Here is a 56,941-nt window from a genome sequence, read left to right as displayed (position 1 = left end):
AAAAAAGACTCTATCTGATGGAGCTTGATAATTGCGACAAATGCTACATCACCGAAGATACAATTGTTCGTTTTATGTTATCGAGAGATAAGGTGATAAGCGAAGAGGAATTGAAAGAGATTCAGGACTTTGCTCAATTTTCTTATGGTAAGAATCTAGCCCTCTACCACCTATCCTTTAAAGCGCGCACTGAAAAAGAAGTCAGAGAATATCTGAAAAAATACGATATTGATGAAAACATCATTTCTCAAGTCATTATTAATCTTAAAGAAGATAAGTGGATTAATGATAATCAGTACGCTTATGCTATCATCAATGCCAATCACCTTTCAGGAGACAAGGGGCCTTATGTACTGACTCAGAAACTAACACAAAAAGGGATTTCAAAATCTACTATAGAAGAGACCTTGAAAGAATTTGATTCTTCGGAAGTTGCTCAACGTGTAGCCAATAAACTATTGAAGAAATATGAAGGAAAACTTCCAGCTCGTGCTTTGCAAGATAAGATTATCCAGAATCTGACCAACAAGGGCTTCTCCTACTCTGATGCTAAAAGTGCCTTTGACGAGTTGGATAGTCAAGTTGACCAAGAAAAGACTCAGGAACTCATCTTCAAGGAGCTTGATAAGCAATATGCTAAGTATGTCCGAAAATATGAAGGATACGAACTTAAACAGCGTTTAACTCAAGTTTTAGCACGAAAGGGCTACGATTTTTCGGATATAGCAAGCGCTCTCAGAGAATATCTTTAATATTTTCATGTAAAATTCACAGATTTTAGGCAATTTTATGGTACAATAGTAAATGATAAACTTATAAATTGTAGAAAGTTGGTTAGTTATGAAGCTTCCAAAAGAAGGCGACTTTATTACAATTCAAAGTTATAAGCATGATGGGAGTCTCCACCGAACTTGGCGGGACACCATGGTACTAAAAACAACAGAAAACGCCATTATTGGTGTCAACGATCATACACTGGTTACCGAAAGTGATGGTCGTCGTTGGGTCACTCGAGAACCGGCTATTGTTTACTTTCACAAGAAATATTGGTTTAATATCATTGCCATGATTCGCGATAATGGAATTTCCTACTATTGCAATATGGCTAGCCCCTACTATCTGGATGAAGAAGCACTGAAGTATATTGATTACGATTTGGATGTTAAAATTTTTACAGATGGGGAAAAACGTCTCTTGGACGTTGAGGAGTATGAGCGTCACAAACGCAAAATGAATTATTCTGATGATTTGGACTACATTTTAAAAGAACATGTCAAAATTCTTGTTGATTGGATTAACAATGGACGCGGTCCTTTCTCAGAAGCCTATGTAAACATTTGGTACAAGCGCTATGTAGAACTAAAGAATCGGTAAAGTTGTCAAACTAGGGTGAAAGCCCTGGTTTTTTATTTTAATACTCAATAAAAATCAAAGAGCAAACTAGGAAACTAGCCGCAGGCTGTACTTGAGTACGGCAAGGCGACGTTGACGCGGTTTGAATTTGATTTTCGAAGAGTATAAAAACCCAGCTTTGCAGCTGGGCCTATCCTTATATATCTAATTTTGTAACTGTAAATTTGATATGGGAATAGTCTTTTTCAACATCCTTATCCAACAAGAACGCTGTGGCATCTTTCTTAACCTGAACCAGGTCAATATTCTGGGCTTGTGCTGCATAGACACATCCACAATAACATTGACGGTAAATGTCATACTCTTCACACATCTCTACCGAACGTTTGTAGCCTTGATTTTTCTTGAAATCACTTGGAAGATAGTGTGTTGTGTAAATTTTTTGCACATCGATTCCGATGCTGTTAATGGTTTGAGAATTCTTATGAGGACTGATGGTTAAAGCCGAACCAAAGTAGTCAAAACCTAAATCCATAGCCACTTGCGCTGTCTTATCCAGTCGGTAGTCAAAGCAAACCTTGCAACGGTCGCCACCTTCTGGCTCCTCCTCTAGTCCCCTAACTAGTTTTCGGTATTCATTGGGTTCGTAGGGAGCTTCTAGGTACTGAACCGTATTTCCTGTCCGCTCATTAAAATCACTAACAAATTGCTTGGTGACATAGGCCCGCTTATGGTATTCTGCCTTGGGATGGATATTAGAATTTGCAAAATAAATGGTCACATCTGCATACTTGGTCAAATATTCTAGGGTATAGGTACTGCAAGGGGCACAGCAAACGTGCATGAGAATAGTTGGCCGTTGCTCATTTTTCTCCCATACTTGTACCATCTTCTGCATGACACGGTCATAATTAATCTTCTGATTGGGGTTCATCTTGCTCAGAATTTCTTCTACATCGATCATGTTCTTCTCCTTTTTCTAGTCTTATTTTATCATATAAGTTAGGAGAGCTCAAATCAATTTAGAAGTGAATAGAATAAAAAGGAGGGTTAGTCATTCCCTCCTTTTGTGTTTTTTATAAGTTGTTTTCTATAGAAAGCTTACATCATGCCGCCCATCATGCTTGGATCCATTGCCGGAGCCGGAGCGACTGGTTCTGGTTTATTGGCTACGACTGCTTCCGTAGTCAAAATCAAGCTGGCTACAGATGCTGCATTTTGTAGAGCTGAACGACTCACTTTAACTGGGTCGATAATCCCTTGATCAATCATGTTGACCCATTCGCCAGTTGCTGCGTTGAAGCCTGTACCAACTTCAGCATTTTTCAAACGATCGATGACGATAGAGCCTTCAAATCCTGCATTGTGGGCGATTTGACGAACAGGTTCTTCCAAGGCACGGAGAACAATATTGCGCCCTGTCGCTTCATCTCCTATCAATTCCAAGGCAGCAACAGCTGGAATCACATTGGCAAGAGCTGTTCCACCACCTGCAACGATACCTTCTTCAACGGCTGCACGAGTAGCGTTGAGGGCATCTTCAATGCGGAGTTTCATTTCTTTCAACTCAGTTTCAGTTGCGGCTCCGACCTTGATTACTGCTACACCACCTGACAATTTTGCCAAGCGTTCTTGCAATTTTTCACGGTCAAATTCAGAAGTTGTGGTTTCGATTTGAGACTTGATAACTGCAACACGGTGAGAAATCGCTTCAGGATTTCCAGCACCTTCTACGATAACAGTGCTATCTTTATCCACAGTTACTCTCGCTGCTTGACCAAGAGCTTCAATTGTCGCATCTTTCAACTCAAGACCAAGGTCTTCTGTGATAACTGTTCCGCCTGTCAAGATGGCAATGTCTTCAAGCATAGCTTTGCGGCGGTCACCAAAACCAGGAGCCTTAACTGCTACTACGTTGAAGGTTCCACGAATCTTGTTCAAAACAAGAGTTGGAAGAGCTTCGCCATCCACATCATCCGCAATAATCAAGAGGGGACGATTGCTTTGGAGAATGCTTTCTAGGAGTGGCAAGATTTCTTGGATATTTGAAATCTTCTTATCAGTAATCAAAATGTATGGATTTTCAAGATCAGCTACCATTTTTTCGCTATCTGTTACCATGTACTGTGAAAGGTAACCACGGTCGAACTGCATTCCTTCAACAACTTCAAGCTCTGTTTCCATACCACGTGACTCTTCGATTGTGATGACACCGTCTTTACCAACTTTTTCCATTGCTTCAGAGATGTATTCGCCGACTTTTTCAGAACGAGAAGATACGGCAGCAACTTGAGCGATGGCTTCTTTGTTGGCAACAGGGATGGCATTATTTTTCAAGGCTTCAACTGCTGCAGCGACTGCTATTTCAATTCCACGACGGATGCCGATTGGATTTGCTCCAGCAGTGACGTTCTTAATTCCTTCACGGACAATTGCTTGGGTCAAAACAGTTGCAGTTGTAGTCCCGTCACCTGCAATATCATTGGTTTTTGAAGCTACTTCTGATACCAATTTGGCACCCATATTTTCAAAATGATCTTCTAATTCAATTTCTTTGGCAATGGTCACACCATCATTGGTAATCAAGGGTGAGCCAAATGATTTTTCCAACACAACGTTACGACCTTTTGGTCCCAAGGTTACTTTAACAGTGTCTGCAAGGATATCGACACCACGGACCATAGCTGAACGAGCATCAGATGAAAATTTAATTTCTTTTGACATACTTACTTTCTCCTTCTATTCTTCAATGATAGCTAAGATGTTAGCTTCTCCTACGATGATGTACTTTTCATCACCATCTTTTACATCAAGACCTGCGTGAGCTTCAACTAAGACACGGTCTCCAGCTTTAACACTTGGAGCAACCAAGTCACCGTTCAAGGTACGAACACCTTGTCCAGTAGCTACAACTTGAGCTGTTTTGGTTTTTTCTTGGGCTGAACCTGCGAGGACAAATCCTCCAACAGTTTGTTCTTTTTCTTCGATTTTTAAGACCACACGGTCTCCTAATGGTTTCAGCATCTGATTTCCTCCATAATGAGATAGATAGTATTAGCACTCTTTATATCTGAGTGCTAAATCATAGTTCTATTGTATCACTTGGTCAGAAATAGTCAAGAAAAAAGTCTGACTTTCTGAGGATGAATAGATAAATTTCTTTATCCTATTTTGCACTTTAATAATGTAGAATTTTAACGAACATGATTTATGGAATTAGTATTTTCGTTAATTCTTTTATAAAAAATACCGAAACTCTAAATCCTTATATTACGCATATATAAAAAACAACGATTACAAACCGTTGCTTTTTTACATGCTATTAATATTTCAATCCTGGATTGAAAAATCCTAAGGCTACTCCTACAAGTGCAATAACTACCAATAATAGCATCACCCAATTTGGAGAAACTTTCTTTTTAGCCATCAGCCACCAACATAGAACAATAAAACCTGCTGTCAAAAGACCTGGATAAACACCATCAATCTTTTCTTGTAAGTTTAAAAATGTTTCTCCATCTCCATTTTTCAGCTCTAGCGCCGTAGTAACAGATACCCAAGTTGCTGCAACAGCTCCTATGACCATACCACCAACAACACTAATTGATTTTCTTAGCGCCTGACCTTTAGGACCTACTAAAAATTCTACTGCTTTATCTCCAAATTCATATCCTTTAAAATAAGCAAAACGCATTCCAAGATAGACTAATAGATTCCATGCAATAATATAGAATATTGCACCAGAAATATTTCCTCCTTTAGAAAGACCTAGAGCTATCCCCAAAAGAACAGGAATTAATGTTCCTACAATAAGTGAATCTCCAATACCTGCAATAGGCCCCATTAGACCAGCTCGCATTCCATTGATGGTTTCACTATCCACGGCATCTCCATTTGCACGCGCTTCTTCCAAACCAGCTGTTATCCCAACTACTAGAGAACCCAACTGTGGCTCAGTATTAAAGAATGCTGTGTATGTTTGCATAGCTTCTTTTTGTTCTTCCTTAGTATCATACATTTCTTCTACAATTGGAAGCATAGAAGTTAAATATCCAAAAGTTTGCATATGTTCTTGAGAAAAACATGTCAGATGTCCATAGAACCAGTGGTGAAATGATTTTGTCAATGTTTTTCTTGATATTTTTTTTCGACTCATTCTAAATATCCTCCTCTTCATCAAATCCCATATCACTGACAACTGCTGTCGTACGGGCAGATTTAATAACTTCTAATTCATAATAAATTACTGCAAAAATTAATGACACAACACCACTTGCTACTAAGTTCAAGCCTAAAGATTTTGCTAACGTGAACCCGACAAAGAAAGGAATAAAGTCTGTTGTTTTTGTAACAATTTGTTTCAAAAGTATTGCAATACCCACACATGGAAGGAGTGCTCCTACAGTAAATAGAGACTTCATTACAAAACCATCCATCGGAAGATATAATTTCATAAGATCAACCATATCTGGTCCAAATTTTGTAATAATCATTGTTGGTAAGAAAGAAAAGATAAAATGTGAAATCCAAGGATATACCCAATCAACAGCATATAACTTCTTAAAATCACCTTTCTCTACAGCTTTCCATCCAATGTGTTGCCAAAGCAAATTCATAGTAGCTGTACCATAGAATAAAACAGTTCCAATTGTTCCAACCGCAGCTCCAATTGGCGCTGCTGCTGCTGCAATCGCTACTTCACCTGAAATATTATTTGCATGAACAAATAGGATAGATAACGGAATTCCGATATAAGAAATTGCCCGTACATCGGCAGATACAGTTCCACCAGGTGTCACTAAGGCAATATATAATACCTGCAAAGCCACACCAACGATTACCCCTGTTGTTATATCTCCTAATATTAAACCTACAATTAAACCACCAACTAATGGACGCCCCAAAGTATAGTTACCAATACTGGATCCCCCCATACCTGGCATCGATGCTAAACTTGCAAACAATCCTAAAAGAGCTGCTTGAATCCAAGAAATTTCCATCATTTTGTCTCCTTATTTCATTATTAAAATCCAAATTTTGATTTAAAATCACTCCAATAGCCAATAGATACATCTGGTAATAATTGGAATCTAACTTTATATCCTGCTTTTTCAATTGCTTCTAGTGCAACTGCTTCCTCTTGAGTAATTGATTGATTATTTCCCAACTTGATAGCACCTGGTCTATCGTTAGCAGGTCCTACAATAATCTCTTTAACATCTCCTGGAATAAAGCCCTGGTCTACTAAAATTTCTTTCATATCAATTGGATTCTTAGTAATCAAAAAATATCTACTATCCGATTCTGTTACTTTAGATGATTTTTCTTTAAACGCTTCCTTTGTCCAAACAAATGTTTTTTTATCTGACGCACCTTTATATGCCTGAATTAAAACCTTATTAGATGCAGCAGCGTCATTTACTGCAATTAATCCATCACATGGATGTTCTTTTGCCCATCTAGTGACTGTTTGTCCATGAATCATTCTATCGTCAATTCGTACAAATGTTACTACCATAATTTTTTATTCCTTTCCTTATATAACTAAATATCGTCTTCTTCATTAAGATTATCATCCGATCCGACTTCAAATTCTTGTAGAGCCGATGATGATTCGTTTAATATCGTAGAAACAAGTTCACTTCCAGTCAGAATGTCTTTCATCACCACTGCTGTAAGTGCCATTGTTAAGTTCATACCTCCCAAAATAGTTGCATTCTCTAATTTTCCAAATTCTTCTAATACTGTTGCAACAGTTGTTAAAGGACTTCCACCAACAATGTCTGCTAAAACAAGAACAGAATCATTTTCATTCAGAGACTCAATAACATTCTTGACCTCTACAGAAAAACCTGCAAGACTTTCTCCATCTTTTAAGCCAATCGCTATGACATCATCTACCTTATCCGAAGCAAACATAGAAAGAGATGATTTCAATCCCTCTGCGAGTCCTCCATGACTGACTAATATCAAATACTTCATATTTCCCTCCTTTTATTGATTTTATTCTATCATCCTTATCTTCACTTTATAATTGTTAAATGTCACAAAAGTTTATTGATAAATGTCAATAAAAAAATGACAAATGTCAATAAAGACATCTGCCATGTTCGTATTATTTAAGAAATAATAATCTTGATATCTATTTAAGGGTTCCTATATCTAGTTCTTTTTGTAACTTAATAAGACTACCTTCAATATCCGTGTTATTTTCATCCATAGATAATGCTTCTAATCTTTCTTCTATTCCAACTAATGATTTTGAATCTATCCCTTTTGAAATAGTTGTAATTGAATTTTTCATTATATAATCCAGTGAAGTAGTCGTTAAGGCATTTTGACCAATCATTCCTTTCTTCATCAACTCTTCACTCTTCAAACTAGTTACTACCTCTGGTAATACTGAGCTTCCTTGACCCTTATTAAATAAATTTTGTTGAATTTCACGATTAATTGTTAAAAATTCTATAAACGATACGGCAAGGTTTGAATTGCGAGCACGCGAAGAAACCACGTATAAGGAAGTATCTGTTACAGTCGAACGAATGTCTTCCTTAGTCGTTGGCAACGAAATACATGTCCAGTTAAAATTTGTATATTTGGCCACATGATAAGGAAAAGGTTTATATGTACGATATTGTGCCAAACTCATTGGATAAAAGGCCACATGTCCTTCATCAAAATCTTTATAGGTTACTTTGTAGCGTCCGTTTAATTGATTCAATCCCCTTATATAGGATAAAGCATCCTTCATTTCTGACGAATCTATACGAGGAATCCCACTCTCAGAAATAGTAACTCCAAAGGCTGCTAGAGATTCTTTCCAACTATATCCTGTTATCCCAAATTGATCAACGATTCCATCTCCATCGGTATCTTTTGTAACTTTTTTACTAATCTCATAGAGATCTTTCTGGGTCCACCCTACTTTAGGAATTTCAATCCCCTCTTTTAAAAGTAAATCTTGATTTACACACATCAACATGGGATTGCTTTCATATGGAAGACCGTATAAATCATCTCCGTATTTTGCTGCCTGCAAAGATACATCATAGAAATTAGAGGCATCTTCTTGAGACAGATAGGAATTTAGGTTTTTTAAAATACCTTTTGATGCAAATAAAGATAATTGGTCGCTTGATAATAGAAAGACATCTGGTTCAGAACCTTTTAAAATTTGACTTGAAATCCAATTAGAATACTCCTCCTTGGGAATACCTGAATCATATACAATCCTAACTCCTGGATGAAGCTCTTCAAATTTCTTAATAGCCTCATCTAGTACATAGCTGTTATTCCCTGTAGGAATTCCCCAACTAGAATCAGAATAAAAACCCAGTCTAATAATCTTTATCTGCTTGTTTTCCCAAATAAGGAATAAACTCAAACAACTTAGCACAAACAGTATCGCTAGAAACAATTGCTTTACTTTCATTTATCAATTTCCTTCAAAAAATTCTTTTGTGTCACACCTGTTTGTACAGCCCATATGGCTAACTGTGTCCTATCTCTCAAATTTAGTTTTGAAAGAATGATAGAAAGGTAATTGCGCACTGTTCCCTCGGATAAAAAAAGATTACTGGCAATTTCCTTATTTGATTCTCCAAATGCCACTTGCTGAATAATTTTCCATTCTGTCAGTGATATATTTTCAATATTCTCTTCCTTCACAGTAATAGAAAAATTGGTCTGTGCCATCTGCGAGAACAATTGAAATACCTTACTGGCTATATTAGGATTAATCATAGCTCCACCTTTATACACTGTCTGAATGGCTTGATATAACTCGTCTTTTGAAACTCCTTTTAATAAATAGCCAGATGCACCATATTTTAAAGCACTAAAAATAAATTCGTCGTCATCAAATGTTGTTAAGATTATAATTTTTATATTTGGAAAACGTTTTTTGATTTCTTTTGTAGCCAATACTCCGTCCATTCTGGGCATTCTAATGTCCATTAAAATTATATCCGGTTTTACAGTCATAATGTTATCCATAGCTTCGATACCATCACCAACGACGGATACAACATCAATATCAGCATATACTGATAAAATGATCTGCAAAGACTCTCTAATTAACGCCTGATCATCTGCAATCATTACCTTTATCATATACTTCACCTCCTATTTTTGGAAAAACTATTTTAGTATAAAATCCTTCCCTATTTTCAAAATGAATAGAACCACCTAAAATAGAAACTCGCTCTCTCATTTGTTTCAAGCCATACCCAATTTGTAAGTCGTCAAAACCTATTCCATTATCTTGCAAAACTATTATGTTGTTATCCTCACTCATAAAATGAATGCTCATTTTACTAGCATGTCCATGACGAACAGAATTTGTCATAGATTCTTGTATAATCCTAAAAATAGTATCTTCCTGTATCACATCTAAATCAATATTTCCCCATTCATATTTTAGATCGACAGAGAGTTTAGATAGAGACTCATACTCACTAATCATTAATATTAGAGCATCTTTTAAACCATTATTTTGCAAAGCTCCTGGTCTTAGTCTATGTAATGATCCCCTAACATCTTTTATCCCCTCTCTAACTGCATTTGAAACATTTTTCAACTGTTCTTTAGCACGGATAGGATGAACATCAATTAGTACAGAAACAGCATCAATCCCTGCTGAAATTCCTGTCAACGCATGACCTAGAGTATCATGAATTTCCCGAGCAATTCTTTTCCTTTCTCGATCTTCAGCGATTTTCTCTGATAACGATATGTAATGATTCAATTCAGTGTTGACTCTAGATAACATTTTAAGCTCTTCCTCAATATTATGGTGTTCTTTAATCACGTATAGGATATAAGACAATAAAGAGATGATGAAAATAATAACGTTTAATGACGTCAATGCATTTTCTAAAAATAACACTACACCTCGTATGGAGGATGGATAAAATTGGATATAGGTAGAAAGAGATGGAACTTTTATAAATAGTGACAAGATTTCATAGTCTGTTAAAAGTAACATTAAAAAACTCAAGAAAATAAAAATAATCCAAGAACGTTTACTATCAGAGTCTTGAAACTCTCTTGAACTATAGAATATATCAGCAAAAACTAATAATATTATTCCATTGTATGACAGATTTTGTGACCATATAACACCAATCATTAATACTATTTCAAACAAATTCCATTTTGAAAAAATTGGCCATTTTTTCTCAGTTGAATACATTTTATAGGTAGATATAAAAATAATACCGACAAAAAAAATAATTGAATACCAAAAAATCTGGTCAGGTGATTTTGAAATATTGTTTAATTCTCCCAATAAGAGTATCATCTGTCCCTTTGAAATTACATAGTTTGTAATCTGTATATACAAAGCTCCATTGTATATAATGGTTAGAAAATTAATTAATAAAAGCAAAATTATAGAGTACTGGACACCTTTTACCTGTTTCATTACTGCCACCCATTAATATCAAACTGAATTATATTATTTTTATCAACAAATTGTACAGGTATAGTATATAATTCTTCAACTTCTTCTTTTTTTACTAACAAATCTATTATTTCCGATACTTTTCTACCCATATGAGACGGAAATTGAGCAACCGTTCCCGTAACTTCATCTGTTGTAGCTAATAAATGCTTCATATCTGGTGAACCATCTATTCCGTAAATAAGTTTTTTTGAAGTTACTTTCAATTCTTTAATTGCTGCTAAAGCTCCTATAGCTGCTCTATCATTTAAAGCCACTATAGCATCAAATTGTAAACCTTCAGATAACGCATCACCTACAGTAGTCATAGCATACTCTGTTTGACCAACCGTTTCTCTTTCTGAGATAATTTGATAATGTTCTTCTGATTTTATTGTATCCAAAAAACCAGTTATTCTCTGATTAGCTGATAAAGCATCTTTGTGCGTTAACAAAAGAATATGAGCATTTGAGGTACGTTTCATCAAATCCTTGGCAATTAATATCCCAGCATGGTAATTATCAGAAACTATACTCGTATCAACTTTTATATTATTCAACTGACTATCTACTGCTATAACTCTAATTCCAAAATTCTTTGCCCTACTTAACGCTTCTACAATTTGCTCGCTATCACTCTTAACCGGATTAATAACAATAACATTCACTCGCTTCTCTATAAACTCATCAATTTGTTTACTCTGTTTTTCTTCACTCATCTCTGCGTCCCGAGTATACAATATCTGACCTTCTGAATCAGAATAGCGTTGAATCTCATTATGTAAATGTCTATAAAATTCACTATTCATCGTCATATAAGTCGCTCCAACTTTTATTTGTCCCGGAATAGGATCTGTCTGACTCACATGAGTATAAATCGCAAAAACAAATACGACTACTGTACAAAATATAATTTTGACGATTGTTCTTGTATATTCTCTACTCATTCCAACCTCCAAAAAGTTTCAACTAGTTCATTGTAACACATTTAGACATTATAAAAAAGCCTGAGAACAACTCAGACTTTTCAATGTTTAAAATGGTAATTCTTCCTCTTCCAGGACCAAATCTGCCAAATCCTGCCCAGCGTTATTTTCACGCATGGCACGTTGGGCACGACTTTCCAAGAGTTGGAATCCTGTAACAAGTACTTCGGTCACATAATTCATTTGACCATTTTTCTCAAAACGACGGGTACGTAATTCTCCATCCACTGAAATGAGACTACCTTTAGTTGCGTAGCTTGCCAAAGTTTCTGCTAGTCTACCCCATAAAACCATATTAACAAAATCAGCTTCGCGTTCACCGTTTTGGTCTTTGTAACGACGGTTGACAGCGATAGTCGCTCGCGCTACTGACTTGTCATTGTTGGTTTTGTGCAATTCTGGTGTAGACGTCAATCGTCCAATCATAATAACTTTATTATACATATTTTTTCCTCCTACTTATCTATTCGTAGGAAATCAAAAAAAGTTACAGAAATTTGTAACTTTTCGAGAAAATTTTTTACTTTTTATGAACCATGAAACCTGTCGCTTGTTGATTGGCCATAATGGTCATATCTGTAATCTGCACACGACGAGGTTGACTGGTCACATAGACTACTGTGTCTGCAATATCCTGAGCTTGCAAGGCTTCGATTCCCTGATAAACCGTCGCAGCCCGCTCTTTATCACCGTGAAAACGCACTGTAGAAAAATCTGTTTCGACAATTCCAGGCTGAATGGTTGTCACCTTGATATCCGTTGCGATGGTATCAATTCGCAGACCATCTGAAAAGGTCTTAACTGCTGCCTTGGTAGCTGAATAAACTGCTGCACCTGCATAGGCATAAATTCCTGCGGTTGACCCCATATTGATAATATGTCCTTGATTGGCTTTTACCATTGCTGGCAAGAAACAGCGAGTGACTGCCATCAAACCTTTGACATTGGTATCCAGCATGGTCAGCATATCCAACTCTTCATAGTTTTGATATGGAGCCAAGCCAAGAGCCAGGCCTGCGTTATTGACTAGGATGTCAATCTGACCTATCGTTTCTATAATATCAGAGCAGACAGCCTTTACCATGCTCATATCCGTGACATCTAGCGGAAAGGTCCAAACTGTTTGACTAGGAAAAGTTTCTGCAAACTCAATTTTTAAGGCTTCAAGTCTATCTATCCGTCGTCCTGTTAAAACGACATTCTCACCCTGCTCCAGATAAGCACGCGCAATCGCTTCACCAATTCCTGAGGTCGCCCCAGTAATCACTACATTTTTTGCCATCTTATTTCCTTCTATCTGCTCTATCAGATACTGACAACTTCCTAGGCAGTCCAGTGCTTAGCTGGGTCGAATGGTGTTCCGACAACTTGGTCTTCTGATAATTCAATAATACCACGTTTTTGCGGAGCATTTGGCAGATGCAATTCACGAGGGCTGCACATCATACCAAAACTCTTTTCACCACGAAGTTCGCCTGGGAAAATAAGATTGCCTTTGGGCATCATAGCTCCAGGAAGAGCCACAATGGTTTTCAACCCCACACGCGCATTGGGTGCTCCTGCAACGATTTGTACAGTCTTGTCACTTGATACTGCAACTTGGCAGATGTTGAGGTGGTCACTATCTGGATGGGCTACCATCTCGACAATCTCACCAACAACAAACTTAGGTTCCTTGTCATTGACAATTTCTTCTGTAAAGCCTTCCGCCTGTAATTCTTGGTTCAAACGAGCGACTTGCTCATCTGATAAAAAAACTTGACCACGCTCTGCAATTTCAAATAAACTTGAAACTTCGAAAACATTCCACGCCACTGTTTCCCCATTGTCTTTGAGGAAAACACGAGCTACCTTGCCTTTGCGCTCCACATCCAGTTTGGCATCTCCACTGTTTTTCACGATGACCATAAGGACATCACCGACATGTTCTTTGTTATATGTAAAAATCATTGTTTCTCTTTTCTCCTATTTCAGTCCTGCTAAAAAGTCGTTAATTTGTTGCTTACTTTTACGATCGCGATTAACAAAACGACCAATTTCCTTGTCTTTTTCTAGAACAACAAGGCTAGGGATTCCATATACATCCCAGAGTTTGGCCAAATCCATATACTGGTCTCGGTCCACTCGAATAAAGGTGAACTCTGGATTAGTCTCCTCAATCTCTGGCAAGGCAGGATAGATATAACGACAATCGCCACACCAGTCCGCCACAAAAAGGAAGACTTTCTTGCCATCTTTTTCTACTAAAGATGCCAATTCTTCTAAACTTGCTGGTTGTATCATAAGACTTCCTCCTCATAGACCAGGTCCTCATTTTCATAGACAAAGGTATAATGACGGCCATCCTCAAAAATGACGCCACCAACCAAGCTCTCTAGACTGCTTTCATAGACTTGAACATAGAGGGCCGCGATTTCCCCCATGTCTGAAAAATGGTCTCGCACAATCTCTGCCAACTCTTCCTGAGTCTTCATGAGCTTGCGGTCATCTGCAACTTTTTTCGTAGCAAGGGCAAGGCTCCCAATACCAAGCAGAGCCAGACCTGCCATCCACATTTTTTTAGCTTTCATACCATTCATTTTAACACAAAAAAGGCTTTAGGACAAATGAGGAAACAGCAAAAAAGCAAGTAAAAAGCCCCTTCCTTTAAGGAAAAGGACTTCTTATACTCAATGAAAATCAAAGAGCAAACTAGGAAGCTAGCCGCAGGTTGCTCAAAGCACTGCTTTGAGGTTGTAGATAGAACTGACGAAATCAGCTCAAAACAGCGTTTTGGGGTTGTGGATGAAGCTGACGTGGTTTGAAGAGATTTTCGAAGAGTATTATTCTTATTGCCAAGCACCTGAGTTGCCAACGTAGTAACCATCAGGTGTGTAGGTATTGCGAAGCATCTTACCTGATGAAGCTAGATAATACCACTTACCATTGTCTTTGACCCAATCATTCGCAATCATGGCACCAGAAGAACTTACATAATACCATTCTCCCTTGTCATAAACCCAAGTGCTTGCTTTCATGGCTCCTGAAGTTGATAAATAGTACCACTTGCCTTGGTCGTAAAGCCAGTCACTAGCAATCATGGCTCCTGATGATTTAAAGGCATACCAGTTACCACCTTGATAGAGCCAAGTTTGATTGAACATGACTCCTTTATCATTCATAAAGTACCAAGTTCCCTTGTCATAAACCCAATCCTTCTGCACTAATTGACCTTGTTTTTGATAGTACCAGTTTTGGTTTGATTTTAGCCAACTTTCTGCTTTTACAATCGGATAAAGTTCTTTGAAAGATCCTCCATCATATTTGTGACTGATAGATTTTAGTTTTTCAAGTTTCAACTCGCCATTGTCATAGTCTGCCCAAGCAAAGACTTTTTGACCATTGACAGTCTCTGGTAGGGTGGCAGTGTAAGTCTTGGTTTGATAATCCCATTTAGCATCGAGGTAGGTGTATTGATCATTTGATTCTTCAATACGGTAGTAACCTCTCTTTCCACTATCATTATGAATATCATCCACAACTTTCGTTGACCAGATCTTCACTTCGTTTCCGCTCTTAGCCTCGACCTTGATATCTCCCCTATAGCCATATGGAACATAGAAATTCAGGTAACGCCCCTCTATACCAATCATAGACTTGTCCTTTTCTTGACCTAGGAAATTGACAGTCTGATCTTGACCATTGAGACTAACCGTCCACTCGATTTTCTCGGTTTTTGGCAAATCCAAGACTTTGATATCCACTTCATGACCATTGTTAAACTGAAGAATCTTGCCATCTTGATACTGCACTCCACACTTAACAACCCATTCTTCTTTAAGCTCAAATGCCTGCCCTGAATGAGGTGAAACAAGCAAAGCTAGACCTGCTAGAGACAAACCAAATAGTGTGATTTTTTTCATTGTAAATCCTCCTTAGTCCTTTTTATGTTAATTATATCACTATGTTTTTATTTTGCAAATTATATCCTAAATATGCAAGCAAAAAACCTCTGAGATTGGTCTCAAAGGTTCTGATTTTGCTAATTACTATTCTCAACCGCTGCAGTGATAAAGGCAGTGTAGAGTTCTTCTGGGCGATTTGGACGGCTTGAAAGTTCAGGGTGATACTGACAAGCTACAAAGAATTTATTTTCAGGGATTTCCACGATTTCTACCAAACGATTGTCTGGAGAAACACCTGAGAAGACAAAGCCTGCTGCCTCAAACTGCTCACGGAAGGCATTGTTAAACTCATAACGGTGACGGTGACGGCGTTGCACCACTTCTTGATTGTGATAAGCAGCTGCTGCCTTAGAGCCACGTTTCAACTTAGATGGATAAAGCCCCAAACGAAGGGTTCCGCCCATATCCTCAACGTCAATCTGATCACGCATGATATCAATGATAGGGTATTTTGTTTCTGGTGCAAGCTCTGCAGAATTAGCACCTTCGAGTCCTAAAACGTGACGAGCAAACTCGATACAAGTCAACTGCATTCCCAAGCAGACACCCAACATTGGAACATCATTTTCACGCGCATAGCGGATAGCTTGGATTTTCCCTTCAGTACCACGTTGGCCAAAACCACCTGGTACGATGATTCCATCCGCATCAGACAAAAGCTCTACCACATTCTCTGCTGTCACATCATTGGCATTGATCCAATTGATCTTAACTTCTGCGTCGTTGGCATAACCAGAGTGTTTCAAGGCTTCGACCACTGAGATGTAGGCATCTTGCAACTCCACATACTTACCAACAAGGGAAATCTTGACTTGTTTTTTCAGGTTCATGACCTTGTCCACCATGGCTGACCATTCTGTCATATCCGCTGCTGGTGCGTCTAGTTTCAAATGATCACAGACAATTTGGTCCATACCTTGCGCCTGCAAGTTCAATGGAATTTGGTAAAGGTGTTCAACATCCAACGATTCGATAACGGCTTCTGGTGCCACATCACAGAACTGGGCTAGTTTGTTTTTAATTCCTTGACCAGCTGGCTCTTCTGTACGAATAACCAACATATTTGGCTGGATTCCCAAGCCACGCAATTCTTTTACAGAGTGTTGAGTTGGTTTGGTTTTCATTTCACCAGCTGCCTTGAGGTAAGGAAGCAAGGTTGTATGGATGTACATAACATTATCCGCACCCACATCTGCCTTCATCTGACGAAGGGCCTCTAGGAATGGCAAGGACTCGATATCCCCAACGGTTCCACCGACCTCTGTGATAATGACATCAGAGTCAGTCGTTAGAGCGGCACGCTTGATTTTTTCTTTCAAAGCATCTGTGATATGAGGAATAACCTGAACAGTTGCCCCAAGGTATTCTCCACGGCGTTCCTTACGCAGAACTTCACTGTAAATTTTACCAGTTGTCACGTTGGAATATTTGTTGAGATTGATATCGATGAAACGTTCATAGTGACCCAAGTCCAAATCTGTCTCAGCTCCATCATCTGTCACAAAAACTTCCCCGTGCTGGTAAGGACTCATAGTTCCCGGATCAATATTGATATAAGGGTCAAACTTTTGAATGGTTACTTTAAGACCACGATTTTTCAAGAGACGGCCCAGACTTGCTGCCACAATCCCTTTCCCAATAGACGATACCACACCACCAGTTACAAAAATATATTTCGTAGACATAGATTCCTCTTTCTAAAATGCTCAAGACCTTGTTAACTACGAGGGGACATAGGAAACAAGACCCTACTAATAAGAATAATCTGGGACGACTGCACCAGATTCACAACTAAAATACAAGAAGATAACTTCTTGAAAAAACAAAAATAGCTCCCTAAGAACTAGGGAGCTCCGACCTCTAAAAGAGGTGCCCGAACAATATGATACCTAAAAATAGGATAATTGTCAATAGCTAACTTTTATTCCTCGATGTTTTCAGAATCATCGTCTGAAAACTCGTCGTCTTCTTCGTTGAGATCCACGTCTTCACCCAAGTCATCTGGGGCGATTTCGTTGATTTCTGCATCATAAGCTTCCACTTCGTTTTTCTCATCATCTGGATTTTCATCATCGTATGAAAGAGCAGGATCTGCTTCGTATGCATCTTCGTCTTCTGGATCATCTGCATTGTAGTCAATGGCATCTGAATCGCCATCCATGAAGGCATTGACGCGTTTTTTCTTAGCTTTTGGTGCTACTTCATCGTCGTCATTTTCTTCAAGAGCGATGATTTCTTCGTCGATTTCGTCCACACCATACCATGAACGAAGCCCCCATTTGTTGTCTCCAAGTGAGATGAAGCTACCGTCAAAGTTCAACTCTGTGTAGAACAAAGGCAAGGCTTCACGGATATCGCTGTTTGATGTTCCAAGGTAGTTTTGAATTTCGTTTACAAGATCGCTAAAATGCATCTCATGATCGCGACCACGAAGTTCCAAGATAGCACGCGCTACCTCAATCATAGATAGTTCACTTTTTTCTTGCCCAGCAAATACTTCTAATTCCAAAGCGTTTCTCCTCATTTATACTACTATCGCCAGAGCAAACAGACTCTGACCTCATTTTATCATTTACTCTTTATTTTACGATAATTTTACGGAATAGTCAAAGGTTAAGGGGGAGAAAGTAATAGGACTTTTTATTCGTAACTTCTTAAAGTAACTTCCACTTGCCTTGCCGAAGTGGAAATTAGTCTAAAACGGTTTTTTATTTCTTTGCTACCCAGCCGATGGCATCGCTGGGTGGATTTTCAGTATCAATCCAGATAAATTCAATACCGATTTCCCCATTTTTAAACTTAGTCAAACGAATACCGTTGATTTCCAGTTCATTGAGTCGTTGACCTGTCAAGACTTCTCGTTCTTTCAAAATGAAAATCATACATAGAAATTTTTAAAAATTTTCTCTATCGTAAACCTGCCACTATTTCAGAAACTATACAAGCTGATTCCAAACGTAATATGGTTATTTCATCTACCTTCCCTAATAATGGCATTGCACCATACCAAACAATGGTCTTGTTTACCAAAAGAATAGGCGTGACTATTTTTGATTGAGTAAAAGATACTTTAATTTTCTTGCTCTTCAACTGGTCTAGCCATGCTTTATTTGCAACCGTCTCTGGTATACATATCTCAATTTGACTAATCCTAAATTCTTTTAGAAAATTCATCAGTTTTGTCTGGTGCACATAAGGTAAAATAAGCATACACTGCTGTCTTTCCCCTGCTAAGTCCTCCCTCAGCACATTCTCATATCTACTATCAACATAAACGAATTGTTTCTCCTCACCCTCAATGGCACGATAATCCATCTTTCGATAAGCTACTTGTCGTTTCTGAAACATCTTTTCTAAATAAGGAACATGAATATCCACATAATCGAAAATCCGTACCAAGGACTTATTCTTGTAGTTTCGATGAATCCGACCTGCATACTGAATCAAATTATTTTTCCAAGAAAAGGGCGCTGCCAAGATAAGCGTGTCCAACTGAGGTAAGTCAAAACCTTCACCAATGTATTTTCCAGTTGACAACAATACAAACCCTTTATCTAGCTGTTCTAATATCTCCAGTAAACTTGTTCTCTCTCGGACTTTGGTTTTTCCGCTAATAATATAACAGTCATCAACCTCTTTCTCTTTCAATAACTTTTCAAAGACATCTATCTGTTGAATTCGATTGACTAGAACCAAGATATTCCGCCCTTCTGCCACTTGGTCTAGAATATCCTTGAGAATCATCTGATTCCTCACTGAGTCAGTAGCAATCCAATCACTAAGCTGTATAAAATTACTTGCTTTAGTCTTTTCAATTTCCAGATGACCAAAAGAAGTGAATCTTAATTGCAATTGCCGTTTAAAAGATGTCTCCCTCTTACCAGCAGTATGAAGTATCTCACCAATTCTCTGAAAAACAATAGGTTCATGACCATTCTTGCGTTCAGGCGTAGCCGTCAAACCGTAAAGATACTTCCCTCTAAACTGTGCCACAACTTTTTCAAACATCAAGGCAGACACGTGATGACACTCATCCACAATCATCATCTCATACTTATCCAAAAGACTTTGGCTATTTTCCAACTTAAATAGAGATTGGATCATAACGACATCAACCAGTTCACTCAGCCATTTCTTAGTCCCACCGTACTGCCCGACATAGCCTATTGCCCTTTCACGACCTGATGGCGTATAACGGGTAGCTTCTTCCTCTTCGAAAGTCAAAAAGCAGTTTAAGCGATCTAGCCATTGATCTAAGAGTTGCTTATTATGGACTAGAATAATTGTTTTTGTCTTACGTTCAGAGATGAGAGCAGCACCTAAAACGGTCTTCCCAAAACCAGTCTCCGCATGGAGTAAACCATTTTCTTTGGAAATCATATCTGACAGGGCTAACTCTTGCTCAAAAGTGAGTGCTCCCTTAAATTCCACTCTAATAGACCTTTGTACCTTTCTCCTATCTTCCACAGATACCTGCTTAAATTTATCTTGCAATGGATACAGCAAGCCTCTTGGCAGCCATAAATAATGATCGGATTCTCCAAATAAATACATTCGCTCAGGAATTTGATAGGTTGGCTGTCGCATAGCCTGCTTTAAATAAAATTCGGGATTAGAAAATGAAGCCATATTTTTCAAGAAAAACAGTGTCTTGGGTGTCACAGACGATTTTTCAAGTTGGATCATATTGGATAAGACGATCTTCAACTCCTTATCCAATTCTTGCTTGACTAACTCCTCTTGGATTAACAGTGCCACTTTAGCAGTTGAAACCCTCTGAATTTCTTGTAGATACCTCCATTGGTCTTCATAAGGCTGAAAATGTTCATCCACAAAGACCGTTCGCCCTTGATGATAAGCTTCTCCTTGAAAAGGAAGGGCAATCAAATTACCAAATCCACCTTTAGGAAGAACATCCTGATTTGGAAACATGCGATCAAAAGAATCAAAGGACAGTTGCATACTTTCCTGCATTGCCAGTTCTAACAGTTTCTTTCCAAACAAGCGAGCCTCTCGACTCGGAATCGCTTCCTCAAAGAAGAACCAAATATGGAGTCCGTGACCCGAACGAGAAATCTCTAGATGGGCTTCCATCTGGCGTTCCCTGGCTATTCTTCGAATGGCTAAACCGGCTTCTTTCCAATCTCTTTCATCCAAATCCAGTACCAAAAAATAACAGCTATCATCTAAGTGCATAGGAAAGATACCGATAGCTGTCTCCCCACGAAAATGAGATTTCAAAACGGAATCCGTCAATGTCTGGAAACTCCGTTTTTCAGGTGGCAACTGCTTCCAACCATAATCATAGGATGGAAAATATTGAATTTTTCCTTGATCATTGATAAAACTCTTAGCATAAACATCATAACGGCCAGCAAACACGGAGGTAAACAATTGTAATTTTTCTTGCGTCGTCAAGTGACTACTTTGAAGTTGGAACATCTCCTCGAACCGAGAGCGTTCCATAACAAACTGACTCTTGTCTTTAAGACGTTTACACAAGAAAAACTCACTATCCCCATTAAAAGAAGAAAAGACATCAAGTACTTCTACCACAATTCCATCCAAAGACACAAAAATAGCCATAACAATCACCTCCTTGATTCCTATAGGCTGATTATAACAAGAATAGCTGAAGTTGTACACGAAAATAAAATCCCTTATTTGTTACAATAGCTTTGAAAACTTTTATTTCTTTGCTACTCGGCCGATGGCATCACTTGGCGGGGGTTCGGTATCGATCCAGATAAATTCAATACCGATTTCCCCATTTTTAAACTTGGTCAAGCCAATACCTTTGATTTCCAGTTCATTGAGCCGTTGACCTGTCAAGACTTCTCGTTCTTTCAACTGGAACACTTAAGGGGAACTAATACAAATCTTCTAAGCTTCTATATTCAATGATTTCATTTTTTATAATATTCTTTTTAAACTCAAAATGTTTTAAAGGATTATCGATTAACACTAACTTTGGAATATCATCTAGATTGGTGACTAGAGATAAAATAAAATCTGATTGAAACTCTTTGGCTTTCTCAAATTCGTTGGCAGTCAAACGCACACGCCCCTTAGATTTTCGGATACCTTTTACTTCGGCAAGGTAAGAATGCTCTTGGACATCTACTTGGAAATCATATCCATCACCATAAAGACGGGCATCAGTCAATAGTCCACCTTGAAATTTTTCTTCTTTATCAAAATGAAGGATAAAATAATTCTCTGCCTCCATCCCAGTTTCCTGTAGACGTTTGAATTTGGTTCGAATGATTGGCTTTTCAATAGTTGTAATACCCATTTGCTTCCCTTCACTGGCAAGTAGCATTTTAACGATTTCAGCATAACTATGAACATCTTCATTTCCAAACATCATATCAATTAAATCTTTACGAAAACGGTAAACTTCAGCTTTCTGCCACCAACCTTTTCGATTATTGTCAAAATAAGGATCAAATAAATCCATTCTATTTTTTACAACTCCAGTTGTTTCAGCAATTCCCAGAGAAACCATATAGCGATAAAACTCCGACTTGCTAGAGCATTGAAATTCTTTTATAAAAAGCTTGTCAAACTTGGCAAGACCGTAGCCAATTAAATTTAACAATTCATAATGCGGGTGCTTAGACATCACTTTCTCCATCAATAGATATTGATTTCATTATACCAAAAAACACGGCTCATCACCGTGTTTCTGTGTTTATTTCACGAGTTTCTTCATCTCATCAATACGTGCGACGGTCGCATCATATTTAGCTTGGTAGTCGGCTTGTTTGTCGCGTTCTTTTTGGACGACTTCTGGTTTGGCGTTGGCTACGAAGCGTTCGTTAGAGAGTTTCTTACCAACCATATCCAGTTCTTTTTGCCATTTGGCCAGTTCCTTGTCGAGACGAGCCCGTTCTTCTTCGACATTGAGGAGGTCTGCGAGAGGCAAGTAGATTTCTGCTCCGGTGATGACGCTTGACATAGCGAGTTCAGGTGCAGGGATGGTTGATGCGATTTCCAAGTGTTCTGGATTTGTGAAACGTTTGATGTAGTTGACATTGCTGTTAAAGAAGGCTTCCAAGTCGCTATCGCTAGTCTTAACAAGGATAGTGATAGGTTTGCTTGGTGCTACGTTTACTTCCGCACGCGCATTACGAACGGCACGGATCAAGTCTTTGAGGCTTTCCACACCAGTGTGAGCAACAAGATCTTCAAAGGCTGGATTGACAGTTGGGTATTCTGCTGTCACGATAGAGCCTTCTGAGATTTGTCCAAAGATTTCCTCTGTCACGAATGGCATGATTGGGTGGAGAAGGCGAAGGATCTTGTCCAAAGTATAAAGAAGGACAGAACGTGTGATGACTTTCTCTTCTTCATTATCGCTGTAAAGGACTTCCTTGGTCAACTCAACGTACCAGTCCGCGAACTCATCCCAGATGAAGTTGTAGAGGATGTGCCCAGCCACACCAAATTCAAACTTGTCAAAGTTGGCAGTAGCTTTGCCGATGGTTTCATTGAGGTTGTGGAGAATCCAGCGGTCTGTGACATTTCCAGCTTCCTTATTGGCAACTTTTTCCACATTGGCAGTTGCTTGCTCAAGGGTCAATCCTTCATTGTTCATGAGGATGTAGCGCGAGATGTTCCAGATCTTGTTAATGAAGTTCCATGAAGCATCCATTTTCTCGTAAGAGAAACGCACGTCTTGCCCTGGTGCAGAACCGTTTGAAAGGAACCAACGAAGGCTATCTGTTCCGTACTTATCAATAACATCCATTGGATCAATCCCGTTACCGAGAGATTTGGACATCTTGCGTCCTTGCTCATCACGAATGAGACCATGAATCAAGGCATTTTTAAATGGCGACTTGCCAGTAAATTCCAAACCTTGGAAAATCATTCGAGATACCCAGAACGGGATAATATCATAACCAGTCACCAAAGTTGATGTTGGATAATAACGTTTGAAGTCTTCTGAGTCGACATCCGGCCAGCCCATGGTAGAGAATGGCCAAAGAGCCGAACTGAACCACGTATCCAAGACATCTTCGTCCTGAGTCCAACCGTCACCTTCTGGAGCTTCTTCGCCGACATATATTTCACCCTCTGCATTGTACCAAGCAGGGATTTGGTGACCCCACCAGAGCTGACGAGAGATTACCCAGTCGTGAACATTTTCCATCCATTGAAGGAAGGTATCGTTGAAACGAGGTGGGTAGAATTCTACCTTGTCATCTGTGTCTTGGTTGGCAATAGCATTTTTGGCCAATTGGTCCATCTTGACGAACCATTGAGTAGACAAGCGTGGCTCAACCACGACACCTGTACGTTCTGAGTGGCCAACACTGTGAACAAGTTTTTCGATTTTGACAAGAGCACCTATTTCTTCCAGCTTAGCAACGACTGCCTTACGAGCTTCAAAACGGTCCATGCCTGCAAATTCAAAGGCAAGCTCATTCATAGTTCCGTCGTCGTTCATGACGTTGACTTGTGGCAAGTTGTGACGTTGACCAACCAAGAAGTCATTTGGATCATGGGCAGGTGTGATTTTCACGACACCTGTACCAAACTCAGGATCAGCATGCTCATCTCCAACAATTGGGATTAATTTATTAGCGATTGGAAGGATGACGTTTTTACCAATCAAGTCCTTATAGCGTGGGTCTTCTGGATTGACCGCAACCGCAACGTCCCCAAACATGGTCTCAGGACGAGTTGTCGCAACTTCAAGGGCGCGTGAGCCGTCTTCCAGCATGTAATTCATGTGGTAGAAGGCACCTTCGACATCTTTGTGAATCACCTCAATATCAGAAAGAGCTGTACGAGCAGCTGGGTCCCAGTTAATGATAAACTCACCACGGTAGATCCAACCTTTCTTGTAAAGGTCCACGAAGACCTTGCGAACAGCTTTTGACAAACCTTCGTCAAGAGTGAAACGCTCGCGAGAGTAGTCGACAGAGAGCCCCATCTTGCCCCATTGTTCCTTGATAGTAGTGGCATATTCGTCTTTCCATTCCCAGACCTTATCGAGGAATTTCTCACGACCCAGGTCGTAACGAGTAATACCCTCACCACGCAAGCGCTCCTCAACCTTAGCCTGAGTCGCAATCCCCGCGTGGTCCATCCCTGGAAGCCAAAGCGTATCAAAACCTTGCATGCGTTTTTGACGGATGATAATATCCTGCAAAGTCGTATCCCAAGCGTGACCAAGGTGAAGCTTACCAGTTACATTTGGAGGTGGAATCACGATTGAATAAGGCTTAGCCTTTTGATCGCCTGAAGGCTTGAAAACATCCGCATCAAGCCATTTTTGGTAACGACCAGCCTCAACCTCGGCTGGATTGTATTTAGGTGAAAGTTCTTTAGACATGTGTTTGTCCTTTCTAGTTAATATCTTTAAATAAAATTAGTATGTAGAAGATAGGCTTTGATTCAGCACATCTGATTTTTTCAGTATCTTCTATTAGCAAAAAAGAAACTGTATAAAAATTTTACATTAACTTTCTCTCGTTATCTTCATAATATGTTTATCAAAGTCCGATAGAATTTTTTGAGTTCGGTTAAATTTTTCATACTCCTGGATGGCTTTTGAGTCTGCTTGTTTCTTGGAAATACTTCCTTTTCCTTCTAAAATTTCGTACTCATTAAAAGATAGAAAACGATCAATACTATCTGCCAATCCTCGCATTGTAAACGTATTACGGCGCTCAACCAAACCCTCGATATAATCAAAATAGGCTGTAACAGTTCGCTCTAGTTGTCGAATTTCTTTTTCTTGCAAATAATTTTTGGCTACAGTTACATCTGATTTGAGCACTCGTCCATCAGGTGCATTCTTCCAAGAAGTTAATCCCATTTTTTCTTTACTAGCATCGGCTTGTTGATAGATAATTTCTGCAGCAGTACTTCCAGTAATTGCATAATGAAATTTATTTTGCACCATAGCATAGAAATTTTTAGTAATATCTGAGTTTCGATCATAATCTATGGCACATTCGGCAAAGATATCCGTAATTTGTTGATAGATTCGGCGCTCGCTAGAACGAATAGAGCGAATTCGTTCTAAAAGTTCACGGAAATAATCTTGTCCGAAAACTGTCTGTCCTTGTTTCAAGCGTTCATCATCTAAAACAAAACCTTTGATGATAAATTCTTTCAAGGTCTTGGTTGCCCAAATTCTAAATTGAGTAGCCTTGCTGGAATTTACGCGATAGCCAACTGAAATGATAGCATCCAGATTGTAATATTCAAGTTCACGCCGAACAGCTCTATTCCCCTCTTGTTGAACCTGTGCAAATTTTGCACAAGTTGACACCTTATCCAACTCACCACTATCATAAATGTTTTTTAAGTGCTTTGTAATGACACTTCGTTCAACTCCAAAGAGCTCTGCAAGACCTTTTTGAGTCAACCAAAGATTTTCATCTTGTAAAAGGATATCTAGCTGAACGTCGCCATTTGGTGTAGTATACAGGATGAAATTAGAAATTTCATTCAAGACAATTTCACCTCCCCCCTTCCATAAACAATTACTTCTCTTTCTTAAACTTTATGCCGTTTTCTTTCAGCTTTTTAACGGTTACGGGACCAATCCCCTTCAAAGCAAGAACTTCTTTTTCAGTCCATTTTTTGAAATCTGAAGACCTACGAATCCCATTTTCAACAAAGATGTGAACAAAATCCATCCGAATTCCCTTCATTTTTTCCTCGCTCATAAAGGCGTACCAGTCGTTTACCTTGGATAAATTTCTTATCATACTGGAATGATTCGAAAATACTGGTTTACGACAGAACTTCTTGGCCTCGTTTGTTAGAAATTTTGTTAAAATAATATTTTCTAGTAAATAATCAAACAGAGGATACAAACTAGCTTGTAGCGATTCAACTGAATTTGGACAATAGCATTCTTGATCTTCTATATCTATAACTTTGAATTGCCAATCTTCCTCTATAAAGAATTCAACAGCTTCATCATTGATTTCCACTAATTTTGCAAATAGCTGACTTGCTTCCTCAATTTTTCCTTGAGAAAAAGCAGAGATGATGGCATGAATAAGAATCGTATCATCCCGTTTCCCTTTATTCAATTCTTCACGATAGAAACGCTCAACCTTTAGTTCCTGACCAGTAATATGATACAAGGAAAGCATACAGAAGACAAAATTAGGAGGAAAACGGTCTGGTCGCTTACTCAAATATAGGTTAATCAATTCTATAGCCTTAGAATTGAAGTTCTCCTTCATATGATACTCAATCAGAAACATCAGAGCAGACAGGATAGGGCGGGCTTCAAAATAATTCCAACTATTGTATCCATTCATTTTCCATTTTTCTAAAACTAGAACTTCAAAATCCAATACTTTTTTAAAAGTTGACAAATCAAAATCTTCAACTTCTGATAAGAATAAATGAAAATCAGCAGCAAAATAATCTGGATTTATTTTTAAAACTTGCTTTAACAGTTTATTTCGCTTCTGTGTATTCGGAGTATGCATAGCTTCTCTAAATATGGCATGATCCTGATTCCAATCAAAAGTCCTATTTTTCAGTTGGTAATTGATTAGCTGAACATCTGGATACTCTCCGTGTTCATCAGCATATTGCATCACTGCTGTATGTAGTTCATCGAAATTTTGAATGGTACGACGTTCTACAAAAGTTGGATTTTTGGCCATGATTTCTGTCCAAGCAGCCTCTTCTTCAGAAATAACTTTGATATCCAACTTTTGCTGGCGTTTTAATTCTTTTTTTCTATTTTTCTTTTTAGCCATCTATTTTCTCCTCTAACTCATTCTTCAATAGGTCCTATCTCAACTGTATTGAATATTCTTACAGCCTCGAATACAGGTTTTAATGGTAAATCTCAGCTTCTTTGTGATTCATTTGCTTTGAAGGTTGTACCCTAGGTGTGATTAAGGTAGAGTTTTCTAGTTACGTTTGGTGGTAGAATCACGAACGAAAAAGGTTGAGACTTTTGAACTTCTTGAGTCTTGAGAACGTCTTCATGAAGTTGTTTAGATATGTGTGTGTCCTTTCTCTATTGTATTCATTTTATCTTGAATCTGCTTAGCAGCTTCTTTTGCAGTCAAACTCGTATTATTTATTTTAAAGTAGTGGTGCAACTCATTCGGTTGATGTTGGGAATTTAATTGAAGGGTTTCAGCTGTATCTAAAATTTCTCTTTCAGATACCTCAATATGTCGTTTTAAGGGTTTGTGCATTAATCGATTCTCCGTTCGATTTCGATGTAAGCGCTCCTCAAGACTTGTTTCCAACTCAACAAACAGAATCTCTTGATGATAGTCATCCAACAAATCCTGAATTTGCTTCAAATACATCAGCTGGTACTGATTTGAAAAATCAATTACGTCTGTTAAAATTACTGATCGCTGATTTCTTGCACTTGCTCCAAGGAAAGAAAAGGTGATTCCACGAACAAATTCCCACATCTCCTCTGTATAATCCTGATAGATTTCTAATGCAAAATCGATGGCTTGATGGTTATAAAAGAGGGTAGCATCTGTCAGTCGAGATAACTCTTGACCAATAGTCATTTTTCCTGACGCCGGAGCACCAATGATGAAAAGATGCATCAAATTACCTCCCACTCACTTCTCAGCAAACCATATATCAGACTGTCACAGCGATTTCCTTGAACATCTTTACGGTCTCGGATACGAGCTTCGAGGGTAAATCCAAGTTTTTCTGCGACTCGTTTACTTTGGAGATTGTAACCAAGGCAAGTCAGCTCAATCTTATGAAGCTCCAGTTCTTTAAATCCTAAGTCAATCAAAGTACGCACTGCTTCTGGTACATAGCCTCGACCCCAATAATCTGGATGCAAAGTATAGCCAAGCTCTAGCACATCATCCGCATGGCGATGGTTGAAATCAACAGAACCAATGACTTTATCGGTTCCTTTGACAACAATCCCGTAGCCTGCTGGGAGATTTTCCTTTTGATTACGCTCAGGAAGGATATGCTCCAGATAATAAATCTCATCTTCCAAGGTCTTGACAGGTGGAAAACCTGCTGGGTAAGAAACTTCTGGACGACTAGCATAATCAAAGATATCCTCAGCATCAGCGACTGTCCGGACTCGTAAAACGAGACGTTCGATTTCTAATCGTTCTGGTAATTCAGCTCTTGACATCCTTCGTCCTCGCTTTCTTGATGAAGCTCCCCATAGGGTCAACACGGTTATCTAAATAGCGATAAACGCGCTGGTGACCGTCCCCCATAAAGTAAGTCGGTGAAAAACGATCATTTTTAAAATGTCCCTTATCATCCAAGAGTTCAGGATTAGCCAGTCGCTCGATAATCTTGGCAAAGATGTGACAGATTCCATCTTCCTCGATAATTCTATCAACTTGACATTCTAACACGACTGGACAAACCTCTAAAATCGGTGCCTGAGTCCGTTCAGAAATCTCGTAGTCTAGCCCCAGGTGTTTCAATTTCTCTCTATGACTGATAAAACCAGCCTGCTCCATCTCGAGCATGAGATTTTCATCAGGGATATTCACAGTAAACTTCTGGTAATGCTTAATCTGCTCAGCCGCATTTTCCTCAGCTCCGACACCAATGACTAGCCAATCTCCCAAGCTATAAGAGGAGCTACAGGTCGTAATATTGTGTCCAAAATTCTGATCCTGATACCCCAAAATGAAGATAGGAAAACCATAATAGAGTTTACTTGTTTTAAAAGATTGTTTCATAACAACCTCCTTTGACTAAGACACAAAAGAAAAGCCCCTGCCATCTACATGACAGGGACGAATGTATTTATCCGCGGTACCACCCAATTTCGGGCAGTTGCCCGCAACTCTCGTCTTTAAAACAAAAAGACACTTTTATTTCAATTTTTCATCCATTAGCAACCAGTTTTGACACATTTGTGGACTTCTCAGCACCGCCACTTTCTGTAAAATGCGGGATTCAAAACACCTCTAATGGCTCTATTGTAGCAAGATTTTTTCGGAAATGCAAGGCACAAGAAAGATTACTTGAACTTGATGCCATTTTCTTTCAATTTCTTGATGGTAGCTGGTCCGATTCCTTTCAAGGCAAGGAGTTCTTTTTCAGTCCAGTTTTTAAAATCTGACGCAGACTTGATTCCTTCATCATAGAAAGTTTTGGCACGGTCAAGTGGAAGTCCACCCAAGTTTGCTGCAAAATCTTCTACAGAATTGGCTACTTTTTGAGCTTGCTCTTTGGTAGCTTCTACTGCTTGTTCAACCTTTTTAGAAACAGCCTTACCAGCTTCGCTCGCTGACTGCTCTGCACGTTTCACGACTTTCTTTGTCTCTTCTACAACCTTAGTCACAGTACTTGAAAAAGCACCTGCACGACGGAGGCTATTTCGTAATTGTTTTTTACGATTGAGTTTCTTTGACATGATAAAATCCTTTCAATAAAAAACCCCTGCTCTGACAAGGATTTAATATAAATATTCTATCAAGATTTTAGTAAAAAATCAAGAATCTTTCTCGTTTAATAATTTCGCTCACCAAACAAGCCATCTGGCAAATCATGGAATCCCTTGCCTGCTTTGAAGTTTTCAAACTTACCAAGTAAGAATTGATAAGCATCCAAGCGGCTTTCGTAGCGAATCATGGCATCTTTGGCACGCTCGTCTTGGTCTTCTTCGTATACTTTTTGACTTTCCTTATGCGCCATGTCGTTGATCATGATTTGGGTATTAACCCAAGCTTCAAATTCCTTCATAAATTCTTGTTCGTAACTCATTTTTTCTCCTTATTCTAATCCACGGAAATAGTCCGTATCAATCTCACGGTAGGGTTGAATATCCTGAACGTACTCCAGCACACCTTGGAATTCTCCGTTTTCATCGTACACCGCTGCGTAAGTGATGTGGACAAACTTGCCTCGTGACTCAGATTTGAACCACATTTCATACTTATCCTTGGTCCCCTCACGAAGTCCCTTCATGATAGTCTTGACCTTGTCCAAGTACTTAGGCGGATGGCAAAGTTCAACATTACGCCCGACTTGGGACGGTGTCCGTTTGAAAATCATCTCATCAGCTGGCGCATTGTCATTGTAATACTGGAAAATATCGTCTTTATTGACAAAGGTAATCTCCATAGGGAGGTGATTGAGAATGAGATTAGCCTGCTCGACTGAAAGATAGCCATTCCCAAAAGCCTGTTGACTATGGCGGTCCAGCACTGTTTCCTTTTCCTTAGGGGTAAAGGTAATGGTAAACTGACCTTCTGGCGTATCAATTACCTGCTGAACTTGACCCTCTGCCGTATCTAGCTGTACAGGCTCCTCTGAACTCTTTTCCTCAACAAAACTCTGGCGTTCTGGCACCCATTTCTCAGATGGACGGATAATAGCATAGCCATAGGCGTCGCTCTCTTCCGCAATCTGAAGCCAGTCATCCTGAGTAAAGGACTCAAGGAGAATCATAAGGAGGATAGACTCTTCCTTGAAAATCATACTTTCAAACTCTGTCGCAAAAGCTTCAAAAGCTTCTTTTACAGTGCTAATCGGCACTTCTGGTAGTGACTTGGCTGTCATTAGAGCTGTTTGAAAGAGTTCCCTAATCTGGTCATCCACTCCCCACATCACTTTTGGAGGTGAATCGTGTCCATAGCGCTCCATGATGGAGAAAAAGAGCTCTTCCTTGCGCTGGTAGTGGATGTCAAATTGCCCCACAAGTCCCATCTGACGGACCAAACCCTTGCGCATCTCCGCCAGCATTTCTTCATCTTCCATGGACTCATAGGTATCTAACAATCTCCGAATGCGAATCAAAGCTGCACGGAGGGCCAGATTTTCTTCCTTAAAGACTCGAACTGGGTGACCAGGATGCTCGGTATCCTCTACTTCGACGCCCTTTACTGCATTTTTAAAAAGATTAGCATGGACATCACAGAGTTCCATAACATCTTCAAAGGTGACACCTGAGTCTGAGTTCATCAGCTCGTGCTCCATAAGGGAAATCTCTATGGCTGAAACACCTGTAAAGGTAGCATCAAAACGCTCCTGAACCGACTCAGGAGAGGCGCCATTATGCAATTCTAACAAAATATCCCGCAGGACATGAATTCGTTCATCTGCCATTAGTCTAATCCAATCACTTCGTAGCCATTCGCTTCCAGTGTGCGGACAATCTTGTCCATAGGAGTTCCTTCAAGCTTAGAACCCTGTTTGAGCGATACTTTGCGACCGATAGTATTACGCATTAAGGGATTGGCAAGGGGTTTAAAACCCAACTCCACTAAAATTTCCAAGACTTCTGGATGCTTGTCCACCACTTCTGCAACAGGAATTGACACATCGATGATATTGTCCATGACGACCTCCATTGAATCTTCTAAAATGATTTTACTGCTTATATTATACCATATGGAAAGAGATTAAAAAACTAGCAGTACAAGACTTACTAGTTCTCTGAGACTTGGATTACCATCTAAATAAGTTTAAAGAACCAATCCAATATTTTAAATAATAGCTTGTAAAACAGCAATTGGACTGCAAAAGAGATGATCATCCAAAAGAATTTCACAATTCCAATAATCGGTTTGATAAAAATAATGGCAAGAAGTCCCCAGAAAAATTTCATTCTCTATCCTCTGGCTTGATGATCCACCGAGCCGTATCCATTAGCTTGTCTGCAATAAATAATTTCCCCAGACCGACAACAACATTGTCATCTTTCTTTATCGTTTTCATTACTTTTACACCTTGCATGGTCAAAAAGTAATTCCCGTAAATTTTAGCAAAAGCTTTGATAGGATTCATCTCACTCACCCTCGATTATTTCAGCCTCTTTTCGGATTGTTTCAACATCTTCTTGATATTGAACTTCACTATAATTGACTAGTTTGGATAATTCTTTCTGCAAGCTTTCACCCATTGGTTTCATAGTTGCAAAGGTTAAACCACCTGAAATGATACCACCCAAGATAGGAATGAATTTTCCCATTCCTTTGGCCAGCCCTCCCTTGGTAAGATTCACACCAAATATTCTTAAGACTTTTTTCAAAATAGGGTACCAAAGCGTCTTTGTTAAAGCTTTATTAGGTACTGTTTTCATTACCTGTTTGGCAATTGTTATACCACCTGCACGTAGCAAGGCAGCGGTTCCATTTACCCCCAACATGACACCTAGATAAAGCAAGAGGGTATTTTGAGCATCTTCACTCAACTCATCGCGTGAAGCCCAAAGATCTTCATAACCATAAATATAACCTAATTCTTGAGCCAATTTCAGAGAGAAACCATAAAATTGAGCTACATCCGCTGGTATGGTAATTGCCATGGCAAGTCCACCTGGTAATCCTGCCAAAACAGAGGTTCCACTCGCCAATAAAACATTATCCCTAATGCAGGCATTAGCCACTCGATCTAAAGTTTCTTGAGATAAGAGAGACGTTGGGCCTTGTTCTAATAAGGTAGGAATGTCCTGTGGATCCAATTCTTTGGAAAACTTATCCACTAAAAATTTCGAACGATCAACCTTAACAACTGGTAGTTTTACCACTTGTTGCAATACTTGCATAGCTAAGTCTTGTTCAGCCATATACAAACTCCTTTTACTTCTGTAAGTTATATTCTATGATAGCATACTCTTTTAAAGTATGTTTCAAATTCCCCTCAAAAATTTTCAAAAAATCCTTAGCAACTTATTTGTTAAAGAACTTTAATAGTCTTTGTAGAAACAGCTCGAATATTCCACTCCTACCTTTACAACATGATATTCTATCTGTGAACGATAGTCTATTATTGTTTCACCTAAAATGTTCCTTGAATACACACTAACTATGAGCTTTCGAGTTTCATTTTATAAATCCATAATTTCTTTTTTCTTTCGATCAAATTCTTCCTGGGATAATATCCCTGCATCTAAAAGAGATTTTAGTTTTGTAAGTGCTTCGATTTGCTCATCTAATGATAGACTTGGTTTCATGGCTTTTTCATCTAAACTTTGAGCCATATTCATTCCAAATATCATTCCAGCACTATCACCTAGACCATGTTGCTCCACTCCTGATGCAATTTTTTGTTGTGCTGCAATATTAGAAGATTTCTGCGATACATCATCATAAGCTTTTAAATTCATCTTATTTGATGAAAATTGTTTAACCAGTTCCTTAGATTCTGGTGAGAACTCAATATTAGCAATGGCAACTTTTACAATCTCAAATCCAAAACGTTCTTTCCAAGTCCCTGCATACTGTCCATCATTTGATACTTGTTCCGCAAGAACTGCAGCTTGTGAAGGTAATTGTGAAATACGATAAATTGTTGACAAGGAATTAAGTGCAACAATAAAAGATTGAAGAAATTCTGTTACTATTTGTGATCTAGCTTGAGCGCTATCAAAGGTATAATAAGTCACATTGGCAGGAAGAAAATTTCTGATAAATTGCTTAGCATCTGTAATTTGGATAGAAAATGTTCCAAAAGCACGTACTTCTAAATCTGTCCCATAAAACAAATCATTATACATGACTGGACCGCGAGTCCCAAATTTAATATCACGAATTTCTCTCAAATTAACAAAACAAATCTGTTTTTGCTGATCACTTTGACCACCGAATCCAACACGATTAACAACATTGTCAAACAGTGACTTTTTCAATCCATCACCGTTAAAAATACTGCTCTCACCATTTTGGTATTCATATCCACCTGGTTCTGTAATAATTTCCTCGATACCAGATTGACTAAAGATAAAGGCAGCAGTATTTTCTGGAATAAAAATCTTGGATCCATTCGAAATAACACCTACAGATCCCTTCGTATTGACACCCCTACCATTATTACTTTCTTGAACAATACCTGGACTTACAGCTGTATGTTCATCAAAAGCATGAACTGTGATAATTTCTTTCCACTGATCTGCAAATGTCCCACCAATAGAATCTGTGATTGCTTTTATCAACCCCATTTAATTTGCCCCCTTATAAACTCTGCTCCATATCACAATAGGCACATCTCACTGTTTGCTTCACTTGACCTGACAAAGGTGCTCCACAAAAGCTACACTTGGTTGAAATCTTTTTTGGCTCTGCATCCTTAATCCCAAGCCCTGCTTTAAAAGTGTCAAATGTATCCTTAAATGTTTCTGCCAAAACATCTGCTCCAAACAAGCTACTATCTCCCAAGGTTTCAAAATTACTTGTATCACCTGAAATCAATTTAATAATGTTTCTAGCCCACTTGTCAGTATCCTTAGTATTATTAAATGCAAAGATAGCTTGTCCGCCATTATAATAAATTTCCAGTCGTTTCACACCATTGGTTTTGGTTACTGAAACTTGAGGTTTCCCTTCAAAAATTTTAATCTGGTTAATGGGAATGGTAACTTGGTCTTTTTTCCTCCCCATAAACCTTTTTTGATATATATTAAGTGTAGATTCGTTAAAATTAATTCATCTGTAGACAAACCATTTTTCCCAAAACTCACATGGTCACTATTCATAACCATGTATTCATGTGGCAATAATTGATAATCCATATTGAACTCCACTCTTCCTATTAAAGACTAGCTTTCCACTGCTCCACTTGTTCATGTAGATTATCACGATAATCTTTTAGAGTCTTAATCACTTCTTCTTTCCCTTGAATCGGTGCTTTCTTTAGTGGACCATATTGTTTTTTCAAATCTTCCATTTCTTTTTTAGTGCTATCTTTTAGTTCTTGGATAGCAGCGCTATCTTCTAAAACAGTTCCTTTAAAGGCTTCGTCTGCTTCTGTATAGTAATTATCGATTATTTTCTCATTCATAATCAAGTAATCTTCATAGGTTTTTATAGACTCAATTGTCGCATCGCTAACATCTTGTGGGTTAAAATCGCTTGAATTGAGTTTTTCTTTTGCTTTAGCAAACAATCCTTTCTTTTCAGAACTACTAGATGAAGCTTCTGTTTGATTCTCACTAGAAGAGCTACTTGTTTTTTCAGAAAGAGAACTACAAGCAACTAGGGTAGAGACGGAAAGACATAGCAAAGCTAAACGACAAACTTTTTTTATATTATTCATTGATAGAATCTCCTTTTATTTATGAAATCATCATATCATATTTCCTAAAAAAAAAAGCATTTTCTAATTAGATAAACATTAAAAAATACAGAATCCCTTTTTTAAAAGAATATTTTTCCATTTCAAATTCCACCTATTTTCTCCACCAAAAAAGAGGGTTGCCCCTCTTCTTAGTTCTTATCCAGATTGCGTAGCATCTCGTCAATCTTGTTTCCATATTCGATGGACTCGTCTTTGACGAAGGTCAAATCTGGGATTTTGTACAATTTCAAATTGCGACCAAGTTCACGTTTGATAGTACCAGTTGCTTTTTCAAGCCCGATTTGAGCTTTCTGGTTATCCGAAGCAAGATTACTCAAAATGGTGTAGTAAACCTTGGCAACAGACAAGTCACCTAGCATCTGAACATCTGTGATGGTCACGCCTTGGACACGCGGATCACGGACTTTCTTTTGCAAAATCTCATTGACTTCACGCTTGATTTCCATGCCCACACGGTCCGTACGGAAATGATTTGCCATGATATTCCTTTCTCTACTTTGAACCAATAGCTAGGCCAGCAGACCTAGCTATTTCTATTAGATAGAGGAGCTAGAGCCATTTGAATCTAGGAAACAAGCCTTAGATAGAACTGAAGTTCATCAAGGCGATGTTGACGACGAGTCAAATGAGCTATCGTTTCTCTATTATCGTTTGATTTCTTCCATGACATAGGCCTCAATCACATCATCCATCTTGATGTCATTGTAGCCATCGATCATCAATCCACCTTCACGACCGTTTATAACTTCTTTGACGTCGTCTTTGTAGTGTTTCAAGCTTGCAAGTTCACCGTCATAGATAACGACACCATCACGGATAACACGGACTTTAGAGTCACGGGTAACCTTACCGTTGATAACCATGAATCCACCGATAGTTCCCACTTTAGACACCTTGAAGGTTTCACGAATAACTGCTTCACCGATAACTTTTTCTTCGAATTCTGGATCAAGCATCCCTTTCATGGCTTCTTCCATCTCTTCGATAACCTTGTAGATAATGCTGTGAAGACGGATTTCCACATCGTCAGCTTCTGCTTGTTGACGAGCTTGTGGTGTAGGGCGTACATTGAAACCAACGATAAAGGCATTTGAAGCTTCGGCAAGGGTCACGTCAGATTCATTGATAGCACCAACTGCTGAGTGGACGATGGTGACTTTGACACCTTCCACGTCAATCTTTTGAAGTGAGGCAGAAAGGGCTTCAACAGAACCTTGTACGTCAGCCTTAATGATAACGTTAACTGACTTGAGTTCACCAGCTTTAAGGGTATCAAAGAGGTTTTCAAGGCTGACACGTTGGGTAGCTTGACGTTGTTTCATAAGGGCACGTTTGGCACGTTCTTCACCTGCTGCACGCGCAGATTTTTCATCTTCGTAAACGGCAAAGTGGTCACCCGCCATCGGAGCTTCGTTCAGACCTGTGATTGAAACTGGTGTTGATGGTCCAGCAACTTTAACACGACGACCAAGGTCGTTGGTCATAGCACGGACACGACCGAAGGTATTTCCGACAACAATTGGGTCTTGAACATTCAAGGTACCTTGTTGAACAAGAAGAGTTGCGACCGCACCTTTTCCTTTATCCAAGCGAGCTTCGATAACGGTACCGATCGCACGCACTGTTGGGTCTGCCTTGAGTTCTTGGATTTCAGCTACAAGAAGGACTGTTTCCAACAATTCTTCGATGTTTTGGTTGAATTTAGCTGAAATTTCAACAAATTCAGAATCTCCGCCCCAAGCTGTTGACATAACACCATGCTCTGCCAATTCACCGATAACGCGTTCTGGGTTGGCACCTGGTTTATCAATCTTGTTAATAGCTACGATAATTGGAACGTTGGCTGCTTTTGAGTGGTTAATGGCTTCGATTGTCTGAGGCATAACCCCGTCATCTGCCGCTACAACCAAGATAGTAATATCGGTAACAGAAGCACCACGCGCACGCATAGATGTAAAGGCCGCGTGTCCTGGTGTATCAAGGAAGGTAATCTTCTTGCCATTTTCCACGATTTGGTAGGCACCGATATGCTGAGTGATACCACCCGCTTCACCTGTCGCAACACGAGAGTTACGAAGGGTATCTAGGAGTGTTGTTTTACCGTGGTCAACGTGTCCCATGATAGTTACAACTGGTGGACGCTCAACCAATTCATCTTCATTGAGATAACCATCTTCTACAAAGAAACGTTCGATGTCGGCATTATCCACTTCAACTTTTTGTTTGGCTTCGATACCATAATCCACCATGAGGAGTTCAATTGTTTCCCCATCCAAGGATTGGTTTTGTGTGGCCATGACACCCATCATGAAAAGTTTCTTAACGATTTCAGCTGGTTCACGTTTGATACGTTTTGCGATTTCCGCAACGGTCATACCATCTGTATATTCAAATTCTGTTGGCAATTCATGGAATTTACGCTCCGTAACAGGTTTTGGAGTCTGATTGCGGTTGTTCTTGTTATTGCCTTTTTTGTTCTTTTTGTTATTATTCCAGTTACTATTCTTTTGATTTCTCACTTGATTTTGACTACTTCGATTCTTTTGTTGTTTTCTAGGACCATCTTCTTCGTGATCATAATCGTCACGATTTTTGTCTGGTCGAGCTTGTTTTTTACGACGTGTATCCACTGCAGGTTCTGTTTTCTCAGGGACGACTTCAACCACTGCTTGAACTTGCTGTTCTTGTTGCGCTTGTTCAGCTAACTTAGCCACTTCTTCAAAGATTTCCTCTGGTTCCTTGCGTTTGTTTGCTTGGGCCAAGGCTTCTTTGGCAGCCTGAGTCTGCTTGAAACGTTCCTCACTTGAACGGGCATATTCTGCATTTTGCTCTGCTTTTAGGGCCGCTGCACGGGCTTTAAAGTCAACACGTGGAACCGCTTGATTTGGACGTTTGTCCTCTTGCTGACGACGATCGTTTCCACGATTTTGCTGACCTTGCTGTTTCTTAGCTTGGTCATTAAAGCGACGATTGTCGCGGTTTCCTTGACCTTGTTTTCCACCATTACGGACGTCGTTTTTCTGACGGTTGCCGTTTTGTTGCTGGTCACGGTTATTGCCCTTATTTTGCTTGCGTCGTTCTGCCTGCTCTTTGGCACGGGCTTCACGCTCAGCCTTGAAATTACGGCTTTGCGGTTTAGCTGCTACTTTTTCTGCCTTTGGAGCGACTGGCTCAGCAGATTTTGCCTCTTCCTTAGCTACAGCTGGTTTAGCTGGTTCAGATTGCTCGGCTTTCTTTTCTGCACTTGCTTTTGGTGCTGCAGGTTTTGCTTCGGATTTCGGAGCAGCTGCAGGCTTAAAGCTGGCAGCGATTTTTGCAGCGACAGCTTCTTCCACACTTGATGAGTGGCTTTTCACATCCAAGCCCAACTCTTTTGCACGCGCTACAACTTCTTTACTTTCTTTTCCAAGTTCTTTTGCGATTTCGTACAATCTTTTCTTAGACAAATCATGTCCTCCTCTTCTATTCCATAAGAGACCTCATTTTCTTTGTAAATCCAGCATCTGTCACAGCCAAAACCTTTCTCGATTTCCCGACTGCTATGCTTAATTCCAGTGTTGAAAACACGGTTACAATTTCTACTTGATAATAATGACTTTTATCTTGAATCTTCTTGGTCAGATTGGGTCCAGCATCATGAGCTAGAAAGACCAACTTGGCCTTGCCGTCTTGAATGGCCTTGACCACCAATTCTTCACCCGATATAATCCGCCCTGCTCGCTGAGCAAGTCCCAAGAGGTTGCTTATCTTTTGCTTATTCAAGTCCTAACTCTCTTCTTTTCACTTTGTGATCCACATAAGCGATCAACTCGTCATAAAAGCTTTCATCCACTTCCATGCTAAAGCTACGGTTAAAGACCTTCTTCTTTTTCGCCTCTAGGGCTTCTGCATTGTCTAGTTTGATATAAGCGCCACGGCCATTGGCCTTGCCTGTCGGATCGATAAAGACTTGTCCTTCCTTGTTCTTGACAATGCGGAGCAAATCACGCTTATCAATCACTTCATTGGACACAACAGACTTGCGCAAAGGGATTTTTCTCGTTTTCATTTTTCCCTCCTCTAGCAGCTTTTATTCTTCTACAGTATCGTTTTCTGCTTCCAAATCTACCGAAGCAGCTTCTTCCATGGCTTCAAATTCACTAGCAGACTTGATATCGATACGGTAACCAGTCAAGTGAGCTGCCAAGCGAACGTTTTGTCCACGACGACCAATGGCAAGAGAAAGCTTGTTATCAGGAACAACCACCAAGGCACGTTTGCTGTCGTTTTCGTCAAAGATAACTTGGTCAACTTCAGCAGGAGCGATGGCATTGTAGATAAATTCAGCTGGATCTGCTACCCACTCAATAACATCGATATTTTCTTCGATTGGCACCATGCGGTCATTTTTAGCATCGTAGCGAGCTGGGTGAAATTTGCTAGTAATCTTCTTGATATTAGCACCACCACGTCCAACGATTGTACCGATAGCGTCCACGTTTGGATTATGACTGCGAACGGCAACCTTGGTACGGTCACCAGCTTCACGAGCCACGCTCATGATTTCAACAGTTCCATCATAAACTTCTGGAATTTCTTGCTCCATCAAGCGTTTGATCATTTCTGGGTGGCTACGGCTAACAAAGACATTCACACCGCGAGGGTTGTCTTCAACCTTGTAGACATACACTTCGATACGATCATGAGAAGCAAAAACTTCTCCAGGAATTTGGTCTTGTTTTGACAATTGGGCTTCGATGCTACCAAGGTTGACATAGATAAAGCGGTTGTCAAAGCGTTCTACTGTACCAGACATGATTTCTTGTTCATGCTCTTTGTAAGTATTGTAAGTGATGGCACGTGTTTGCTTGCGCATTTTTTCCATGATGGTTTGTTTGGCAGATTGGGCTGCTACACGACCAAACTCAGCAGGTGCTTCTTCAAACTTGATTTTGTCTCCAAGTTCATAGGCTGAATTAATGGCAAGAGCATCTTTCAAGCTGATTTCCAAACGGCTATCAAATACTTCATCAACCACTTCACGAACAGTATAAACGGTAAAGTCACCTGTTTTTTCGTTGAAATCAATAGCTACGCTATCAGATTGACCATAGCGTCTGCGATAAGCGGAACGAAGCGACTCTACTACTGCGTCGATGATGTCTTCTTTTTTGATTCCCTTGTCTTCTTCCAAAATGCGGAAGGCCTCTAGCATTTCTTTACTCATGTTTTCTTCACTTTTGAATCTTCAAAAGCTATCCTTTCTTTTTCTATAATTTAACTGCTAAACGTGCTTTTGATACTAAACTGTATGGAATTTGGACGGTTTTCTTACGCGTCTTGTCCATATATTCCATAGTCAACTCGTCCTCTTCGAAGGCCAACAAGGTTCCTTCAAAGACCTTTTGCTTATCGATGGCTTGGTAGAGCCCGACATGGATGTATTTCCCAACCGCTCCAGCGACGGCATCCTTGGTTTTCAAAGGGCGTTCCAAGCCTGGACTGGTGATTTCTAGGAAATATTGTTCTGGGAAGGGATCTGGCTTGATGGTGTCTAGGACAGGACTGATCATTTCTGTCAAGTCTGCCGTGTCGTTCAAGGTAATTCCTTCAGGTTTATCTACAAAAATACTGAGAATCATGTCACTGCCAATCTTTCCATACTCGATATCCACGAGTTCGAAAGGAGCTTCTATGACAGGTTCTACAACTTCTCTGACTAATTCTACGATTGTTGCGATTGCGTCCACCTCCTCATAAGCAAGAGGCGAAGATATTTCCCCGCCTCTCTTTCTCATATTCTTACTATTAAGTATAGCACGTTTGCCAACTTATGTAAAGCAAAAGCACTTATACAGCCTGATTTTAGGCTATTTCTTAAAATTCTGCCTCAACTCGGTAGATAACTTGACCCTTGTTGGAGAATTTTTGCTCGTATTCTGTCATGACATTGCCTTCAAAATCGCTGGCATGTAAATCAAGCCAGACACCATTGAGCTTCATGCCATACTGAGAAAAGCTCACTAGGCTGTACTCAAACAAGCCACGGTTATCCGTCTTGAAATGAATTTCTCCATTTTTAGGCAAGATACGCTTGAAGGTATCCAAGAAGGTTTTGTAGGTCAAACGACGCTTTTCATGGCGTTTTTTAGGCCATGGATCTGAAAAGTTCAGATACAAGCGATCAATCTCACCGTCTTCAAAGTAGTCTGTCAAGTCAGAACCATCCACCCACAGAAGCTTGATATTAGGCACTCCAACTTCAAGCACCTTGTCCAAAGCGTAGCTCAAAACAGACTTTTGAATATCAATCCCGATATAGTTGATGTCAGGGTTTTGCTTGGCCATACCTGAAACAAAGGCACCCTTTCCACTTCCAACTTCCACATGAATGGGATTGTCATTGCCAAACAAGTCCCGCCATTTTCCCTTGGCTTCCAAGGGATTGAGGACCACATACTGGGGATTTGCCTCTAGTAATTCTGTCGCCCCTTTACGATTTCTAACTCTCATCTTATCTTTCCATACTTGTCTCGGAAGTGACGCAAGCCATGAATCTCCCGATTGACATTTTCTAAATCTTGGTTCATATAATACTTGGAAATCTGGCTCAAATAAGACAATTGACCGTACCAATACAATTTATTTAATACCGTTTGATTGTACTTATAACCGTAGTAGGTCAACCATTCCTTCCACTGATGTTCTGGAATATAATGGCAGAGCATGTGAGCCACGTCAAACATGCGGTCGGTCAAACGAACCGAATCCCAATCTACCAAATAAATCAAGCCACTGTCTGTCTCAATCCAATTACTATGTCTTACATCTCCATGGACAATGGTCGCATAGTCCTCTCTAAATCCTGGAATAGTCTGACGTAAATCAGCCATCACTTCACTGATAAAATGATTTTTACGCAAAGCATCTGGAGCCGTTTCTTGCCAAGACTGTAGTAAGTCTACAGGTGCTTCCATGGCATAGCCCAAACGACTCAACTGTGTCATCAAAGGACGTGAGCGATGTAGACGAGTTAAAATATTGACAATTTGCTTACGATTCATATCATAGGGGGTCAATATCTTGCCTGTCAACCATTCTTGAGCACACATATCACGCCCATCTGCCAAACGGCGACTCCATAATAATTGTGGAGCAATTTGTTCTCTAGCTAGACCAGGTAGGATTGGAGAGGTGTTCATTTTTACAAAGATGCGCTTTCCATCAGGATAGCTACCCATATAAGCCTTGCCACTTTTCCCAGGTATGGGAGTCAGTGTTAGCTCATTATCACCCAAATCCATTTCTTTCCTCCGTATAAAGTTTCCTTACTATTCTACTAGTTTTTGCCCTATTCGTCAACCGCTCCACACCCGATTCTCAAAGAAAAGCCTCTGGATTGGCTTGAGTATCATTATAGAAAGAAAAAGGTAAGCACCGTCTTCTACTTACCTTTTCATAATTTTTATAAATAATATAAGAGTGGCCAACTGTTGTAAAACATGTGGACTAGAGTAGAAACCCATAGGTTTTGGCTCTTTTTATAAGCAAAGCCCAGCAACAAGCCCCCAAGTAGATAAAAAATAAACGAAGGGACATTAGAAGGTCCATGCATAACAGAAAAGAGAGAGGAAGTTAGCACAAGCCCTAACAAAGAGTTGTCAAAAACCGCACCTTGAAGAAGTCCTCTGAAAATGAGTTCCTCCTGGATGGGTCCAAAAACTGAGGAAGTCAAAATCAAAGACAGGGAAATTCCTCTGCTGACTTCCGCCAAGTGTTGAACTCCTGCGCCAGAAGAAATAGCGAAGAAATGAATATAAACCAGCGTCTCAAGCACACTTAGAAGAAAGATTGCAATGAAAAGTAAAAGTTGTTTCCTGCTTAACATCCCAAAAGAAATCATTTCAAACTTTCTAGCATAAGCAACACTCATCGAGGTTACTAGAAGACTTACAATAATCAATGCAGATTCATTTTGAAAAAAATCCCCATGATTAATCGTATAAGGAACTGTAATGACGATTAGTAGTACTAAAAATCCAAAGCACAAGGCATGAAATTTATCAAAAAACTCCATAAAATTATTCTCCTCAAGAAACAAACTTCTCTACACGTCATCCTTTAGTGCTAGTCTTTCCAAAACAAACCATTTGAGTAACCAAAACCCGACCACATAGACAGCCCCTAAGAATATAGCCATTAAAGATAACATGGGATTTAGGAAATAAAAGACCACCACAGATACAAAGGTTAGCACAAAAACGATAAAAGCAATGGTGTCAGAAGCCAAGACCAAAATATAAGGTGTCAACCAGTCTAAGGTTTTGGAATCTAGGAAAAATAAGTGTTTATACATGATGACCTCCTCTATGGCTGAAAAGCAAGACTTTTGTTTTTTACCCCAAGACCCTATGTAAAAAAGTGAGCAAAAATGGTAAGTTTGCGATGATATTATTAACAATATGAATCGAATAAGAAGGATAGACACTCTTCGTATAACGTGTTAGACAGGCAAACAGACAGCCCACTGCCGTATAGACAAAAATATCTGCGAGACTTGGCAAGCTAGAAAAGTGGGGCAAGGCAAATAAGAATGACGGAAAGAGAAGATCCTGCCCCCATCTCGAATCCTTAAAGAAGGCATGTTGAAGCAGGCCCCTACATACCAATTCTTCCATCAGAGGTCCTAGTACGATTAAGGTTAGGTAAACACCAAACTCCGCAAAATTTGTCTCACTATAGGCAATAAACAAATTCCACCCTTCATTAGTTCCCTGGACGTGTTTAGCTGTCAGATAGTTAAAGCAGATAAGTACAACAGCGGCTAACACCGTCAGAACAGAATAGCTCAACCACTTTTTCCTAGGGATACGAAAGAGATAAGCATGGCCCGACCTGACCAAAATCCAAACCATCAAGCAGATAAAGAGAAGACTGATGATGTTTCGAATCCAGATAATATTTCCTACCCAAGACGAGAACTCCCAATAATTGCTCCAAAATTGGGTTGTCCAAGACAGTCCGAAAAACAGAAACAAATAAGAAAGAATTGCACTCGTTTTGAAAAGAATAGCGTGTCTTTTCATATAAATCCTCCCTACTATCTACAAGACAGGATAGCTCACCTTGTCATGCTCTATTACTGCAAGATTAAGAAGACAGCTTGTTCTTTTTAAGGCTAACCTGACTACTAGATAATAGATACATTAAGGCATTAAAGACAATGAAAATATGTCCATAGAATAAAATCAACCTCGCATCCAAACCAAGATAAAGTTTGACCATCAAAAAGATGAGCAAAAAAATTTGAAACCATAAGGTTTTTCCAAAAATAAATTTAAAGCGATTTCGAATATCTACTTCCTTTATTTTTACCGCTACCCCTTTATTAGCAAGAAGGAAAACGCCTGCTTCAAATAATCCACTGTAGAGAACAATCCACCCAATCGATACATTAGAGATTTGTAAAAATGTCCCTAAAAGAATATTCAACATACTACTCAAGAAAATAACAAGAAATAATCTATATTTCATATTAAATACCTCCATTCACTTATTTCACGGACAGTTTAATAGAGCCTTCTAATAAAAGATTCTGTCAGAAGAGGAAGGCAAGCTACTTTTTATAATACTTCAAGCCCCAAATGAGTAGAAGCATAATAATCAAGCAGAGAATAGCGCCAATATAGGCAATTAGTTGTTGGTAAGATTCTCCTGCTGTGACACCTCTATACAAACAAATAATAGACATAAAACCTGTCAAGCCGATGAACATGAGTTGATTGGTTCTAGGACTAACCAAATCATCATCTTCAAACTCTCTTATCCTCATTTCCCTAGTGAGGTAAACAGTAACCAAAATAGAGGCCAAGTTAATAACCACTAAAAGAAATTGGAGAACTACGGAAAAATTTAAAAACTGACGAGATAGAAATAGATAAGTAGAGACAAGTAAAGGCAACTGACCTAAGAACAATCTCGCAAGGAAGATGTTCCGTTTTTTAGCAAGAAAAGTTTTCATTTCTTTGCTCCTTTCTTTTTAGTTAAAGCAAAATAGATCACAACCGCAATCATATAGGCTATGGTATAAAATAGATGATACCAAATACTCTCCCTAAGCGGATAAAGAAGGATAGACATGATCAGATACAAGATGAAAATGACAAATATTTTTTTCTTCATAAGATTTCCTCCTGAATGTTTGTTGAGTAAGAACCTTTACACTGTTAGTATAGCACTCATTTTGACCTTGGATCACTCAAATCACAAATGGTCATCAAAACATCTTGAATTGTAAAAAATTTAAAAAAGCAAGCATGAAAAACATACTTGCCCTTTACACCATATTGATACCAACTTAATTTGTAGATTTTTTATCCTGCTATCACATATCATTTTAACAGGCGAAACAATATTAAAGAAACTCCACTGTAGATTAAACTAGCGATAAAAAATCTTTTTATCTAATTAGATCTATCTTTATTCTTCTTTGGAGATTTTAAAAATTTTTCCCTAATTAAAGAAGTGATAAAAGAAACAAACATGCCAACAACAAAAACAATAAGAAAACTTTTGAAATCCATAATTACCTCCAAGTACAGTTCCTCTACTTACAGTCTCAAGCCTTTAAGCAACCATAATAGCCAATTGTAACATTGTTTTTGCATTCACGAGGAATACCTCTTTTTACTTTCGTCTTATTACAACCTTAATAAGGTTAGTATACTACTATTTTTTAAAATTTTCCATCCAAATCACGAATGGTCATCAAAACATCTTGAATTGTAAAAAATTTAAAAAAGCAAGCATGAAAAACATACTTGCCCTAAGGAGATTTAACAATGTAAAAATACATCGAAAGCTATTCAACCTTACTTCCGTCTGTTCTCATATATTCTCATGATTGCAACAAGGATAGCAGCTGTCCCACTTGCCAAAGCTAGAAGGGTAATAATAATGTTGAAGATTTCAGGCGTACTCCCTATTCTGTTGATAAGACGGAGTAGGGATATAACTGTCAACTGAATCAGGAGTATTGATTCTACTCTTACCATTGAAGTCAGTTGGTTTTCAACTGCATATAAAAAGACTGGTAGCATAACACAGGCTATAGCAATCACAAACAGATTGCCCCCCGTTTCTTCTCCCTTGTTCACCACGGAAATCATGAGAAGATTCGATGCTATGATCAACGTAGAACAGATGATAAAAAAGGATTTCTTATTCATTTAATATACCTCGCATACTATAGTATTTTAATTGATGACTTTGGGCAGTACTTCTTTCCACAAATCTTCTAATCATCAACTGACATCGAGTGAACTGTTAAAACCTGACGAAAGACTTGATTTTGACAGGTGGTATTTAGACTGGTATTAGGATGGCTTTCCACAATTTTCATAACAGTATAGAGACCAACTCCTCTCTCTTCCCCTTTAGAACTGGCTCCAAAGGAGAAAATCTCAGAAATATCTATGCCCTCTTCTTTGATGGAATTTTCAATGATAAAGGTCTCCTGTGCTCCATTTTTTAAAAAGGCGATTGAAACATGAGGTTGACTGGCCTCTGCACTGGCTTCAATAGCATTGTCACAAAGGATGGACACAATGGTTAGAAAATCAAGTAGACTCATCCCCTCGACCTGAATCTCCTCAGGAACTTCGACATTAAAGACAATCTTCTTATCTCTAGCTTTTAGAAATTTCCCTGCTAGAAGACTTTTGAGGGCACGGTCCCGAATATTTACCAATCTGCCAAGGTCATATTTGTTGTCCTGCAATTTCTGACTAGAATCCTTTAAGACCGAGTCGTAGACCTCTTTTATCTGCTCCATATCCTCCTCTTCAATGCCCAGACGTAAGCTGGTTAAGAGGTTGGTGTAGTCATGGCGAAAACTCCGCACTTCCTTGTAAAGTTCCTCTATATGCCGACTATAGCGTTCCATATCTCTGTAGCGCAAGACCTGCTCTTGGTCCAGTCTCTCATGAAGTTTGTCCTTCAAATAGGTATCCAATTTCTTGATAATCCCCATAAAAAAGAGCAAGTAAAAGACTAGGATCAGATGGCGAACAGTCTTTGATTGGATATCGTATGCATATTCAAAGTAAGACAGATTTTCCATGACTAGAAAGTAGGCCCCCATTATCCAGTTAATCGTAGTCAGAGACTTTTGAAAACTTTTATCGAGAATCTCCTTTCTCAAGCTAGTGAAATCATAGTCCAACCATTTCAAAAAGACTAATACTATGGAGTAAACGAATATCATAATCAACAAAAATAGAGGATTCCCATCTCCATCTACAATCCCTTGCCCCAAAAACGGAAACACAAAATAGGAAACACTTCTGTAAAAGATATCCATCAATACAATTGGAAAGAGACCATAAAAGAAAAGGAGTCTTTTAGAAAGCCCTCTTAACAATAAGAAAGACAAGCTGAGGCCGAACAAGGGTTCTATAAAGTATGACAGATAGTCAGTCAAGACTAAATAATTAAAAGTTGTAACAATTGCTGCTAGAAGAAATTTTAGAAGAAAGCCCTTAAAAATTTTATCTATAGTGAAACTAATTCCATCTACCTTAAAGAACATGATAATTTCTAGCCCAATAATAGCTAGTGAATACAATATCATCCAAAAAATATACATAAATTCTCCTCACCTAGTGCAAGTTATTAATAGCTTCAGACACTTCCCTGACCTTATAACGCGCTATCATACAGCTTCCACCATTGGGAAAGAAAAGGAGTTTTTCTTTCTTATCCAAACGAACTACATTGGCAGGATTGATGAGAAAAGAGCGGTGGCACTGCAAGAGACGGGGTTCCTGCTTGAAAACCTCCTCTAAACTCGCTGTAAATTCCAGCCTATCCGTCTTAGTATAGAGAATAACACGATGGGCTCTGGGCGACGTTTCGAGATAGTAAACCTCTTTAAAAGGATACTGGAATTGGGCAAATTTTGATTTAAAGTAAAAGCAATCTTCCGCCAGACTTTTACTGTCTTGACTATTGGCATAGAGAAGGGCTGTCTCGATCCGAGATTCAAACTCCTCTGCCGAAAGAGCCTTATCAATGTAGTCCAAAGCAGACACCTGATAGCGAAAGGACAGGGGCATAAACTCCGAGTGAGTCGTCACAAAGACAATCAGGGCATAGGGGTCTCGATCCCGAATCTTTCTAGCCACTTCCAGCCCCTTCATCTCCTCATTTCGAATCTCAATATCCAAAAAGAATAGCTGATGTGCGCCCTTCTCATGCACCTCTGCCAGCAGTTGATCTGGTTTGCCAAAAACTTCAAAAGAACTGGGAGTGATATGATGTTCCTTCAAGAGTTTCTCAATCGTCGCTTCAATCCTAGTCTGTTGGGAAAAATCATCTTCTAAAACAAATATTCTCATCTTCTTACTCTCCTTGTTTCGATTTCTTCCTAAAAAGAGAATAGCAAAAATACTTTGATACAAGCCCACCAAATCCTAAACAGGCCTTTAACGCTCCTGAAGGGTAGCTTGTTCCTCAAATAAGCATGATAATCTTACCACTATTTTATCATAAAATTCACTCAGCGCAATTCAAGACATTTCAATGACAATTAAAGATTTGAAGGCGAAAAAGGAGATAAAAGTGATAGACTGACAGTATCAAAATACAATTGCTATAATCAAAACTAGCACCCAGATTAGAGGAGGAATTCTCATGACAGATACAGACCCCATCAAAAGAGCTCAGACTTTGATTACGGATTTAAACAAAGCCTACCAAGCATGCAAACAGGCAAGCGCTGACGACGTCCGCTTTCAGGAGCAATTAAACTCTATTCTTGGCTTTCTAGCCAAGGCTGAAACAGTGGATAATCGATTCTTGATTGAACTGGAAAAATTTTACCAGACTTCCAGTCTTCTCATGGGACTCAGCGCTCTTGATCCAGATGCTCCTACACGCGCCGCTTGGCGGGCCTATGACCGCTTCCACTTTGACCAAGTCAAGACCAAGTTGAGTCTCTACGGACCAACCATTATCTTGTAGAAAATAAAAGAAGTTGAGACAAACTGAACTCAACTTCTTTTTTAGTATCATATAGGCAATGTTAGTCCTGCATCTGGCGTTTTACCTGATAAGGTAAGTACAAGACTAGTAAAACCAAACCAGCTCCTAGCAAGGCTAGAAGGGCTAGTTTTTCTTGGAAGGTAATCAACCCAACAACTAATTCCACTACTAAGACCAAACTGGTCAATCCTCGGACTACCGCCTGCAAACCTTTTTCCTTTTGCCCCTTGTCCAGCGGGAAGAGTTGGGTCAAATACTGGTAGTCAAAGGCATGATAGAGGGCCAGCAACTGGAAGAGCAAGAGGTAGTTAAAGAGGACTACTACCGCTGTTGCAATCCAAGATTGCTCAATAAAGACCTGCGCCAGTATGGAAAGTAAGAGCAGACGGAGACTGAGGGCAAAGAGATCTCCATTTCGCAAATAAGAACGCAGATAGAGATTTTGCCAAATCTTCCCAGGCACCTTCTGAACAACCTTTAGGATAAAGTCCAGATAGGCACGACGCTTGACGCTGTTTGAAATTCCCTTGACCTGCGTAAAGAGGGCAAAGAAACGAAGCAAGACTTGCTTACGCTTGCTTTCTTGGGCAATGACATAATCCCAGTCTAGTCCAGTTTCCGTGAAAAATTTGCTGGCCTTTTGACGAAAGAGGAAATATTTTCCTACCCCCAATAAAAGCACATAGACCAGAAAAACAGGCAAGCCATAACCCATGGCTAAAAATAAGGGCGCAAATAACAGCAAGAAAAGGGTCTGGACAAAGATCCAAAAGACTAGGGAAATTCCAGTTTGACGCTTGAGATGGAGTTTGATTTCCTCTTCTCCGACCAAGAGAAAGAGCTTGTCTGGAGCCTCCATATAGGTGGCAATTCCTCCCCAAAGCAAAAGTAAAACAGAGGTAATTCCTACAAATAAAAGGATAGGCCAATGATTTTCAGGAAAATCTTGTAAGAGTTGACTATACTGGTAGGCTAGAAAGCCCAGCAGGACTAGCAGGAACAAGACAAAGTGGTCATTGAGAACATAGCGCAGATAACCGACACACTCCTTACGAAAAGCCTGCTTTCTCTTTAAAAACAAGTCTTTCATAGCTCCTCCTCTTTGGTCAGAGCCAAGTAAATATCATTCAAGCTAGCCTCAGGCATATCAAATGCTTCGCGCAGTTGCAGGAGATTCCCCTTAGCACGCACTTCCCCTTTGTGAAGAATGACAAAAGCATCACACATCTTCTCCGCCGAATCCAGCACGTGAGTACTCATGAGAATAGACTTGCCTTTTTGCTTTTCCACTTCCAAAAGCTGAATCAAGTCTGCAATAGCCAGCGGATCAAGACCAAGAAAAGGCTCATCTACGATAAAGAGACTCGGATCCACCACAAAAGCACAGATAATCATGACCTTCTGTTTCATCCCTTTTGAAAAATGAACAGGGAACCAGTCTAATTTCTGGTCCAGACGGAACATTTTTAACAAAGGTTCTACTCGATCAAAAGCCACTTTCTGCTCAATACCATAAGCCATAGCAACCGTTTCGATATGCTCTCTGAGGGTCAATTCCTCATACAGGCTAGGTGTCTCAGGAATGTAGCCAATTTGCTTGCGGTAGCTCGTTGCATCTTCTTGCAGGGTCAAGCCATTGATATTGATAGAACCACTATAAGGTGTCAACAGACCGATAATTTCATTAATAGTCGTCGATTTCCCAGCACCATTGAGACCAATCAGACCAACCAACTGCCCACTTTCAACAGTAAAGGACACATCTTTCAAGACAGGGACATGGACATAGCCACCTGTCAGGTTTTTAATTTCTAACATATTTTCTCCAAATCTGGTATAATGTAGCTATATTATATCAAAATTCAATACAGTAGAGGTAGATTTTATGTCAGATTGCATTTTTTGTAAAATCATCGCAGGGGAAATTCCTGCTTCAAAAGTATATGAAGATGAGCAGGTTCTTGCCTTTCTTGATATCTCTCAAGTGACACCAGGACACACCTTGGTCGTACCCAAAGAACACTATCGCAATCTTTTGGAAATGGACGCTACTAGCGCCAGCCAACTCTTTGCCCAAGTACCAAAAGTGGCTCAAAAAGTCATGAAAGCTACCAAAGCTACTGGTATGAATATCATTGCCAACTGCGAAGAAATCGCTGGTCAAACCGTCTTTCATACCCACGTTCACCTTGTACCTCGTTACGGTGCGGACGATGACCTCAAGATTGATTTTATCGCACACGAACCAGACTTTGACAAACTTGCTCAAGTCGCTGAAACCATCAAAAATGCCTAAGGAGTTGCTATGAAATTATCTAATCTACTGCTATTTGCAGGAGCTGCAGCCGGAAGTTATCTGCTCACAAAAAATCGCCAAACCATCACAGATGAAGTCTTGAATACTACTGACCGCGTTCAAGCTATCAAGGATGATGTGGATATTATCCAAAACAGCCTGCAAATCATCGACCAGCAAAAAGAACTCATCAAAGAATACCAAGAAGACCTGACTTACAAGTTTAAGGTCTTGGAAAAAGATATCCAGACTAGACTAGCTGTCATCAAAGAAACACAGGAAATTGAAGATAAGTAAAAAGAGCCCGACGGCTCTTTTTTAAAACGTAAACAAGTTATAGCCCATCAACTATACATCATAATTTAGGCAACTCATTCACCATTTCACAACTAAATCGAAGACTTTCCGCCGTAATGAAAACACCTGAAACAGCTTGGTTTCAGGTGTCCGGAAACTTTGAGACCTAGGCTCAAAGTTTAGGTATGGAACTTCGAAGAAGGTCGCTACCGTCCGTCATTACTTAAGGAAAGTTTTAAAAAATCTATAAGTAAAAAGAGCCCGACGGCTCTTTTTGCTTTATTCTCCTTCAAAGGCATCTTTAATATGGTCAAAGAAGCCCTTTTTCTTTGGATTGACTTTTAAATCACCAGCAGCTGCGAATTCTTTCAAGGCTGCTTTTTGGCGGTCGTTCAAGCCTGTCGGTGTTACGACATTGACTGTAACGTATTGATCACCAACTGCACCGCCACGAAGGCTCGGAGCCCCTTTACCACGTAGGCGGAATTTCTTACCAGTCTGAGTTCCCTCTGGGATAACCAATTCAACATCACCATGAACAGTTGGGATATCTACTGTGTCACCAAGAGCCGCTTGGACAAAGTTGAGGTTGAGATTGTAGAAGATAGTAGTTCCTTCACGTTCAAACTTGTCGCTGGCTTCCACAGAAACCACTACATACAAATCACCATAAGGTCCACCATTAAAGCCAGCTTCACCCTGACCTGCTAGGCGAATTTGTTGACCTGTTTCCACACCAGCAGGGATTTTTACATGTACACTATGGGCTTGTTTTTCATGACCTGTTCCGTGACATGTTGTACATGGATCTTTAATTTCTTTTCCACGACCGTGACAGACATCACAGGTTACTTGACGACGCATCATACCAAGCGGAGTCTGCGTATCGACATTAATGACACCAGCGCCATGACAGCGTCCACAAGTGACTGGACTTGTTCCTGGCTTAGCACCTGAGCCATTACATGTACGACAGCTAGCTTCACGGTTATATTTGACTTCTTTTTCAGCTCCAAAAATAGCTTCTTCGAAGGTCAAATTCACACGGTATTGGAGGTCATCCCCTTGACGAGGAGCATTTGGATTGCGTGAAGCACCGCCTCCTCCGAAGAAACTTGAGAAGATATCTTCAAAACCACCGAAGCCTCCTGCCCCATCGAAACCGCCGAAACCACCAGCTCCACCAAAACCACCGTTGGCACCCGCAGCACCGTATTGGTCATAGGCAGCACGTTTTTGGTCGTCACTCAAAGTCTCATAAGCTTCCTGAACTTCCTTGTACTTTTCCTCAGCACCAGGCTCCTTGTTGATATCTGGGTGGTATTTTTTCGAAAGCTTACGATAAGCCTTTTTGATTTCGTCTGCCGAAGCGTTTTTTGACACCCCCAGACGATCATAAAATTCAGTATTGTTCATAATTCAAGATACAAAGGGCGTCAAACGGACACAGCCAAAATAGGGGTTTTGACGACGGACGCTTGCGTCCTAGAAAAACTATCTTTTTGGCACAGTCCGTAGCCCGTGTTCAGTTACTCGAACACCCTTGTTCCTTTCTGTTAATATTACGGAACGAATCCTCAATCTAGGTCGGGTTCAATTCCTTTCTTTATATATTGACGAGACAAACCACAAACAAATTATGTAAGTCCCTTTTTACCGAAAAACAGAGGCTGGGTTGCAACCTCTGGATTTCTTCTTATCATCATTAACATTTAAGTAAAGCACCGTAGAAGGACAATCAGTTTAGTGATTAGTCATTCTTACCTACCTCGCTCTCCTGATTTTCAAGCTCGGGATAAAATAGTCCACTGGACTATTTTATTTCTCCGTAAACTCTCCGTCTACGACGTCATCGCCTGCGTTTCCGGTTGCTTGTGCGCCTTCTGCTCCTGCTTGAGCTTGTTGCGCTGCTGCGGCTTGTTCGTAGAGTTTAACAGCAAGTCCTTGAGCTTTTTCGTTCAATGCTTCAAGTTTTGCTTTCATGTCGTCCAAGTTATTGTCTTCTTGCGCTTTCTTAAGGTCATCAAGGGCAGCTTGGGCAGCGTCACGTTCTGCGTCGAATCCTTTGCCTTCAGTTTCCTTGATTGTCTTTTCAGTCGCAAAGATCGCTTGGTCTACTTCGTTACGAAGGTCAACTTCTTCTTTACGTTTCTTATCTGCTTCTGCATTAGCTTCTGCATCTTTCATCATGCGATCGATTTCTTCGTCAGTCAAACCTGAGTTTGATTGGATGACAATTGTTTGTTCTTTTTGAGTTCCAAGGTCTTTGGCCTTAACAGACACGATACCGTTCTTGTCGATGTCAAATGTTACTTCGATTTGAGGAATTCCACGAGGTGCAGCTGGAATATCTGTCAATTGGAAACGTCCAAGAGTCTTGTTATCTGCTGCCATTGGGCGTTCACCTTGAAGAACGTGGATATCAACGGCTGGTTGGTTGTCTGCCGCAGTTGAGAAGACTTGTGATTTAGATGTTGGAATAGTAGTGTTGCGGTCGATGAGTTTTGTGAATACACCACCCATTGTTTCGATACCAAGTGACAATGGTGTTACGTCAAGAAGGACAACATCTTTGACATCACCAGTGATGACACCACCTTGGATGGCAGCACCCATAGCAACTACTTCGTCAGGGTTTACTGATTTGTTTGGTTCTTTACCAGTTTCAGCTTTAACAGCTTCTACAACAGCTGGGATACGAGTTGAACCACCAACAAGGATAACTTCGTCGATTTCTGACAAGCTCAAACCTGCATCTGAAAGTGCTTGACGAACTGGAACTTTTGTACGTTCTACAAGGTCACGAGTCAAATCGTCAAATTTCGCACGAGTCAAAGTCATTTCCAAGTGAAGAGGTCCAGCTTCACCAGCAGTGATAAATGGCAAGCTGATTTGAGTTGAAGTTACACCAGAAAGGTCTTTCTTAGCTTTTTCAGCAGCATCTTTCAAACGTTGCATTGCCATCTTATCAGTAGACAAGTCAATACCGTTTTCTTTCTTGAATTCTGCCACCAAGTGGTCGATGATTTTTTGGTCAAAGTCGTCACCACCAAGTTTGTTGTCCCCTGCAGTTGACAATACGTCGAAGACACCGTCACCCAATTCAAGGATAGAGACGTCAAATGTACCACCACCAAGGTCGAATACCAAGATTTTTTCTTCTTTATCAGTCTTGTCCAAACCGTAAGCAAGAGCTGCTGCAGTTGGTTCGTTGACGATACGTTCTACTTCAAGACCAGCGATTTTACCAGCGTCTTTTGTTGCTTGACGTTGAGCATCGTTGAAGTAAGCTGGAACTGTGATAACTGCTTTGGTTACTTTTTCACCAAGGTAGTCTTCAGCGTAGCCTTTCAAGTATTGAAGAATCATAGCTGAGATTTCTTGTGGAGTGTATTCTTTTCCGTTAGCAGAAACTTTTTCAGAAGTTCCCATCTTAGATTTGATAGAGATGACTGTATCTGGGTTTGTGACCGCTTGACGTTTTGCAGCATCACCAACGATGATTTCGCCGTTTTTGAATGAGACTACAGATGGAGTTGTGCGGTTTCCTTCTGGGTTTGCGATGATTTTGCTTTCAGTTCCTTCAAGAACTGCAACTGCTGAGTTTGTTGTACCTAAGTCAATACCGATAATTTTAGACATGTTTTTTCTCCTTGTTAGTTAATTTTCTTTTTTCCTTTTGATACTCTTCTTAGGTGGCGGCGCCGTCAGAACTTAACTTCGTCAATCTCTTTGACTAAACCTTGAGCCTAAGGTCTCAAAGTTTGCGCCAATAGCGCCACGGCGAAGAGTATCATCTTTGGTTTGCTTCGCTCACTATTGCAAAGCTGAACTACTTTTTTATCTTTCTTTCATAGTTTATTGTCGTTTCGGACAATACTAAATCAGTCTTTCTTACTTACTGACATATCTTCTGTAAGCAAGAATAACAATTGACCAATTAAAATAGGTTGCAATATAAGTTCTAATACTTTTTGCAGCCAAATTACTGGTTGCGTTCCAAAATAAGAAACTTGTGCTCCTTCCGAAATAGGATAAGCAAAAAATATCCCTACTACCAGAAAGAAAACGACAATTCCAATAGCCCAATTTGTAGCCGCTATCTTTTTCATTCTCATCTTCCTGCTATATTGTTTCGACATATAAAACTTCTAATTATACACCACCACCATTGCCGGTCTTAGGATACGGTCATGGAGTTTGTAGCCTTTTTGGAAGACTTGGGCGATGGTATCTGCTGGGTGTTCATCGTCTGCTGGGAGAGTTTGGATAGCCATATGGTAGTTATGGTCAAATTCACCATCAGCTGCGATTTCTTCGATTCCTTCTTCTTTCAAAGCGTGAATCAAGCTTTCTTGCACCATTTCCAAGCCCTTCTTCACATCATCAGTCAATCCTTCAACTGCGAGTGCACGCTCAAGGTTATCCAAAGAAGGGAGAATCGCTTTTGCCAAGTCCTGGCTACGATAACGTTGCAAGTTTTGACGCTCTTCATTGGCACGGCGTTGGATATTTTGCATTTCTGCATGAGCGCGAAGGTATTTATTTTCGAACTCATCTG

Annotated in this window: 67 protein-coding genes and 1 pseudogene (2 of these 68 only partly in view); 6 read left to right on the top strand and 62 right to left on the bottom strand. The window is 39.6% G+C overall.

Annotated elements, in window-relative coordinates; translation table 11 throughout:
- Both recX and ntdP read left to right on the top strand, forming a co-directional pair.
- Positions 1–752, top strand: a pseudogene (gene recX, locus SK608_RS02530) (recombination regulator RecX); it begins 24 nt to the left of the window's first position.
- Positions 753–840: 88 nt separating this feature from the next.
- Positions 841–1,374 (top strand): nucleoside tri-diphosphate phosphatase, encoded by a 534-nt coding sequence (ntdP, locus tag SK608_RS02525; RefSeq protein ID WP_000775316.1) that lies wholly within the window; start codon positions 841–843, stop codon positions 1,372–1,374.
- Positions 1,375–1,549: 175 nt separating this feature from the next.
- Here ntdP and SK608_RS02520 read toward each other — a convergent pair whose 3' ends face one another.
- The 16 genes from SK608_RS02520 to SK608_RS02445 all read right to left on the bottom strand — a co-directional run bounded on the left by SK608_RS02520 (position 1,550) and on the right by SK608_RS02445 (position 14,363).
- A complete protein-coding gene (locus SK608_RS02520) occupies positions 1,550–2,317 on the bottom strand; it encodes an epoxyqueuosine reductase QueH (protein ID WP_033676319.1) in 768 nt (255 codons plus the stop codon).
- Between the two features lie 137 nt (positions 2,318–2,454).
- Positions 2,455–4,077, bottom strand: coding sequence for a chaperonin GroEL (gene groL / locus SK608_RS02515; protein ID WP_033676317.1), 1,623 nt, complete (start codon positions 4,075–4,077; stop codon positions 2,455–2,457).
- A gap of 15 nt (positions 4,078–4,092) precedes the next feature.
- Positions 4,093–4,377 (bottom strand): co-chaperone GroES, encoded by a 285-nt coding sequence (gene groES, locus SK608_RS02510; protein WP_000917323.1) that lies wholly within the window; start codon positions 4,375–4,377, stop codon positions 4,093–4,095.
- Positions 4,378–4,675: 298 nt separating this feature from the next.
- Positions 4,676–5,530 carry a PTS system mannose/fructose/sorbose family transporter subunit IID gene (locus SK608_RS02505; RefSeq protein ID WP_033676314.1) on the bottom strand — a complete coding sequence of 285 codons (855 nt, stop codon included), beginning with the start codon at positions 5,528–5,530 and terminating at the stop codon, positions 4,676–4,678.
- Complete coding sequence (locus tag SK608_RS02500; RefSeq protein WP_033676368.1) at positions 5,511–6,353, bottom strand: PTS mannose/fructose/sorbose/N-acetylgalactosamine transporter subunit IIC; 843 nt, start codon at positions 6,351–6,353, stop codon at positions 5,511–5,513. Before SK608_RS02500 ends, SK608_RS02505 begins: the two co-directional genes overlap by 20 nt.
- A gap of 23 nt (positions 6,354–6,376) precedes the next feature.
- Complete coding sequence (locus SK608_RS02495; RefSeq protein ID WP_020903146.1) at positions 6,377–6,871, bottom strand: PTS sugar transporter subunit IIB; 495 nt, start codon at positions 6,869–6,871, stop codon at positions 6,377–6,379.
- A 26-nt stretch (positions 6,872–6,897) separates the two neighbouring features.
- The gene (locus tag SK608_RS02490; RefSeq protein WP_033676313.1) at positions 6,898–7,335 is read right to left on the bottom strand and encodes a PTS sugar transporter subunit IIA; all 438 of its coding nucleotides are present in this window, start codon (positions 7,333–7,335) and stop codon (positions 6,898–6,900) included.
- 160 nt (positions 7,336–7,495) lie between these two features.
- A complete protein-coding gene (locus SK608_RS02485; RefSeq protein ID WP_033676310.1) occupies positions 7,496–8,788 on the bottom strand; it encodes an ABC transporter substrate-binding protein in 1,293 nt (430 codons plus the stop codon).
- Complete coding sequence (locus SK608_RS02480; RefSeq protein ID WP_033676308.1) at positions 8,785–9,468, bottom strand: response regulator transcription factor; 684 nt, start codon at positions 9,466–9,468, stop codon at positions 8,785–8,787. Before SK608_RS02480 ends, SK608_RS02485 begins: the two co-directional genes overlap by 4 nt.
- Complete coding sequence (locus tag SK608_RS02475) at positions 9,443–10,780, bottom strand: sensor histidine kinase (protein WP_033676306.1); 1,338 nt, start codon at positions 10,778–10,780, stop codon at positions 9,443–9,445. Before SK608_RS02475 ends, SK608_RS02480 begins: the two co-directional genes overlap by 26 nt.
- Positions 10,780–11,745: a substrate-binding domain-containing protein gene (locus SK608_RS02470; protein ID WP_033676304.1), complete on the bottom strand. Its 966-nt coding sequence runs from the start codon at positions 11,743–11,745 to the stop codon at positions 10,780–10,782. The genes SK608_RS02475 and SK608_RS02470 overlap by 1 nt, the downstream gene beginning before the upstream one ends.
- Positions 11,746–11,832: 87 nt before the next feature.
- A complete protein-coding gene (locus tag SK608_RS02465; protein ID WP_000282467.1) occupies positions 11,833–12,228 on the bottom strand; it encodes a single-stranded DNA-binding protein in 396 nt (131 codons plus the stop codon).
- A gap of 76 nt (positions 12,229–12,304) precedes the next feature.
- Complete coding sequence (locus tag SK608_RS02460; RefSeq protein WP_033676302.1) at positions 12,305–13,066, bottom strand: SDR family NAD(P)-dependent oxidoreductase; 762 nt, start codon at positions 13,064–13,066, stop codon at positions 12,305–12,307.
- Positions 13,067–13,107: 41 nt separating this feature from the next.
- Positions 13,108–13,734 carry a YtpR family tRNA-binding protein gene (gene ytpR / locus SK608_RS02455; protein ID WP_033676300.1) on the bottom strand — a complete coding sequence of 209 codons (627 nt, stop codon included), beginning with the start codon at positions 13,732–13,734 and terminating at the stop codon, positions 13,108–13,110.
- A gap of 15 nt (positions 13,735–13,749) precedes the next feature.
- Positions 13,750–14,067, bottom strand: a complete 318-nt coding sequence (locus tag SK608_RS02450) for a thioredoxin family protein (protein ID WP_000615777.1) — start codon at positions 14,065–14,067, stop codon at positions 13,750–13,752.
- Positions 14,064–14,363, bottom strand: a complete 300-nt coding sequence (locus tag SK608_RS02445; protein ID WP_033676298.1) for a DUF4651 domain-containing protein — start codon at positions 14,361–14,363, stop codon at positions 14,064–14,066. Before SK608_RS02445 ends, SK608_RS02450 begins: the two co-directional genes overlap by 4 nt.
- 93 nt (positions 14,364–14,456) lie before the next feature.
- Between SK608_RS02445 and SK608_RS11890 the strand changes: the two genes are divergently transcribed.
- A complete protein-coding gene (locus SK608_RS11890) occupies positions 14,457–14,588 on the top strand; it encodes a hypothetical protein (RefSeq protein ID WP_033676296.1) in 132 nt (43 codons plus the stop codon).
- A 24-nt stretch (positions 14,589–14,612) separates the two neighbouring features.
- On the opposite strand, the gene SK608_RS02435 is transcribed toward SK608_RS11890, so the two are convergent.
- From SK608_RS02435 to SK608_RS02245, 40 genes are all read right to left on the bottom strand, one after another.
- A complete protein-coding gene (locus tag SK608_RS02435) occupies positions 14,613–15,686 on the bottom strand; it encodes an N-acetylmuramoyl-L-alanine amidase family protein (RefSeq protein WP_033676294.1) in 1,074 nt (357 codons plus the stop codon).
- Positions 15,687–15,805: 119 nt separating this feature from the next.
- Positions 15,806–17,413 (bottom strand): CTP synthase, encoded by a 1,608-nt coding sequence (locus tag SK608_RS02430; protein WP_033676292.1) that lies wholly within the window; start codon positions 17,411–17,413, stop codon positions 15,806–15,808.
- 236 nt (positions 17,414–17,649) lie between these two features.
- Positions 17,650–18,237 carry a DNA-directed RNA polymerase subunit delta gene (gene rpoE, locus SK608_RS02425; protein WP_031227756.1) on the bottom strand — a complete coding sequence of 196 codons (588 nt, stop codon included), beginning with the start codon at positions 18,235–18,237 and terminating at the stop codon, positions 17,650–17,652.
- Between the two features lie 199 nt (positions 18,238–18,436).
- Positions 18,437–18,598, bottom strand: coding sequence for a hypothetical protein (locus SK608_RS10555; RefSeq protein WP_000664346.1), 162 nt, complete (start codon positions 18,596–18,598; stop codon positions 18,437–18,439).
- 37 nt (positions 18,599–18,635) lie between these two features.
- Complete coding sequence (locus tag SK608_RS02420; protein WP_033676289.1) at positions 18,636–21,314, bottom strand: TOTE conflict system archaeo-eukaryotic primase domain-containing protein; 2,679 nt, start codon at positions 21,312–21,314, stop codon at positions 18,636–18,638.
- A gap of 102 nt (positions 21,315–21,416) precedes the next feature.
- The gene (locus tag SK608_RS10550) at positions 21,417–21,578 is read right to left on the bottom strand and encodes a hypothetical protein (protein ID WP_200872041.1); all 162 of its coding nucleotides are present in this window, start codon (positions 21,576–21,578) and stop codon (positions 21,417–21,419) included.
- Positions 21,579–21,597: 19 nt separating this feature from the next.
- The gene (locus SK608_RS02415; protein ID WP_033676287.1) at positions 21,598–22,353 is read right to left on the bottom strand and encodes a protein NO VEIN domain-containing protein; all 756 of its coding nucleotides are present in this window, start codon (positions 22,351–22,353) and stop codon (positions 21,598–21,600) included.
- Positions 22,354–22,422: 69 nt separating this feature from the next.
- A complete protein-coding gene (locus tag SK608_RS02410) occupies positions 22,423–25,074 on the bottom strand; it encodes a valine--tRNA ligase (protein ID WP_033676285.1) in 2,652 nt (883 codons plus the stop codon).
- Between the two features lie 126 nt (positions 25,075–25,200).
- Positions 25,201–26,202: a virulence RhuM family protein gene (locus SK608_RS02405; protein WP_033676283.1), complete on the bottom strand. Its 1,002-nt coding sequence runs from the start codon at positions 26,200–26,202 to the stop codon at positions 25,201–25,203.
- A 31-nt stretch (positions 26,203–26,233) separates the two neighbouring features.
- Positions 26,234–27,475 (bottom strand): helix-hairpin-helix domain-containing protein, encoded by a 1,242-nt coding sequence (locus SK608_RS02400; RefSeq protein WP_033676281.1) that lies wholly within the window; start codon positions 27,473–27,475, stop codon positions 26,234–26,236.
- 243 nt (positions 27,476–27,718) lie between these two features.
- Positions 27,719–28,297 (bottom strand): AAA family ATPase, encoded by a 579-nt coding sequence (locus SK608_RS02395; protein ID WP_033676279.1) that lies wholly within the window; start codon positions 28,295–28,297, stop codon positions 27,719–27,721.
- On the bottom strand, positions 28,297–28,857 hold the full coding sequence (locus SK608_RS02390) for a GNAT family N-acetyltransferase (RefSeq protein WP_033676277.1): 561 nt from the start codon (positions 28,855–28,857) through the stop codon (positions 28,297–28,299). The genes SK608_RS02395 and SK608_RS02390 overlap by 1 nt, the downstream gene beginning before the upstream one ends.
- Positions 28,844–29,422 carry a flavin reductase family protein gene (locus SK608_RS02385; protein WP_033676275.1) on the bottom strand — a complete coding sequence of 193 codons (579 nt, stop codon included), beginning with the start codon at positions 29,420–29,422 and terminating at the stop codon, positions 28,844–28,846. The genes SK608_RS02390 and SK608_RS02385 overlap by 14 nt, the downstream gene beginning before the upstream one ends.
- A gap of 284 nt (positions 29,423–29,706) precedes the next feature.
- On the bottom strand, positions 29,707–30,102 hold the full coding sequence (locus SK608_RS02380; RefSeq protein ID WP_000038631.1) for a helix-hairpin-helix domain-containing protein: 396 nt from the start codon (positions 30,100–30,102) through the stop codon (positions 29,707–29,709).
- 95 nt (positions 30,103–30,197) lie between these two features.
- Positions 30,198–30,452, bottom strand: a complete 255-nt coding sequence (locus tag SK608_RS02375; RefSeq protein WP_000119706.1) for a DUF1912 family protein — start codon at positions 30,450–30,452, stop codon at positions 30,198–30,200.
- Positions 30,453–30,461: 9 nt separating this feature from the next.
- The gene (locus tag SK608_RS02370) at positions 30,462–31,796 is read right to left on the bottom strand and encodes a DUF438 domain-containing protein (RefSeq protein ID WP_033676270.1); all 1,335 of its coding nucleotides are present in this window, start codon (positions 31,794–31,796) and stop codon (positions 30,462–30,464) included.
- Entirely contained in the window at positions 31,796–32,029 is a 234-nt protein-coding gene (locus SK608_RS02365) for a DUF1858 domain-containing protein (protein WP_000368734.1), read from the bottom strand. The genes SK608_RS02370 and SK608_RS02365 overlap by 1 nt, the downstream gene beginning before the upstream one ends.
- Positions 32,030–32,294: 265 nt before the next feature.
- A complete protein-coding gene (locus tag SK608_RS02355; RefSeq protein WP_033676265.1) occupies positions 32,295–32,477 on the bottom strand; it encodes a hypothetical protein in 183 nt (60 codons plus the stop codon).
- 1 nt (position 32,478) lies between these two features.
- On the bottom strand, positions 32,479–33,258 hold the full coding sequence (locus SK608_RS02350; protein ID WP_033676263.1) for a hypothetical protein: 780 nt from the start codon (positions 33,256–33,258) through the stop codon (positions 32,479–32,481).
- A 261-nt stretch (positions 33,259–33,519) separates the two neighbouring features.
- On the bottom strand, positions 33,520–34,629 hold the full coding sequence (locus tag SK608_RS02345; protein ID WP_033676262.1) for an SPFH domain-containing protein: 1,110 nt from the start codon (positions 34,627–34,629) through the stop codon (positions 33,520–33,522).
- A 13-nt stretch (positions 34,630–34,642) separates the two neighbouring features.
- Complete coding sequence (locus SK608_RS10545) at positions 34,643–35,068, bottom strand: C1 domain-containing protein (protein WP_235202146.1); 426 nt, start codon at positions 35,066–35,068, stop codon at positions 34,643–34,645.
- Positions 35,069–35,219: 151 nt separating this feature from the next.
- Positions 35,220–35,723 (bottom strand): hypothetical protein, encoded by a 504-nt coding sequence (locus tag SK608_RS02335; protein WP_033676259.1) that lies wholly within the window; start codon positions 35,721–35,723, stop codon positions 35,220–35,222.
- A gap of 170 nt (positions 35,724–35,893) precedes the next feature.
- Positions 35,894–36,244: a 30S ribosome-binding factor RbfA gene (rbfA, locus tag SK608_RS02330; protein ID WP_001273601.1), complete on the bottom strand. Its 351-nt coding sequence runs from the start codon at positions 36,242–36,244 to the stop codon at positions 35,894–35,896.
- 165 nt (positions 36,245–36,409) lie between these two features.
- The gene (gene infB, locus SK608_RS02325) at positions 36,410–39,211 is read right to left on the bottom strand and encodes a translation initiation factor IF-2 (protein WP_033676257.1); all 2,802 of its coding nucleotides are present in this window, start codon (positions 39,209–39,211) and stop codon (positions 36,410–36,412) included.
- A gap of 16 nt (positions 39,212–39,227) precedes the next feature.
- Entirely contained in the window at positions 39,228–39,527 is a 300-nt protein-coding gene (locus tag SK608_RS02320) for a YlxQ-related RNA-binding protein (protein ID WP_001041390.1), read from the bottom strand.
- Complete coding sequence (gene rnpM / locus SK608_RS02315; RefSeq protein WP_000857561.1) at positions 39,520–39,813, bottom strand: RNase P modulator RnpM; 294 nt, start codon at positions 39,811–39,813, stop codon at positions 39,520–39,522. Before rnpM ends, SK608_RS02320 begins: the two co-directional genes overlap by 8 nt.
- A 21-nt stretch (positions 39,814–39,834) precedes the next feature.
- Positions 39,835–40,971 carry a transcription termination factor NusA gene (gene nusA, locus SK608_RS02310; RefSeq protein WP_033676254.1) on the bottom strand — a complete coding sequence of 379 codons (1,137 nt, stop codon included), beginning with the start codon at positions 40,969–40,971 and terminating at the stop codon, positions 39,835–39,837.
- 43 nt (positions 40,972–41,014) lie between these two features.
- The gene (gene rimP / locus SK608_RS02305; RefSeq protein ID WP_001808916.1) at positions 41,015–41,494 is read right to left on the bottom strand and encodes a ribosome maturation factor RimP; all 480 of its coding nucleotides are present in this window, start codon (positions 41,492–41,494) and stop codon (positions 41,015–41,017) included.
- 127 nt (positions 41,495–41,621) lie between these two features.
- A complete protein-coding gene (gene trmB, locus SK608_RS02300; RefSeq protein WP_023932580.1) occupies positions 41,622–42,257 on the bottom strand; it encodes a tRNA (guanosine(46)-N7)-methyltransferase TrmB in 636 nt (211 codons plus the stop codon).
- Positions 42,254–43,048 (bottom strand): cell cycle regulator CcrZ, encoded by a 795-nt coding sequence (gene ccrZ / locus SK608_RS02295; protein ID WP_033676250.1) that lies wholly within the window; start codon positions 43,046–43,048, stop codon positions 42,254–42,256. The genes trmB and ccrZ overlap by 4 nt, the downstream gene beginning before the upstream one ends.
- A 161-nt stretch (positions 43,049–43,209) precedes the next feature.
- Positions 43,210–43,821, bottom strand: coding sequence for a CPBP family intramembrane glutamic endopeptidase (locus tag SK608_RS02290; RefSeq protein WP_033676248.1), 612 nt, complete (start codon positions 43,819–43,821; stop codon positions 43,210–43,212).
- A gap of 30 nt (positions 43,822–43,851) precedes the next feature.
- Positions 43,852–44,100, bottom strand: coding sequence for an immunity protein BlpZ (gene blpZ, locus SK608_RS02285; RefSeq protein WP_033676246.1), 249 nt, complete (start codon positions 44,098–44,100; stop codon positions 43,852–43,854).
- A 40-nt stretch (positions 44,101–44,140) separates the two neighbouring features.
- A complete protein-coding gene (locus SK608_RS02280; RefSeq protein WP_033676244.1) occupies positions 44,141–44,830 on the bottom strand; it encodes a CPBP family intramembrane glutamic endopeptidase in 690 nt (229 codons plus the stop codon).
- Positions 44,831–44,894: 64 nt separating this feature from the next.
- Positions 44,895–45,278 carry a hypothetical protein gene (locus SK608_RS02275; protein ID WP_000877389.1) on the bottom strand — a complete coding sequence of 128 codons (384 nt, stop codon included), beginning with the start codon at positions 45,276–45,278 and terminating at the stop codon, positions 44,895–44,897.
- A gap of 82 nt (positions 45,279–45,360) precedes the next feature.
- Positions 45,361–45,765, bottom strand: coding sequence for a hypothetical protein (locus SK608_RS02270; RefSeq protein WP_000846945.1), 405 nt, complete (start codon positions 45,763–45,765; stop codon positions 45,361–45,363).
- Positions 45,762–45,926, bottom strand: coding sequence for a hypothetical protein (locus SK608_RS10540; RefSeq protein ID WP_033676241.1), 165 nt, complete (start codon positions 45,924–45,926; stop codon positions 45,762–45,764). Before SK608_RS10540 ends, SK608_RS02270 begins: the two co-directional genes overlap by 4 nt.
- A 281-nt stretch (positions 45,927–46,207) precedes the next feature.
- Positions 46,208–46,327, bottom strand: a complete 120-nt coding sequence (locus tag SK608_RS11620; protein ID WP_004269601.1) for a PncF family bacteriocin immunity protein — start codon at positions 46,325–46,327, stop codon at positions 46,208–46,210.
- A 288-nt stretch (positions 46,328–46,615) separates the two neighbouring features.
- The gene (locus SK608_RS02255; protein ID WP_033676239.1) at positions 46,616–46,972 is read right to left on the bottom strand and encodes a hypothetical protein; all 357 of its coding nucleotides are present in this window, start codon (positions 46,970–46,972) and stop codon (positions 46,616–46,618) included.
- 68 nt (positions 46,973–47,040) lie between these two features.
- Positions 47,041–48,390, bottom strand: coding sequence for a sensor histidine kinase (locus SK608_RS02250; protein ID WP_033676237.1), 1,350 nt, complete (start codon positions 48,388–48,390; stop codon positions 47,041–47,043).
- Positions 48,391–48,403: 13 nt separating this feature from the next.
- A complete protein-coding gene (locus SK608_RS02245) occupies positions 48,404–49,141 on the bottom strand; it encodes a response regulator transcription factor (protein WP_033676234.1) in 738 nt (245 codons plus the stop codon).
- A gap of 295 nt (positions 49,142–49,436) precedes the next feature.
- On the opposite strand from SK608_RS02245, the gene SK608_RS02240 reads away from it, so the two are divergent.
- On the top strand, positions 49,437–49,766 hold the full coding sequence (locus SK608_RS02240; protein WP_033676230.1) for a hypothetical protein: 330 nt from the start codon (positions 49,437–49,439) through the stop codon (positions 49,764–49,766).
- Between the two features lie 61 nt (positions 49,767–49,827).
- Here SK608_RS02240 and SK608_RS02235 read toward each other — a convergent pair whose 3' ends face one another.
- Together SK608_RS02235 and SK608_RS02230 are read right to left on the bottom strand one after the other, a co-directional pair.
- Entirely contained in the window at positions 49,828–50,877 is a 1,050-nt protein-coding gene (locus SK608_RS02235) for an ABC transporter permease (RefSeq protein ID WP_033676228.1), read from the bottom strand.
- Entirely contained in the window at positions 50,874–51,605 is a 732-nt protein-coding gene (locus SK608_RS02230) for an ABC transporter ATP-binding protein (RefSeq protein WP_000889954.1), read from the bottom strand. Before SK608_RS02230 ends, SK608_RS02235 begins: the two co-directional genes overlap by 4 nt.
- A gap of 67 nt (positions 51,606–51,672) precedes the next feature.
- Here SK608_RS02230 and SK608_RS02225 point away from each other — a divergent pair, with 67 nt between their 5' ends.
- Together SK608_RS02225 and SK608_RS02220 are read left to right on the top strand one after the other, a co-directional pair.
- Positions 51,673–52,083 (top strand): HIT family protein, encoded by a 411-nt coding sequence (locus tag SK608_RS02225; RefSeq protein ID WP_033676227.1) that lies wholly within the window; start codon positions 51,673–51,675, stop codon positions 52,081–52,083.
- Between the two features lie 9 nt (positions 52,084–52,092).
- On the top strand, positions 52,093–52,380 hold the full coding sequence (locus tag SK608_RS02220; protein WP_000777749.1) for a hypothetical protein: 288 nt from the start codon (positions 52,093–52,095) through the stop codon (positions 52,378–52,380).
- 279 nt (positions 52,381–52,659) lie between these two features.
- On the opposite strand, the gene dnaJ is transcribed toward SK608_RS02220, so the two are convergent.
- The 4 genes from dnaJ to grpE all read right to left on the bottom strand — a co-directional run.
- Positions 52,660–53,796, bottom strand: coding sequence for a molecular chaperone DnaJ (gene dnaJ / locus SK608_RS02215; RefSeq protein ID WP_020902189.1), 1,137 nt, complete (start codon positions 53,794–53,796; stop codon positions 52,660–52,662).
- Between the two features lie 402 nt (positions 53,797–54,198).
- Positions 54,199–56,022: a molecular chaperone DnaK gene (gene dnaK / locus SK608_RS02210; protein ID WP_000034661.1), complete on the bottom strand. Its 1,824-nt coding sequence runs from the start codon at positions 56,020–56,022 to the stop codon at positions 54,199–54,201.
- Between the two features lie 242 nt (positions 56,023–56,264).
- Entirely contained in the window at positions 56,265–56,492 is a 228-nt protein-coding gene (locus tag SK608_RS02205; RefSeq protein WP_033676226.1) for a hypothetical protein, read from the bottom strand.
- Between the two features lie 39 nt (positions 56,493–56,531).
- A protein-coding gene (gene grpE, locus SK608_RS02200) for a nucleotide exchange factor GrpE (protein ID WP_000046038.1) crosses the window boundary here: on the bottom strand, positions 56,532–56,941 show its 3' portion. It continues 115 nt past the right edge of the window; only the last 410 of its 525 coding nucleotides appear in the window; its start codon lies off the right edge, out of view — the gene reads right to left on this strand; it ends in the stop codon at positions 56,532–56,534.

Origin of the sequence: Streptococcus mitis subsp. hohhotensis, assembly GCF_000722775.1 — a bacterium.
Classification (GTDB): Bacteria; Bacillota; Bacilli; order Lactobacillales; family Streptococcaceae; genus Streptococcus; species Streptococcus carlssonii.
The sequence above is the reverse complement of the archived record's forward strand: the minus strand, read 5'-3'. Positions and strand labels throughout refer to the sequence as shown.

Excerpts from the sequence above, each read along its gene's own strand:
- SK608_RS02415 (WP_033676287.1), bottom strand. The coding sequence starts at position 22,353 with ATGTCTAAGCACCCGCATTATGAATTGTTAAATTTAATTGGCTACGGT.
- SK608_RS11890 (WP_033676296.1), top strand. The coding sequence starts at position 14,457 with ATGAAAATCAAAGAGCAAACTAGGAAGCTAGCCGCAGGTTGCTCAAAG.
- SK608_RS02395 (WP_033676279.1), bottom strand. The coding sequence starts at position 28,297 with ATGCATCTTTTCATCATTGGTGCTCCGGCGTCAGGAAAAATGACTATT.
- SK608_RS02465 (WP_000282467.1), bottom strand. The coding sequence starts at position 12,228 with ATGTATAATAAAGTTATTATGATTGGACGATTGACGTCTACACCAGAA.
- SK608_RS02280 (WP_033676244.1), bottom strand. The coding sequence starts at position 44,830 with ATGAAAAGACACGCTATTCTTTTCAAAACGAGTGCAATTCTTTCTTAT.
- nusA (WP_033676254.1), bottom strand. The coding sequence starts at position 40,971 with ATGAGTAAAGAAATGCTAGAGGCCTTCCGCATTTTGGAAGAAGACAAG.
- SK608_RS02345 (WP_033676262.1), bottom strand. The coding sequence starts at position 34,629 with ATGGGGTTGATAAAAGCAATCACAGATTCTATTGGTGGGACATTTGCA.
- SK608_RS02370 (WP_033676270.1), bottom strand. The coding sequence starts at position 31,796 with ATGGCAGATGAACGAATTCATGTCCTGCGGGATATTTTGTTAGAATTG.
- SK608_RS02470 (WP_033676304.1), bottom strand. The coding sequence starts at position 11,745 with ATGAGTAGAGAATATACAAGAACAATCGTCAAAATTATATTTTGTACA.
- SK608_RS02490 (WP_033676313.1), bottom strand. The coding sequence starts at position 7,335 with ATGAAGTATTTGATATTAGTCAGTCATGGAGGACTCGCAGAGGGATTG.
- ntdP (WP_000775316.1), top strand. The coding sequence starts at position 841 with ATGAAGCTTCCAAAAGAAGGCGACTTTATTACAATTCAAAGTTATAAG.
- SK608_RS02290 (WP_033676248.1), bottom strand. The coding sequence starts at position 43,821 with ATGGAGTTTTTTGATAAATTTCATGCCTTGTGCTTTGGATTTTTAGTA.
- SK608_RS10545 (WP_235202146.1), bottom strand. The coding sequence starts at position 35,068 with ATGGGGAGGAAAAAAGACCAAGTTACCATTCCCATTAACCAGATTAAA.
- SK608_RS02220 (WP_000777749.1), top strand. The coding sequence starts at position 52,093 with ATGAAATTATCTAATCTACTGCTATTTGCAGGAGCTGCAGCCGGAAGT.
- SK608_RS02435 (WP_033676294.1), bottom strand. The coding sequence starts at position 15,686 with ATGAAAAAAATCACACTATTTGGTTTGTCTCTAGCAGGTCTAGCTTTG.
- SK608_RS02400 (WP_033676281.1), bottom strand. The coding sequence starts at position 27,475 with ATGGCTAAAAAGAAAAATAGAAAAAAAGAATTAAAACGCCAGCAAAAG.
- SK608_RS02410 (WP_033676285.1), bottom strand. The coding sequence starts at position 25,074 with ATGTCTAAAGAACTTTCACCTAAATACAATCCAGCCGAGGTTGAGGCT.
- SK608_RS02495 (WP_020903146.1), bottom strand. The coding sequence starts at position 6,871 with ATGGTAGTAACATTTGTACGAATTGACGATAGAATGATTCATGGACAA.
- SK608_RS02445 (WP_033676298.1), bottom strand. The coding sequence starts at position 14,363 with ATGAATGGTATGAAAGCTAAAAAAATGTGGATGGCAGGTCTGGCTCTG.
- SK608_RS02335 (WP_033676259.1), bottom strand. The coding sequence starts at position 35,723 with ATGAATAATATAAAAAAAGTTTGTCGTTTAGCTTTGCTATGTCTTTCC.
- SK608_RS02505 (WP_033676314.1), bottom strand. The coding sequence starts at position 5,530 with ATGAAGAGGAGGATATTTAGAATGAGTCGAAAAAAAATATCAAGAAAA.
- SK608_RS02520 (WP_033676319.1), bottom strand. The coding sequence starts at position 2,317 with ATGATCGATGTAGAAGAAATTCTGAGCAAGATGAACCCCAATCAGAAG.
- SK608_RS02205 (WP_033676226.1), bottom strand. The coding sequence starts at position 56,492 with ATGAAAAAGATAGCGGCTACAAATTGGGCTATTGGAATTGTCGTTTTC.
- SK608_RS02375 (WP_000119706.1), bottom strand. The coding sequence starts at position 30,452 with ATGAGTTACGAACAAGAATTTATGAAGGAATTTGAAGCTTGGGTTAAT.
- SK608_RS02390 (WP_033676277.1), bottom strand. The coding sequence starts at position 28,857 with ATGTCAAGAGCTGAATTACCAGAACGATTAGAAATCGAACGTCTCGTT.
- dnaJ (WP_020902189.1), bottom strand. The coding sequence starts at position 53,796 with ATGAACAATACTGAATTTTATGATCGTCTGGGGGTGTCAAAAAACGCT.
- SK608_RS02350 (WP_033676263.1), bottom strand. The coding sequence starts at position 33,258 with ATGGCTGAACAAGACTTAGCTATGCAAGTATTGCAACAAGTGGTAAAA.
- SK608_RS02230 (WP_000889954.1), bottom strand. The coding sequence starts at position 51,605 with ATGTTAGAAATTAAAAACCTGACAGGTGGCTATGTCCATGTCCCTGTC.
- SK608_RS02355 (WP_033676265.1), bottom strand. The coding sequence starts at position 32,477 with ATGAATCCTATCAAAGCTTTTGCTAAAATTTACGGGAATTACTTTTTG.
- SK608_RS02245 (WP_033676234.1), bottom strand. The coding sequence starts at position 49,141 with ATGAGAATATTTGTTTTAGAAGATGATTTTTCCCAACAGACTAGGATT.
- SK608_RS02380 (WP_000038631.1), bottom strand. The coding sequence starts at position 30,102 with ATGTCAAAGAAACTCAATCGTAAAAAACAATTACGAAATAGCCTCCGT.
- SK608_RS02240 (WP_033676230.1), top strand. The coding sequence starts at position 49,437 with ATGACAGATACAGACCCCATCAAAAGAGCTCAGACTTTGATTACGGAT.
- SK608_RS02500 (WP_033676368.1), bottom strand. The coding sequence starts at position 6,353 with ATGGAAATTTCTTGGATTCAAGCAGCTCTTTTAGGATTGTTTGCAAGT.
- SK608_RS02450 (WP_000615777.1), bottom strand. The coding sequence starts at position 14,067 with ATGATACAACCAGCAAGTTTAGAAGAATTGGCATCTTTAGTAGAAAAA.
- SK608_RS02225 (WP_033676227.1), top strand. The coding sequence starts at position 51,673 with ATGTCAGATTGCATTTTTTGTAAAATCATCGCAGGGGAAATTCCTGCT.
- ccrZ (WP_033676250.1), bottom strand. The coding sequence starts at position 43,048 with ATGGATTTGGGTGATAATGAGCTAACACTGACTCCCATACCTGGGAAA.
- ytpR (WP_033676300.1), bottom strand. The coding sequence starts at position 13,734 with ATGATTTTTACATATAACAAAGAACATGTCGGTGATGTCCTTATGGTC.
- trmB (WP_023932580.1), bottom strand. The coding sequence starts at position 42,257 with ATGAGAGTTAGAAATCGTAAAGGGGCGACAGAATTACTAGAGGCAAAT.
- SK608_RS02250 (WP_033676237.1), bottom strand. The coding sequence starts at position 48,390 with ATGTATATTTTTTGGATGATATTGTATTCACTAGCTATTATTGGGCTA.
- SK608_RS02255 (WP_033676239.1), bottom strand. The coding sequence starts at position 46,972 with ATGAATAAGAAATCCTTTTTTATCATCTGTTCTACGTTGATCATAGCA.
- rbfA (WP_001273601.1), bottom strand. The coding sequence starts at position 36,244 with ATGGCAAATCATTTCCGTACGGACCGTGTGGGCATGGAAATCAAGCGT.
- SK608_RS02475 (WP_033676306.1), bottom strand. The coding sequence starts at position 10,780 with ATGAAACAGGTAAAAGGTGTCCAGTACTCTATAATTTTGCTTTTATTA.
- dnaK (WP_000034661.1), bottom strand. The coding sequence starts at position 56,022 with ATGTCTAAAATTATCGGTATTGACTTAGGTACAACAAACTCAGCAGTT.
- SK608_RS02430 (WP_033676292.1), bottom strand. The coding sequence starts at position 17,413 with ATGTCTACGAAATATATTTTTGTAACTGGTGGTGTGGTATCGTCTATT.
- groES (WP_000917323.1), bottom strand. The coding sequence starts at position 4,377 with ATGCTGAAACCATTAGGAGACCGTGTGGTCTTAAAAATCGAAGAAAAA.
- SK608_RS02275 (WP_000877389.1), bottom strand. The coding sequence starts at position 45,278 with ATGAAATATAGATTATTTCTTGTTATTTTCTTGAGTAGTATGTTGAAT.
- SK608_RS02270 (WP_000846945.1), bottom strand. The coding sequence starts at position 45,765 with ATGAAAACTTTTCTTGCTAAAAAACGGAACATCTTCCTTGCGAGATTG.
- SK608_RS02485 (WP_033676310.1), bottom strand. The coding sequence starts at position 8,788 with ATGAAAGTAAAGCAATTGTTTCTAGCGATACTGTTTGTGCTAAGTTGT.
- SK608_RS10540 (WP_033676241.1), bottom strand. The coding sequence starts at position 45,926 with ATGAAGAAAAAAATATTTGTCATTTTCATCTTGTATCTGATCATGTCT.
- SK608_RS02385 (WP_033676275.1), bottom strand. The coding sequence starts at position 29,422 with ATGAAACAATCTTTTAAAACAAGTAAACTCTATTATGGTTTTCCTATC.
- blpZ (WP_033676246.1), bottom strand. The coding sequence starts at position 44,100 with ATGTATAAACACTTATTTTTCCTAGATTCCAAAACCTTAGACTGGTTG.
- groL (WP_033676317.1), bottom strand. The coding sequence starts at position 4,077 with ATGTCAAAAGAAATTAAATTTTCATCTGATGCTCGTTCAGCTATGGTC.
- SK608_RS02420 (WP_033676289.1), bottom strand. The coding sequence starts at position 21,314 with ATGGCTATTTTTGTGTCTTTGGATGGAATTGTGGTAGAAGTACTTGAT.
- SK608_RS11620 (WP_004269601.1), bottom strand. The coding sequence starts at position 46,327 with ATGGATTTCAAAAGTTTTCTTATTGTTTTTGTTGTTGGCATGTTTGTT.
- SK608_RS02365 (WP_000368734.1), bottom strand. The coding sequence starts at position 32,029 with ATGGACAATATCATCGATGTGTCAATTCCTGTTGCAGAAGTGGTGGAC.
- SK608_RS02480 (WP_033676308.1), bottom strand. The coding sequence starts at position 9,468 with ATGATAAAGGTAATGATTGCAGATGATCAGGCGTTAATTAGAGAGTCT.
- SK608_RS02235 (WP_033676228.1), bottom strand. The coding sequence starts at position 50,877 with ATGAAAGACTTGTTTTTAAAGAGAAAGCAGGCTTTTCGTAAGGAGTGT.
- rnpM (WP_000857561.1), bottom strand. The coding sequence starts at position 39,813 with ATGAAAACGAGAAAAATCCCTTTGCGCAAGTCTGTTGTGTCCAATGAA.
- SK608_RS02460 (WP_033676302.1), bottom strand. The coding sequence starts at position 13,066 with ATGGCAAAAAATGTAGTGATTACTGGGGCGACCTCAGGAATTGGTGAA.